This window comes from Bacillus sp. ISL-47 (genome assembly GCF_018613175.1).
Taxonomy (GTDB): Bacteria; Bacillota; Bacilli; order Bacillales; family Cytobacillaceae; genus Cytobacillus.
On the sequence record NZ_JAGGQS010000014.1, the window covers coordinates 1 to 54,100 of the forward strand.

The 54,100-nt window shown below is 41.3% G+C and carries 46 protein-coding genes, 10 tRNA genes, 1 rRNA gene and 1 pseudogene; 44 read left to right on the forward strand and 14 right to left on the reverse strand.

All coding sequences use genetic code 11. The annotated features are described in order from the left end of the window. Positions 1-141 precede the first annotated feature (141 nt). The 12 genes from rrf (at position 142) to rocF (ending at position 2,994) form a co-directional block, all read left to right on the forward strand. Positions 142-258 (forward strand): 5S ribosomal RNA (gene rrf, locus J7I93_RS05630). A 19-nt stretch (positions 259-277) separates the two neighbouring features. Continuing rightward, a tRNA-Asn gene (locus tag J7I93_RS05635) sits at positions 278-352 on the forward strand. Positions 353-388: 36 nt separating this feature from the next. Further along, a tRNA-Thr gene (locus J7I93_RS05640) sits at positions 389-461 on the forward strand. Positions 462-490: 29 nt separating this feature from the next. Next, positions 491-565: transfer RNA gene (locus tag J7I93_RS05645), tRNA-Glu, on the forward strand. A 4-nt stretch (positions 566-569) separates the two neighbouring features. Then, positions 570-645: transfer RNA gene (locus tag J7I93_RS05650), tRNA-Val, on the forward strand. 8 nt (positions 646-653) lie between these two features. Continuing rightward, positions 654-729: transfer RNA gene (locus J7I93_RS05655), tRNA-Thr, on the forward strand. Between the two features lie 96 nt (positions 730-825). Next, a tRNA-Tyr gene (locus J7I93_RS05660) sits at positions 826-909 on the forward strand. Positions 910-975: 66 nt separating this feature from the next. After that, positions 976-1,050: transfer RNA gene (locus tag J7I93_RS05665), tRNA-Gln, on the forward strand. Between the two features lie 172 nt (positions 1,051-1,222). After that, a tRNA-Lys gene (locus J7I93_RS05670) sits at positions 1,223-1,295 on the forward strand. 58 nt (positions 1,296-1,353) lie between these two features. Beyond that, positions 1,354-1,428, forward strand: a tRNA-Gly gene (locus tag J7I93_RS05675). A 5-nt stretch (positions 1,429-1,433) separates the two neighbouring features. After that, positions 1,434-1,509: transfer RNA gene (locus J7I93_RS05680), tRNA-Ala, on the forward strand. Between the two features lie 579 nt (positions 1,510-2,088). After that, positions 2,089-2,994, forward strand: coding sequence for an arginase (gene rocF / locus J7I93_RS05685; RefSeq protein ID WP_214724166.1), 906 nt, complete (start codon positions 2,089-2,091; stop codon positions 2,992-2,994). Positions 2,995-3,034: 40 nt separating this feature from the next. On the opposite strand, the gene J7I93_RS25380 is transcribed toward rocF, so the two are convergent. Beyond that, a complete protein-coding gene (locus J7I93_RS25380; RefSeq protein ID WP_214724168.1) occupies positions 3,035-3,193 on the reverse strand; it encodes a Spo0E family sporulation regulatory protein-aspartic acid phosphatase in 159 nt (52 codons plus the stop codon). Between the two features lie 176 nt (positions 3,194-3,369). Here J7I93_RS25380 and sigW point away from each other — a divergent pair, with 176 nt between their 5' ends. The 9 genes from sigW to J7I93_RS05735 all read left to right on the forward strand — a co-directional run bounded on the left by sigW (position 3,370) and on the right by J7I93_RS05735 (position 16,285). Continuing rightward, positions 3,370-3,933 carry an RNA polymerase sigma factor SigW gene (gene sigW / locus J7I93_RS05695; protein WP_214724170.1) on the forward strand — a complete coding sequence of 188 codons (564 nt, stop codon included), beginning with the start codon at positions 3,370-3,372 and terminating at the stop codon, positions 3,931-3,933. A 17-nt stretch (positions 3,934-3,950) separates the two neighbouring features. After that, entirely contained in the window at positions 3,951-4,586 is a 636-nt protein-coding gene (locus J7I93_RS05700) for an anti-sigma factor family protein (protein WP_214724172.1), read from the forward strand. Positions 4,587-4,779: 193 nt separating this feature from the next. Then, positions 4,780-5,607, forward strand: a complete 828-nt coding sequence (cdaA, locus tag J7I93_RS05705) for a diadenylate cyclase CdaA (protein WP_214724174.1) — start codon at positions 4,780-4,782, stop codon at positions 5,605-5,607. Beyond that, on the forward strand, positions 5,600-6,910 hold the full coding sequence (locus J7I93_RS05710) for a CdaR family protein (protein ID WP_214724176.1): 1,311 nt from the start codon (positions 5,600-5,602) through the stop codon (positions 6,908-6,910). Before cdaA ends, J7I93_RS05710 begins: the two co-directional genes overlap by 8 nt. 41 nt (positions 6,911-6,951) lie before the next feature. Then, complete coding sequence (glmM, locus tag J7I93_RS05715) at positions 6,952-8,301, forward strand: phosphoglucosamine mutase (RefSeq protein WP_214724178.1); 1,350 nt, start codon at positions 6,952-6,954, stop codon at positions 8,299-8,301. A 513-nt stretch (positions 8,302-8,814) separates the two neighbouring features. Further along, positions 8,815-10,617, forward strand: coding sequence for a glutamine--fructose-6-phosphate transaminase (isomerizing) (gene glmS / locus J7I93_RS05720; protein ID WP_214724180.1), 1,803 nt, complete (start codon positions 8,815-8,817; stop codon positions 10,615-10,617). 410 nt (positions 10,618-11,027) lie between these two features. Beyond that, positions 11,028-12,941, forward strand: a complete 1,914-nt coding sequence (locus tag J7I93_RS05725) for a PTS mannitol transporter subunit IICBA (protein ID WP_214724182.1) — start codon at positions 11,028-11,030, stop codon at positions 12,939-12,941. A gap of 86 nt (positions 12,942-13,027) precedes the next feature. Then, the gene (locus J7I93_RS05730; RefSeq protein ID WP_214724184.1) at positions 13,028-15,127 is read left to right on the forward strand and encodes a BglG family transcription antiterminator; all 2,100 of its coding nucleotides are present in this window, start codon (positions 13,028-13,030) and stop codon (positions 15,125-15,127) included. 12 nt (positions 15,128-15,139) lie between these two features. Continuing rightward, positions 15,140-16,285, forward strand: coding sequence for a mannitol-1-phosphate 5-dehydrogenase (locus tag J7I93_RS05735; RefSeq protein WP_214724186.1), 1,146 nt, complete (start codon positions 15,140-15,142; stop codon positions 16,283-16,285). Between the two features lie 106 nt (positions 16,286-16,391). On the opposite strand, the gene J7I93_RS05740 is transcribed toward J7I93_RS05735, so the two are convergent. After that, positions 16,392-17,228 carry a TetR/AcrR family transcriptional regulator gene (locus J7I93_RS05740; protein ID WP_214724188.1) on the reverse strand — a complete coding sequence of 279 codons (837 nt, stop codon included), beginning with the start codon at positions 17,226-17,228 and terminating at the stop codon, positions 16,392-16,394. 94 nt (positions 17,229-17,322) lie between these two features. On the opposite strand from J7I93_RS05740, the gene J7I93_RS05745 reads away from it, so the two are divergent. Next, on the forward strand, positions 17,323-20,406 hold the full coding sequence (locus tag J7I93_RS05745) for an efflux RND transporter permease subunit (protein WP_214724190.1): 3,084 nt from the start codon (positions 17,323-17,325) through the stop codon (positions 20,404-20,406). Positions 20,407-20,458: 52 nt separating this feature from the next. Here J7I93_RS05745 and J7I93_RS05750 read toward each other — a convergent pair whose 3' ends face one another. After that, positions 20,459-21,682, reverse strand: coding sequence for an MFS transporter (locus J7I93_RS05750; protein WP_214724192.1), 1,224 nt, complete (start codon positions 21,680-21,682; stop codon positions 20,459-20,461). Between the two features lie 192 nt (positions 21,683-21,874). Here J7I93_RS05750 and J7I93_RS05755 point away from each other — a divergent pair, with 192 nt between their 5' ends. Continuing rightward, entirely contained in the window at positions 21,875-22,441 is a 567-nt protein-coding gene (locus tag J7I93_RS05755; RefSeq protein WP_214724194.1) for a hypothetical protein, read from the forward strand. Positions 22,442-22,478: 37 nt separating this feature from the next. Then, positions 22,479-22,838 (forward strand): annotated as a pseudogene (locus J7I93_RS05760) (efflux RND transporter permease subunit); the annotation flags it as partial. A gap of 342 nt (positions 22,839-23,180) precedes the next feature. Here J7I93_RS05760 and J7I93_RS05765 read toward each other — a convergent pair. Together J7I93_RS05765 and J7I93_RS05770 are read right to left on the reverse strand one after the other, a co-directional pair. Then, complete coding sequence (locus J7I93_RS05765) at positions 23,181-23,831, reverse strand: aspartate/glutamate racemase family protein (RefSeq protein ID WP_214724196.1); 651 nt, start codon at positions 23,829-23,831, stop codon at positions 23,181-23,183. A gap of 218 nt (positions 23,832-24,049) precedes the next feature. Beyond that, the gene (locus J7I93_RS05770) at positions 24,050-25,279 is read right to left on the reverse strand and encodes an MFS transporter (protein ID WP_214724198.1); all 1,230 of its coding nucleotides are present in this window, start codon (positions 25,277-25,279) and stop codon (positions 24,050-24,052) included. Between the two features lie 246 nt (positions 25,280-25,525). Here J7I93_RS05770 and J7I93_RS05775 point away from each other — a divergent pair, with 246 nt between their 5' ends. Both J7I93_RS05775 and J7I93_RS05780 read left to right on the forward strand, forming a co-directional pair. After that, positions 25,526-26,800, forward strand: coding sequence for a DUF2254 domain-containing protein (locus J7I93_RS05775; protein WP_214724200.1), 1,275 nt, complete (start codon positions 25,526-25,528; stop codon positions 26,798-26,800). A 105-nt stretch (positions 26,801-26,905) separates the two neighbouring features. Continuing rightward, positions 26,906-27,040, forward strand: a complete 135-nt coding sequence (locus tag J7I93_RS05780; protein ID WP_214724202.1) for a BA3454 family stress response protein — start codon at positions 26,906-26,908, stop codon at positions 27,038-27,040. A 93-nt stretch (positions 27,041-27,133) separates the two neighbouring features. Here the strand turns inward: J7I93_RS05780 and J7I93_RS05785 are convergent, their stop codons facing one another. Further along, on the reverse strand, positions 27,134-27,823 hold the full coding sequence (locus J7I93_RS05785; protein ID WP_214724204.1) for a hypothetical protein: 690 nt from the start codon (positions 27,821-27,823) through the stop codon (positions 27,134-27,136). 212 nt (positions 27,824-28,035) lie between these two features. Further along, positions 28,036-28,809 (reverse strand): general stress protein, encoded by a 774-nt coding sequence (locus J7I93_RS05790; RefSeq protein ID WP_214724206.1) that lies wholly within the window; start codon positions 28,807-28,809, stop codon positions 28,036-28,038. A 178-nt stretch (positions 28,810-28,987) separates the two neighbouring features. Between J7I93_RS05790 and J7I93_RS05795 the strand changes: the two genes are divergently transcribed. The 17 genes from J7I93_RS05795 to J7I93_RS05875 all read left to right on the forward strand — a co-directional run bounded on the left by J7I93_RS05795 (position 28,988) and on the right by J7I93_RS05875 (position 46,224). Continuing rightward, positions 28,988-30,196 carry an alanyl-tRNA editing protein gene (locus J7I93_RS05795; RefSeq protein ID WP_214724208.1) on the forward strand — a complete coding sequence of 403 codons (1,209 nt, stop codon included), beginning with the start codon at positions 28,988-28,990 and terminating at the stop codon, positions 30,194-30,196. A 160-nt stretch (positions 30,197-30,356) separates the two neighbouring features. Next, complete coding sequence (locus tag J7I93_RS05800; protein WP_214724210.1) at positions 30,357-30,674, forward strand: DUF3870 domain-containing protein; 318 nt, start codon at positions 30,357-30,359, stop codon at positions 30,672-30,674. A 198-nt stretch (positions 30,675-30,872) separates the two neighbouring features. Next, entirely contained in the window at positions 30,873-31,697 is an 825-nt protein-coding gene (locus J7I93_RS05805; RefSeq protein ID WP_214724212.1) for a M55 family metallopeptidase, read from the forward strand. A 13-nt stretch (positions 31,698-31,710) separates the two neighbouring features. Further along, positions 31,711-32,643, forward strand: coding sequence for an ABC transporter permease (locus tag J7I93_RS05810; protein ID WP_214724214.1), 933 nt, complete (start codon positions 31,711-31,713; stop codon positions 32,641-32,643). Further along, the gene (locus J7I93_RS05815; protein WP_214724216.1) at positions 32,643-33,599 is read left to right on the forward strand and encodes an ABC transporter permease; all 957 of its coding nucleotides are present in this window, start codon (positions 32,643-32,645) and stop codon (positions 33,597-33,599) included. The genes J7I93_RS05810 and J7I93_RS05815 overlap by 1 nt, the downstream gene beginning before the upstream one ends. A 4-nt stretch (positions 33,600-33,603) precedes the next feature. Beyond that, entirely contained in the window at positions 33,604-34,602 is a 999-nt protein-coding gene (locus J7I93_RS05820) for an ABC transporter ATP-binding protein (RefSeq protein ID WP_214724218.1), read from the forward strand. Positions 34,603-34,709: 107 nt separating this feature from the next. After that, on the forward strand, positions 34,710-36,338 hold the full coding sequence (locus tag J7I93_RS05825) for a peptide ABC transporter substrate-binding protein (RefSeq protein WP_214724220.1): 1,629 nt from the start codon (positions 34,710-34,712) through the stop codon (positions 36,336-36,338). A 487-nt stretch (positions 36,339-36,825) separates the two neighbouring features. Beyond that, the gene (locus J7I93_RS05830; protein WP_214724222.1) at positions 36,826-37,746 is read left to right on the forward strand and encodes a S66 peptidase family protein; all 921 of its coding nucleotides are present in this window, start codon (positions 36,826-36,828) and stop codon (positions 37,744-37,746) included. A 13-nt stretch (positions 37,747-37,759) separates the two neighbouring features. Further along, positions 37,760-38,866, forward strand: coding sequence for a dipeptide epimerase (locus tag J7I93_RS05835; RefSeq protein WP_214724224.1), 1,107 nt, complete (start codon positions 37,760-37,762; stop codon positions 38,864-38,866). An 85-nt stretch (positions 38,867-38,951) separates the two neighbouring features. After that, positions 38,952-39,881, forward strand: coding sequence for a C40 family peptidase (locus tag J7I93_RS05840; protein WP_214724226.1), 930 nt, complete (start codon positions 38,952-38,954; stop codon positions 39,879-39,881). A 2-nt stretch (positions 39,882-39,883) separates the two neighbouring features. Beyond that, positions 39,884-40,894: an ABC transporter ATP-binding protein gene (locus tag J7I93_RS05845; RefSeq protein WP_214724228.1), complete on the forward strand. Its 1,011-nt coding sequence runs from the start codon at positions 39,884-39,886 to the stop codon at positions 40,892-40,894. Between the two features lies 1 nt (position 40,895). Next, positions 40,896-41,681 carry a serine hydrolase gene (locus tag J7I93_RS05850; protein WP_214724231.1) on the forward strand — a complete coding sequence of 262 codons (786 nt, stop codon included), beginning with the start codon at positions 40,896-40,898 and terminating at the stop codon, positions 41,679-41,681. A 154-nt stretch (positions 41,682-41,835) separates the two neighbouring features. Continuing rightward, a complete protein-coding gene (locus tag J7I93_RS05855) occupies positions 41,836-42,276 on the forward strand; it encodes a MarR family winged helix-turn-helix transcriptional regulator (RefSeq protein WP_214724233.1) in 441 nt (146 codons plus the stop codon). Positions 42,277-42,499: 223 nt separating this feature from the next. Further along, on the forward strand, positions 42,500-43,450 hold the full coding sequence (locus tag J7I93_RS05860) for an ABC transporter permease (protein WP_214724235.1): 951 nt from the start codon (positions 42,500-42,502) through the stop codon (positions 43,448-43,450). Then, positions 43,443-44,396, forward strand: a complete 954-nt coding sequence (locus J7I93_RS05865) for an iron chelate uptake ABC transporter family permease subunit (RefSeq protein WP_214724237.1) — start codon at positions 43,443-43,445, stop codon at positions 44,394-44,396. The genes J7I93_RS05860 and J7I93_RS05865 overlap by 8 nt, the downstream gene beginning before the upstream one ends. Beyond that, positions 44,390-45,148 carry an iron ABC transporter ATP-binding protein gene (locus tag J7I93_RS05870; RefSeq protein ID WP_214724239.1) on the forward strand — a complete coding sequence of 253 codons (759 nt, stop codon included), beginning with the start codon at positions 44,390-44,392 and terminating at the stop codon, positions 45,146-45,148. Before J7I93_RS05865 ends, J7I93_RS05870 begins: the two co-directional genes overlap by 7 nt. A 119-nt stretch (positions 45,149-45,267) precedes the next feature. After that, on the forward strand, positions 45,268-46,224 hold the full coding sequence (locus J7I93_RS05875; protein ID WP_214724241.1) for a siderophore ABC transporter substrate-binding protein: 957 nt from the start codon (positions 45,268-45,270) through the stop codon (positions 46,222-46,224). 207 nt (positions 46,225-46,431) lie between these two features. Here J7I93_RS05875 and J7I93_RS05880 read toward each other — a convergent pair whose 3' ends face one another. The 7 genes from J7I93_RS05880 to J7I93_RS05910 all read right to left on the reverse strand — a co-directional run bounded on the left by J7I93_RS05880 (position 46,432) and on the right by J7I93_RS05910 (position 52,969). After that, a complete protein-coding gene (locus tag J7I93_RS05880; protein ID WP_214724243.1) occupies positions 46,432-47,157 on the reverse strand; it encodes a YqcI/YcgG family protein in 726 nt (241 codons plus the stop codon). A gap of 436 nt (positions 47,158-47,593) precedes the next feature. Next, a complete protein-coding gene (locus tag J7I93_RS05885) occupies positions 47,594-48,025 on the reverse strand; it encodes a DUF4395 domain-containing protein (RefSeq protein WP_214724245.1) in 432 nt (143 codons plus the stop codon). A 131-nt stretch (positions 48,026-48,156) separates the two neighbouring features. Next, the gene (locus tag J7I93_RS05890) at positions 48,157-49,854 is read right to left on the reverse strand and encodes a mechanosensitive ion channel (RefSeq protein WP_214724247.1); all 1,698 of its coding nucleotides are present in this window, start codon (positions 49,852-49,854) and stop codon (positions 48,157-48,159) included. A gap of 202 nt (positions 49,855-50,056) precedes the next feature. Then, a complete protein-coding gene (locus J7I93_RS05895; protein WP_214724249.1) occupies positions 50,057-50,692 on the reverse strand; it encodes a pyridoxamine 5'-phosphate oxidase family protein in 636 nt (211 codons plus the stop codon). A gap of 54 nt (positions 50,693-50,746) precedes the next feature. Next, positions 50,747-51,640 (reverse strand): EamA family transporter, encoded by an 894-nt coding sequence (locus tag J7I93_RS05900; RefSeq protein WP_214724251.1) that lies wholly within the window; start codon positions 51,638-51,640, stop codon positions 50,747-50,749. 166 nt (positions 51,641-51,806) lie between these two features. Then, positions 51,807-52,244 carry a Dps family protein gene (locus J7I93_RS05905; protein ID WP_214724253.1) on the reverse strand — a complete coding sequence of 146 codons (438 nt, stop codon included), beginning with the start codon at positions 52,242-52,244 and terminating at the stop codon, positions 51,807-51,809. Positions 52,245-52,387: 143 nt separating this feature from the next. Continuing rightward, a complete protein-coding gene (locus tag J7I93_RS05910; protein ID WP_214724255.1) occupies positions 52,388-52,969 on the reverse strand; it encodes a YqaA family protein in 582 nt (193 codons plus the stop codon). Between the two features lie 219 nt (positions 52,970-53,188). On the opposite strand from J7I93_RS05910, the gene J7I93_RS05915 reads away from it, so the two are divergent. Then, on the forward strand, positions 53,189-54,073 hold the full coding sequence (locus J7I93_RS05915; RefSeq protein WP_214724257.1) for a sulfite exporter TauE/SafE family protein: 885 nt from the start codon (positions 53,189-53,191) through the stop codon (positions 54,071-54,073). Positions 54,074-54,100: the final 27 nt, after the last annotated feature.

The following is a 54,100-nucleotide window of genomic DNA, read 5'->3' on the forward strand; positions in this document are numbered from 1 at the left end:
CGATCGAGGACTTAACCAAGTAATTGGTGATACTCGGCAACTTCTTCATTCATTATCTAGTTTTGAGGGAACGAAAATTTAAAATTTCCTCTTGAAAAATCATAAAAAGACGGTATAATAATACTTGTCTTTGAAAAATAGTCTGGTGGCGAAAGCGAGAAGGTCACACCCGTTCCCATACCGAACACGGAAGTTAAGCTTCTCAGCGCCGATGGTAGTTGGGGGCTGTCCCCCTGTGAGAGTAGGACGCTGCCGGGCTGTTTCTTTATACCACTATTCCGCAGTAGCTCAGTGGTAGAGCATTCGGCTGTTAACCGAACGGTCGCAGGTTCGAATCCTGCCTGCGGAGCCATTTTCATAAAGACCTTATTGGGACTTATGAGCTGTTGCTTCCATAGCTCAGCAGGTAGAGCACTTCCATGGTAAGGAAGAGGTCACCGGTTCGAGCCCGGTTGGAAGCTCTCTTAGAAAAAAACAACTAGATTTACTAGGCCCCTTGGTCAAGCGGTTAAGACACCGCCCTTTCACGGCGGTAACACGGGTTCGAATCCCGTAGGGGTCACCATTTTGGAGGATTAGCTCAGCTGGGAGAGCATCTGCCTTACAAGCAGAGGGTCGGCGGTTCGATCCCGTCATCCTCCACCATCTAACTTGCCGGTGTAGCTCAATTGGTAGAGCAACTGACTTGTAATCAGTAGGTTGGGGGTTCAAGTCCTCTCGCCGGCACCATGCTACTAACTTCCTTGATTAACTTCAGCGGAAGCATGCGAAAAATCCCGAAGGGATTTTGAGCAGTTATAAAGGTTCTAGCACTATATAATATACGGAGGGGTAGCGAAGTGGCTAAACGCGGCGGACTGTAAATCCGCTCCTTCGGGTTCGGCAGTTCGAATCTGCCCCCCTCCACCATTTATTTTTAATAAAAACAACAAAAACTGGACAAGCTATGAATGTCCTTTTTATTTTGTTAATTATTGGGCTATAGCCAAGCGGTAAGGCACCGGACTTTGACTCCGTCACTCGCAGGTTCGAATCCTGCTAGCCCAGCCATTTTTATGAGCCATTAGCTCAGTCGGTAGATTAGCTCAGTCGGTAGAGGATTGCGAAAGTTTGCAGCATCGAAGCAAATCTTCAGCGAATAGCAAGCTGTAGCAATCTGCGACAAAAACCGAAGGGTTTTGGAGCACCTCTGCAAACTCAGTTTAGGCAACAACTTATTTCCGAGCCATTAGCTCAGTCGGTAGAGCATCTGACTTTTAATCAGAGGGTCGAAGGTTCGAGTCCTTCATGGCTCATTTTTAATCATAACATAGACCTTGGGAATCGATTCCTGAAGGTCATATTTTTGAATTTGCGGAAGTAGTTCAGTGGTAGAACATCACCTTGCCAAGGTGGGGGTCGCGGGTTCGAATCCCGTCTTCCGCTCCACGAATGGGGCCTTAGCTCAGCTGGGAGAGCGCCTGCTTTGCACGCAGGAGGTCAGCGGTTCGATCCCGCTAGGCTCCACCATCATACATATAGTAAATCCTTAAGCCTACTTGGTTTAAGGATTTTTTGTTTATAACTTTGATATATAACTATTCGATAGGCTTACTTGATCAAGCAGCTAGAACCCATTAGCACCGGGGGAAGTGGCGCATAAAATCCAAAAGTGGCACGTAAATCAGTCAAAGTGGTTCATATGTTTAAAAAGTGACGCATAAACAGCTGAAAGTGATTCATAAATTAGAAAAGTGATTCATAAGTGAAAATTTAAGAAAGAATTGCTGGATTTTAATAGGGGATGATCCATTGTTCTGAAAGAATCAAGCATGCTGTCATAGCTTATTCTCGATTTTCAGTGTATTATGTGTAATTTTCAGCAGTTCGTTCGTTAAATTTCATGGTTTATTTGCTTGTTTCTCTGATTTGTTCGCAATGTTCACTATTAAACTGTACAAACGGAGTGAGGTGCAATATAAAATGCTCTCCCAAATACTTTTTCTCTTTCCTTGTTAACCGCATATATATACACGATTTTGTCGAGTTGAGTCATGTGTTTGAAAGCGGTTAAAATAATAGTATGAAGGGAAAGGGAGGACACAGATTATGAAAAGACAGAAATTATCGATAATTGGAATGCCTATGGATTTGGGTCAGATGCGACGCGGTGTGGATATGGGGCCCAGCGCCATTCGATACGCTGGCGTGAATGAGCGATTAAAGAGTTTATTTGAAGAAATCCATGATCAGGGTGATATTGCAATTGGAAGACCGGAAGTACAGGTAGATCCGGAATCTAATCTCAGAAACTTGGATTTAATAGCTGAAAAGACAGAAAAGTTGTCCGAAGAAGTAGATAAGGCTATAGAGGCGGGATCATTTCCATTGGTGCTTGGCGGTGACCACAGCATTGCCATTGGAACATTGGCTGGTGTATCCAAGCATTACAAGAATCTAGGGGTTATCTGGTATGATGCCCATGGTGATTTAAATACTGCGGAAACGTCGCCATCCGGAAACATTCATGGGATGCCTCTTGCAGTCAGCCTTGGAATCGGCCATTCACTATTAACGAATGTCGGCGGATATGGGCCAAAGGTTAAGCCGGAGAACATTGTCATTATTGGTGCGAGATCTTTGGATGAAGGCGAAAGAGAGCTAATTAAAGAAAAAGGCATTAAAGTTTATACAATGCATGAAATTGATCGACTCGGTATGACAAAGGTTATGGAAGAGTCTATTACATATTTAAAAGAGCGCAATACGGATGGCGTCCACCTGTCATTGGATCTTGATGGGCTGGATCCGCATGATGCACCAGGGGTTGGGACACCGGTAATTGGCGGAATCAGCTACCGTGAAAGCCACCTTGCAATGGAAATGCTCGCGGAGGCTCAAATTATCACATCGGCAGAATTTGTGGAAGTAAACCCAATTCTGGATGATAAAAATAAAACAGCTACTGTAGCAGTAGCGCTTATGGGTTCATTGTTTGGAGAGAAGCTTCTTTAAGGGCAGCATAAAAAATGAGCAGAACCGATATGAGTTCTGCTCATTTTTTTGATGTGAGTATATAGTATTTATTTAGAAGTCGATCGAGTTTAATGCTAGTTTCTACTACCCGGTGGTTAGTAAATGAAGTAACTGCTGCTAACTGTACCATTTCCGACCGGCAATCCTCAATATCTTTTAATAAGTCATTGACACACACCGAAACCAACCCTTTTCCATAATTTTAGTACTTTTATACCCCTTATAAAAATTTTTTAAACCAGAATAAGTAAATATTTGTTAATATAGAAAATGAATGTTTTTTATAAAAAAATGAAACCTTTTCCGCTATCGATTCGTAATATCGATTAGCCGCAGTGGAGCGGAGGTAAAAAAATGGAGACAGTCGTAAAGAAAAGGATTAAGCAAGTATTAAAAGGCGACCAGGATGCTTATGCAGAAGTAGTTGAAATATATAAAGATAAGGTTTTTCAAATTTGTTACAGAATGCTGGGTAACAGGCATGAAGCGGAAGATATTGCACAAGAAGCCTTTTTAAGGGCCTATGTGAATATCAGCAGCTTTAATATTGAATTGAAGTTTTCTACTTGGCTATATCGGATTGCCACTAATCTCTGTATAGACAGAATTAGGAAAAAGAAGCCGGATTATTATCTGGATGCAGAGGTCGCAGGAACTGATGGGCTTAATATGTATTCTCAAATTGCTTCGGATACAAGGCTGCCAGAAGACGATGTGGAAAGCTTGGAGCTGCAGGAGACGATTCAAAGGGAGATATCCAAGCTTCCTGAAAAGTACCGATCGGTTATTGTACTGAAGTATATTGAAGAGTTATCGTTAAATGAGATCAGTGAAACGCTGGATCTTCCTTTGGGAACTGTAAAAACTAGGATTCACCGGGGCCGGGAAGCACTTAGAAATCAATTACGATATGTTTAGTAAAGAGGGTGAGAACTTTGAAATGTCCAGCAGAAATTGTTCTTTTTATGCATGAGTATTTAGATGAAGAGATCTCAGCCGAACATGAAAAGGAATTAAGGGCACATCTGCAAAGCTGCGAAGAGTGCCAAAATCATTTCCATGAATTGAAAAAGACGATAGCTTTAGTCCAAAGCACTTCACATATACAGGCACCAGATAATTTTACAGCAAATGTTATGGCGAAACTTCCTAAGGAAAAGCGCAAGGTTGGTGTTCAGCGCTGGTTTAGGCAGCACCCGCTTTTAACCGCAGCATCCCTATTTCTTGTATTAATGATGGGCAGCCTCATTTCTTCCTGGGATCAGGACCACCAGTTATCAGTTTCTAAACAGCCAAACCTGGTGGTGCAAAATGATAAGGTTATCGTTCCAGAAGGTGAAGTTGTAAAAGGCGATGTCGTTGTGAAAAATGGAAATTTGGAAATTCAAGGTCAAGTAGAAGGAAATGTTACCGTCATTAATGGGGAACAGTATATGGCTTCAGCAGGAAAGGTAACGGGAGAAATAGAAGAGGTTAATGCGATTTTTGAATGGATATGGTACCACATTAAAAAGGCATCAAAGGAAATTGTGAGTGTCTTTGATAATGATGAAGCCGAGAAAGAAAAATAGTAAATAAAAGAAATGAATCCCTGCTCTAGAGCAGGGATTCTTAATATATCACCGCAATAAATTTTCCAGCTGTTTGCGTGGCCGCAAAATTGGAATTAGGTTTAAATATGATATAATATGAAAGTTACATATATAAACCATAGCTTGAACTTAAAGCTTATTGCTTTTGAAATATATATTTGGAGGAAGGACAATGTCGTTTGCAGATTTCTCTATTTTGAAATTGTTGGCTAATACAATAGACATTCTCCTTGTTTGGTACGTCATCTATAAACTCATAATGATTGTCAAAGGAACGAAGGCTGTCCAATTGCTAAAAGGTATATTTGTCATTATCCTTGTTAAAGTGGCAAGCGACAAGTTCCACCTGCAAACGTTAGGATGGATGATGGAACAAGTGCTTCTTTGGGGATTTCTTGCCGTTATTATTATTTTCCAGCCGGAGTTGAGAAGAGCGCTGGAGCAATTGGGAAGAGGGCGATTCTTCTCGAGGAGCGGAAATCAGGAGGAGGAAGACCAGGAGAAACTGGTGGAATCTATTGCCAAAGCGGTAGATTACATGGCTAAACGCCGAATTGGCGCACTTATTTCGGTTGAACGGGAAACTGGGATGGGGGATTATATTGAAACGGGCATACAGCTTGATTCGAAAATCTCATCTGAGCTTCTCATTAATATATTTATTCCGAACACCCCGCTGCATGATGGAGCTGTCATCATTCAAAAAAACTGTGTTGCTGCTGCAGCCTGTTACTTGCCGCTGTCGGAGAGCCCCTTTATCTCAAAAGAGCTTGGCACCAGACATCGGGCGGCCTTGGGTATAAGTGAAGTAACCGACAGCATTACAATTGTTGTTTCTGAGGAAACGGGAAGTGTTTCTTTAACAAAGAATGGTGAGCTGCACCGTGATTTAAAATCGGATGCTTTTAAAGATATGCTTTCGAATGAGATGCTGGCTCAATATAAAATAAAGCAGACTTCTTCAGGTCGTTGGAACTGGAGGGGGAAAAAGAATGGATAAGTTCATTGATAAACTGGTCGATACCCGCTGGTTTATGAAAGTAGTTGCCTTGATATTGGCGCTCTTTCTATTTGACTCTGTATACGATGCAGATAAAGAGTTAAAGGATGTAAATGTTCCAGGTGAAAAGGACTCCGAGGTCATTGCAGATGTACCGGTGAAAAGTTATTATGATACCGAAAATCTGGTGGTAACAGGTATTCCGGATACAGTCGATTTGACTATCACAGGACCAAAAAGCCACCTGCAGCCGGCTAAAACACAAAGAAACTTTGAAGTCTATGTGGATTTATCGGATGCAGAAGTAGGAAACGAAAGAGTTGAAATAAAAATTAGGGATATCTCCGACAAGCTAAAAGTTACAATTGAGCCACAATATGCAAATGTCACCATACATGAGAAAGTGACACAGGAGTTTAGAGTGGAAGCAGAATTTAATAAAAGCCTGCTTGGCGAAGGGTATACATCCGAAGCAGCGGCTGCAGAACCCAATACAGTCAAAATTACCGGATCCAAAGAGGTTATTAATCGAATCAGCTTTGTTAAAGCAACCCTTGATTTAAAAGGGCCAATTACAGAGACAATAACAGAGGAAGCAACGGTAAGGGTTTTGGACCGTGAGATGAATAAACTTGATGTCATTGTGGAACCTCAAGTGATTCGGGTAACCGTACCAGTCCGGCAGTTAAGCAAAACGGTTCCTATTACAATCGTCCGGAAAGGGAATTTGCAAAATGGAGTTACCATTAATTCTATTGAACTTGATGTAAAAGAGGCTGCGATAACCGGACGTGAAGATGTTCTAAATGAGACTGAAAGTGTAAGAGTGGAAGTGGATGTAAGCCGGATACAAGAAGATACTGTGCTGACTGTCCCGGTTATCATTCCGGATGGCCTTTCAGGATCTGATCCGAAAACGGTAAAGGCTAATGTAGATGTAAGTGTAACGGAAGATGCAGAAGAAGAGGAAACTGCAGAAGAACCGGCAGAACAAACACAAGGACAGACAACAGAAGAAACGAAAACATTTTCAAATCTCCCAATTAATTTAGTTGGGTTATCCAAAGAGTTTGAGGCTGTCCTTAAAAATCCTGCTTCCGGAAGGACAAGTATAACCGTTTCCGGAAAGAACAGTGTGGTTCAGGAGCTGAGTGCCAGCGATCTTAGTGTTTATCTGGATTTAGCCGGCCTAGGAGAAGGGGACCATGAAGTCAATATAAATGTCGACGCGCCTGCTGAGGTAGATTCGAAGCCTGCGGCTGGGAAAGCGTTAATCTCTATCACGCAAAAAGAAGAGGCTTAATTATAGAGTATTTTTAATAGTAAGAAGGAGCGATTACGAAAATGGGTAAATATTTCGGTACAGATGGAGTACGCGGAGTTGCAAATAGTGAATTAACACCGGAACTGGCATTTAAATTGGGCCGTTTCGGAGGATACGTATTAACGAAAGACCATGACCGTCCGAAAGTATTAATCGGTCGTGACACCCGTATATCCGGCCATATGCTGGAAGGTGCACTTGTAGCAGGACTATTATCAATTGGCGCAGAAGTGATGCGCCTCGGTGTTATTTCCACTCCGGGAGTTGCATATTTAACAAAAGCGCTTGGTGCTGAAGCTGGGGTTATGATATCTGCATCCCATAATCCGGTTGAAGATAACGGAATTAAATTCTTTGGTCCAGACGGATTCAAGCTTTCAGATGATCAGGAAGCAGAGATTGAGGGATTAATGGATATGGAGGAAGACCAGCTGCCAAGACCAGTCGGAGGAAATCTCGGACAGGTTAATGATTATTTTGAAGGCGGACAGAAATACCTTCAATATTTAAAGCAGACCGTAGACGAGGATTTCTCAGGCATACATATTGCTTTGGATTGTGCACATGGTGCAACGTCACCGCTTGCTACGCACTTGTTTGCTGATCTTGATGCAGACTTATCCATGATGGGAGCTTCTCCTAACGGATTAAATATTAATGCAGGGGTTGGATCTACACATCCTGAAGCGCTAGCTGCATTTGTTAAGGAAAAAGAAGCAGATGTAGGTCTGGCTTTTGATGGAGACGGCGACCGTTTGATTGCGATTGATGAAAATGGCGATATTGTAGATGGTGACCAGATCATGTATATCTGCGGAAAATACATGAAAGAGCAAGGAAGACTTAAACAAAACACAGTGGTATCTACTGTGATGAGCAATCTTGGCTTCTATAAAGGGCTGGAAGCTAACGGTGTCGAAAGTGTTCAGACTGCTGTAGGAGACCGCTATGTTGTGGAAGAAATGAAGAAGAACGGCTACAACCTTGGCGGAGAACAGTCAGGACATATCATTTTCCTGGACTACATCACAACTGGAGATGGACTTTTGACAGGTCTTCAGCTTGTTAACATTATGAAAGTAACCAAGAAGCCATTATCTGAGCTTGCGAAAGAAATGCAGAAATTCCCGCAAAAGCTTGTAAACATCCGTGTAACAGACAAGCATCATGTAACAGATAATGAAAAAGTGAAAGAAATTATTTCACAGGTCGAAGAAGAAATGAACGGCAACGGCCGGATTCTTGTCCGTCCTTCCGGTACAGAACCGCTTGTACGTGTAATGGCAGAAGCGCCAACAGGTGAACTATGTGTGTCTTATGTAGAACGCATTGCTGCTGTTGTAGAGAGAGAAATGGGATTAAAAGAATAAGACATACATATATGCATAAGGGAACTCATTAACCCCCTTATGCATATTTTTAATATATGGAAGTTTACAGTGGCCAGCAGCGGGGAATACCCAACTGTGCGGCTTGGGTGCTTCCTGTATTTATCTATTGACGGATTGTTTCAGTATGATGTATGATAGTCCTGTTTTTGAATTAAAAATACAAAAATTTTTTTATTCAAGTAGAGGAAGGTGGGCAGAAAAATTTCACATTTAAAAGCGCCTGAACTGATCCTGGACGAAAAGGATTAGTTGACGAGGAGGAGGTTTATCGAATGATCGGCGGATGCCTCCCGGTTGAAAGCACAACCGACAATTTCTTCTTTAAAACATTTAGGCAACTGAATGGACAAAGAGAAGGGAATGCTAAAACTAAAAACGTTCATCCTAAGAGGCTTTAATGCCCCTTAGAGGGCGAATATAAAAAACAGAGATAAGGGGCAAGACTGCCCCGAAAAGGCTTCTTGCCCCTTCATTATTAGGAGGAAAAGAAGTATGTGTGGTATCGTTGGTTATATTGGAAATCAGGATTCGAAAGAAATTTTATTAAAAGGCTTGGAAAAGCTTGAATATAGAGGATATGATTCAGCTGGTATTGCGGTTATGAATGATAATGGCGTTCAGGTTTTCAAAGAAAAAGGCCGTATTGCGGATCTTCGCAATATTGTAGATGAAGATGTGATGGCTAACACGGGAATTGGACACACTCGCTGGGCGACTCATGGAGTGCCAAGCACTGTAAATGCTCACCCTCATCAAAGTAATTCCGGACGCTTCACGCTTGTTCATAATGGCGTAATTGAGAACTATGACATCTTAAAGCGCGAATATTTGCAGGGAGTTGCACTTAAAAGTGATACAGATACGGAAATCATCGTTCAACTGATCGATTTATTCGTGAACGAAGGATTAACTACTGAAGAAGCGTTCCGCAAAACGCTGACACTTTTAAAAGGCTCATATGCGATCGCCCTTTTGGATGCAGAAAACAATGAAACGATTTTTGTGGCGAAAAACAAAAGTCCCCTTCTGGTTGGATTAGGCGAAACATTCAATGTTGTCGCTTCTGATGCAATGGCGATGCTTCAAGTTACAGATCAATATGTTGAACTGATGGACAAAGAAGTCGTTATTGTTACAAAAGAAGAAGTTAAGATTCAGACGTTGAATGGCGAGGAAATCAGCCGTGATCCTTATACTGCTGAATTGGATGCAAGCGATATTGAAAAAGGAACATATCCTCACTACATGCTAAAAGAAATCGATGAGCAGCCTTTAGTGATGCGCAAAATCATCCAGAAATATCAAGATGATAATGGAGAGCTGACAATCGACCAGGAAATCGTTGAGGCAATGAACGATGCTGACCGCATTTATATCATTGCGGCAGGTACTTCTTATCATGCAGGACTGGTTGGAAAGCAATTCATTGAAAAAATCGCGGAAATTCCAGTTGAAGTTCACATTTCAAGTGAGTTTGGCTACAATATGCCATTGCTTTCAGAAAAGCCGCTATTTATCTTTATCTCTCAAAGCGGTGAAACAGCAGACAGCCGTGCTGTGCTTGTAAATGTAAAGGAAATGGGCCATAAGGCGTTAACGATTACAAACGTTCCAGGTTCAACACTATCCCGTGAAGCAGACTACACTTTATTGCTTCATGCAGGTCCTGAAATTGCCGTAGCGTCTACAAAGGCTTATACAGCCCAGATTGCTGTATTATCCATCCTTGCAGAAGTAACAGCGAAGAGCCGCGGTTTAGAACTGGGCTTCAACCTTGTTCAGGAGCTTGGCATTGTAGCAAATGCAATGGAAGTTCTATGTGACTCAAAGGAAGAGTTTGAAGACATTGCAAGCAAATTCCTTTCAACTACACGCAATGCGTTCTTCATTGGCCGCGGAATTGACTTCTATGTTGGTCTAGAAGGCGCGCTTAAGCTGAAAGAGATTTCTTATATTCAAGCTGAAGGCTTTGCAGGCGGAGAATTGAAGCATGGAACAATCGCTTTAATCGAGAACGGTACGCCGATCATTGCCCTGGCAACTCAAGAAAGTGTGAACTTAAGCATTCGCGGCAACGTTAAAGAGGTTGTTGCCCGCGGAGCAAACCCTTGCATCATTTCCATGAAAGGGCTGGAAACGGAAGAAGACAGTTTCATCATCCCGGAAGTGAACGGGTTATTAACACCTCTTATCTCTGTAATACCATTACAATTAATTTCTTATTTTGCTGCACTGCACCGTGAGTGTGACGTGGATAAACCGCGTAACCTGGCTAAGTCGGTTACAGTAGAGTAGGCTAAATAAAATCATAAAAACGAATTCATTTTACATTTAAAAAAACTGTTCCTTAAGGAGCAGTTTTTTTAATTGAAATAATTATGGGATACAGAATAGAAGGTCATGATTAATGGTTAAGCTGCGCCGCTCTATAACATTGCAGCTTAATAGAGCAAACAAAATAGAAATCGGGTCGAACTAAAAAAATTCTAAACCTTGCCTTTCAAAATCTTCATATCTCTCAAAAAGCTGAAAGCAGTGTCTGAAACAGAGTTATATAATTTCTTAAAGGATAAAGAATAATATTTTGAGAAACAATAACTTTGTCATTAATGCTGCGACAAAGTTAAGTATCAACTTTGTTGAGTTTGAGGGTATTGTACTTTAGGATAATCTAAGTACTATATTTCTGAAAGGAATGAGTGTAAATGGCTCAATCTAATATAAAAGTAGCTGTTCAAAAGTTCGGTAATTTCCTTAGCTCTATGGTTATGCCGAATATTTCAGCTTTCATAGCCTGGGGGTTAATTACAGCATTATTTATACCAACTGGCTTTTTTCCAAATGAAAGCCTTGCCAAAATGGTGGGCCCAATGGTTACCTACTTGCTTCCAATTTTAATCGGGTATACCGGAGGCAAACTGGTTCATGAGCAGCGGGGCGCGGTTGTTGGTGCCATTGCGACAATGGGTGTTATTGCTGGTGCAGATATCCCTATGTTCCTGGGTGCGATGATTATCGGCCCGCTTGGCGGATGGGTGATCAAGAAGTTTGACCAGATGATGGAAGGGAAAGTCCGAGCTGGATTTGAAATGCTGGTCAATAATTTCTCAGCAGGGATTCTGGGGGCAATCCTCGCCATTCTTGCATTTTTGGGTGTTGGCCCTATCATTGACGCCTTTACAGAATGGCTTGTAGCTGGTGTTGATTGGCTGGTTGGAACTGGCCTGCTGCCGCTGACAAGCATCCTAATCGAGCCTGCAAAAGTTTTGTTCTTAAATAATGCGATCAACCATGGTGTTCTTTCGCCTATTGGTGTAGAACAGGTAAAACAAACGGGACAGTCTATTCTGTTTCTTCTTGAGGCAAATCCTGGCCCTGGTATTGGTGTCCTCCTTGCGTATATGTTTTTCGGCAAGGGAACATCCAAGAAATCAGCTCCTGGTGCCGGAATTATTCACTTTTTTGGCGGTATTCATGAGATTTATTTCCCATACATTCTTATGCGCCCAATGCTGTTTTTCGCCGTTATTCTTGGCGGAATGAGCGGTGTTTTCACATTGGTTCTGTTAGGCGGTGGATTATTCGCTCCATCATCACCAGGCAGTATTATCGCCATTACCGCGGTAACACCTCATCATACGAGTGCATATGTAGCTAACTTTGCTGGTGTTTTTGTAGCTGGAGCTGTTTCCTTCATCGCTTCTTCCTTCATTTTGAAAACAGGGAAGCAGGGTGAAGATGATATCGAAGCAGCGGCACAAAAAATGCAGGAAATGAAAGGAAAGAAAAGCTCAGTATCAAATGTATTTGCTGGAGATCAAGGAGCTCTGCCTGATCATGTTACCAAAATTATTTTTGCCTGTGATGCTGGAATGGGATCAAGTGCAATGGGAGCGTCTCTTCTCCGCAAAAAGGTGAAAGAAGCTGGAATGGATCTTGAGGTCACGAATACAGCAATCAGTAATCTGCCGGCAGATGCTCAGATTGTCATTACGCAGGAAGAATTGACTCCGAGAGCGCGGAATAAAGTACCTAATGCTTACCATATTTCTGTGGGTAACTTCCTTTCAAGTCCGGAGTACGATAAATTAATCAGTGAACTGCAGTTCCCGGCAAATTTTGAGCTTCATGAAATTGTTGAGGAAGCTGAGGAAAATGTTCCTGATAATCAAGATGAGGAATTAGCACATAAAGAAGACTTGCTGCGTCGGGAAAATATCTTTTTAAATCAGCAGTTTGCTAATAAAGAAGAGGCAATCCGCTTTACCGGCAGAGCACTTGTTAACGCTGGCTACGTAGATGAGAGCTATATTGAAGCGATGATTGAGCGTGATAACATTACTTCAACTTATATGGGAAATGATGTTGCAATACCTCATGGAACGGAAGAAGCAAAGAAAGCTGTCATTAAGTCAGGGTTCACTGTGGTACAGGTGCCAAATGGTGTTGACTTTGATGGTCAGAAAGTACGTTTGATTTTCGGTATCGCGGGAAAAGATGGTACACACCTTGAAATTTTATCCGGTATAGCTGTAACATGCTCAGATATGGAAAATATCGAAAAGATGGTTGAGGCTGATTCAGCACAGACTATTATCGATATCATTGGCAAAAAATAAATAGATTCAATTAATGAATAGAAAAGCGGTTTATTCGCTTTTCTATTCATTGTTTTCTTTACATCACTCAGAAATGAGATGATCTCATGTATATTACATCGAGGGAAAAAGCAATTATTGAATTAATAATTAAGACTTCAGGAAAACATACGGCTTTGTCCATTGCTTCTACTTTAAATGTCAGTGCCCGAACGATTCAGAGAGATTTAAAGGCTGTAGAAAAAACAATCCAGGAGTTTAGCCTTAAGCTTGTGAGAAACAATGATGAGGGCCTTGTGATTCAGGGGAAGAACGAGCATATATTCCGGCTGATTCAGCATATGATAAGCACCAATCCGATTGATCAGCCACCACAGGAACGGAAATTGCGTCTCCTCCTGGCTGTTATGGAGGAGGAGTTATATAAAACACAGGTTTTGGCAAGTCATCTAGAGATCAGCACGGCAACACTTGCCGCTTATTTGGATGAATTGGCTAAATGGCTGGGAAATTTTCAAATAAAGCTTATAAGAAAAAGAGGAGTCGGGGTAAAGCTTGAGGGGATAGAAGCAAACAAACGAAGAGCGCTTGTACATTATTTCCTTCAATATTTTAATGAAGAATTAATTGAAAAGATGTATTTGCTCGAAAAAGGTAGTCTTTCTGAGAAGAAAATCCTGCATTACTTTATTCCTGAAAATCTGCGTGCGGTGAGTGCATCGGTAAATTCAGCTTTTAATAGCGAACATGCCCGTTTTGCGGATAGCGGACATCTGGAAATCATTCTACATATTTATATCACAATGCAGAGAATAGAGTCTCGATTTTTTGTAAATAAGGATGTAATCCTTTCAGAGAGAGAAATTTCCGATGAGTACGCCATAATGAGACAAATTACAAGTGAACTGGAACATAAATTGGGGTTAACCTTCTCGGAAAAAGACATTCTAAATTTGGCACAGAATCTCAAAGGCACAAAACTGCGAGAGGCTGAGTCTGTCCCATATGATAGTATCGTTCTTGCACAGATGATAAAAAATGTAATTCATTCAGTTTCTAATCAGCTCCATCTGGATCTGACAAGGGATTTTTCCTTGTTTCAGGGCTTGCTTGCCCACATGGAACCAGCCTTATTCCGTATAAAGCAGAAATTGGCCTCTTTTAATCCGCTTAAAGAAGAAATCAAAAGGAAATATCCCATCCTTTTCATGGCTGTGAAAAATAGTGTGGAAGAGGAATTTAAGGAAATTGATCATTTTCCGGATGATGAGATAGCTTTCATGGTTCTGCATTTCGGATCTGCTTTGGTAATGCAAGAAGAGAACTTGGTCATAAGGGCACTGGTGATTTGCCCCACTGGTATTGGCACATCAAAAATGCTGATGAGCAGAATCAAAAAAGAAATAACAGAGATTGATGAAATTGACATTAAGTCGATTAAAGAGATTACAGAGGAGGTGGACCTGAGTATATATGACATTATTCTTTCCACTGTCCGTCTTCCCATTGTAAATGCTGAGTACATTTTAGTGAATCCGCTCTTAAGTGAAGAAAATATCCTGACAATAAAAACTTTTTTAAAGAACAACATCGAAAACCTTACAAAAGATAAGAAATATCAAAAAGGGGCAAAGCAGGATTTAAGTACTGCTGCAAATAAGAAAAAGATGGCCTTATCCGAAATGCTTAATGAGGTTAAAGATATTCAGCAGAGTATCGAGGCAATCCTTCATAACTTTCGGTTTTACCAAGTGGATAAGTGGAAAAGTCAGGAACAAATTCTGAAAAACATGATTATGAAAGCTGAGGCGGAAAACCTGCTGACAAATCCAGCAGTTATAATGGAAGCTCTCAAGGAGCGGGAACGAAAGGGTGGCCTCGGTATTCCTAACACCAATATCGCCCTTTTCCATACCAGGAATGAACACGTGCGGGAACTTATTTTCCAGATTTCCCATTTGCCAGACACTTGTCTTGTACAAGGGATGGATGGAAACGATGTAGCAATGAAGAACCTTCTGCTCATGCTGGCACCATCAGAATTAAGTATTAGAGAGCAGGAGATATTAAGTTTAATTAGTACAAATATAATTGAAACCGATGAGGCTATTCTGGTTTTTTCTTCAGCAAATGAAAAAATGATCTGTAAAAAGTTAGAAACTATATTTGTAGAGTATCTTCAATCGAATTTTAAAATAAGTCAATAAAGGAATGGTTGGATGAGACAAGCAGTGCATTTTGGAGCAGGCAATATCGGAAGGGGATTCATTGGTGCCCTTTTTTCCCAGTCAGGCTATAATGTTGTTTTTGTAGACATTGCTGATCAGGTTATTAATCAGTTAAATGAGGAAAAGCAGTATAAGGTTAAGCTTGCTGCCGATGAGCAGGAAACCATGACAATCGAAAACGTTTCCGGGCTAAATAACCTCAAGCAAGAAAAAGAAGTAATTGAAGCAATCAAGAATGCAGCATTTTTAACAACTGCGATTGGACCTAATATTCTTCCAAGAATTGCGCCGTTAATTGCAAAAGGACTAGCCGCAAGAATAGAGGAAGATAAAGGTGAAAAGCTATATGTTATTGCTTGTGAGAACCAAATATCAGCAACAGATTTGCTAAAAGGATATATAATGGAACACCTTGACAGTGAAACAAAAGAAAAGGTCCAGCATCAGGTCTCTTTCTTAAATTCAGCTGTTGACCGAATCGTTCCAATTCAAAATAATCAAGGATCACTGGATGTGTTGGTTGAGCCATATCATGAATGGGTTGTGGAAACAACGGAAGAGATTCCTCCTATTGAAGGAATGAAAATTGTCCCTGAACTTGCGCCTTTTATTGAAAGAAAATTGTTTACTGTGAATACAGGACATGCCGTTATCGCTTACCTCGGCTATCTTGAGAATAAGAAAACGATTGACCAAACGCTTGCTGATGAAGAGATTCGCAATCAGGTTCAGGCTACTTTGGGTGAGACCGGGGCATACTTAATTAAGCGTTATGATTTGGATCCTGAAGCACATCAGAAATACATTGATAAAATCATGTGCCGTTTCCAAAATGCCCATTTAAATGATGGTGTAACGAGAGTCGGTCGTTCACCATTGAGAAAACTTGGTCCTGATGACCGTTTGATCCGTCCGGCAGTTCAAGCTCAAAAAGCAGGCCTTTCCTCTGCCAACCTTGCAAAGGCAATAGCAGCAGCCTTAATGTTTGATTATGAGGGAGATGAAGAAGCAGTAAAACTGCAGGATATGATTGAAGAAAATGGAGTGGCGTATGTACTTCAAGAGGTTTGTCGTCTTGATAAATCAAGTTATCTTGCAAATGAAATTATCAGCCAATATCAATCCTTGAAAAAGTAATCGTTTATTAAAAAATTCTAAAAACCTCAGGCTTTCGAGTTCTCGTTAGCCTGAGGTTTTTTGGCCTGTTAATTTTACATGAATCATTAAAAGATTATAAAAGATGTTAAACATGATAATATTTTCGAAGCAAAAAGGCGATCATTTTGCAATGTGGATCGTTTTGAATATTTGAAATCAATCCTTTTATAATAGCTGGGCTCAAGCTCCGTTCCAGGACATCCTGCTTAAGCAGGATCAGTGACTCCTTTTCAATTGACTCTTCTAATTCCTCTATTTTTTGATCCATGATTTTAATCAATTTCCCGGCAGATATCTCTTCATCTACCGGTTCCCTGAACATCTCATATAGCTCGTCCGTGATAAAGGGGATCGTTGATTGCTTTGCCAGCAGGTCTGTTTTTTCCGCGAGGGATCGGCACAGAAGGTTCAGGTCCAAAGGCACATTGAAAAATAAAAATAAATGAGAGTATATATGCATGAAGCCTTTAATGCAATAGATTAAATCGTATTTTGTATGTTTGACAGTCTCTCCATATAACTGATCTAACATTGATAGGGTTATATCATCTATTAATTGGTCAAAGTGGCGCCCTTTTGATAGTAGTTCTTCATTGAATGTATGCGCTTGTTCTTTAATAAAGATCTTTGCAAAGTCTGAATGCTTCTGAAAGGAGTGGAATGTAGTGTAAAAAAACTTGTTTAAAAGTTCTTTACCTGTAATATTCGGATTTTTGACTACGTGGTCAACGTCTGAAACGAATTGCATCATGAAATGATCAATCAATGCCATAATCAATTCATCTTTTGATTTAAATGATAAGTAAAAAGCTCCTTTGGAAATACCGGAGTGCTCAGTGATCTGCTGTACAGAGGTAGCTTCAAATCCTTGCTTGGCAAAGAGTTCTAAAGCGCTTTCCATTATTAATTGTTTTTTGCTCATGTAATGCTGTCACTCCTTTTTGATTGACAAATGACCAATCGGTCATTATTATATGTAATTGAGTCTAACAAGTCAATTAGGGGTAGGTGCACGAGTGAAAGGTTTAGTCAATTTTGTCCTGCAGAATAAACTTGCAGTCTGGCTGTTAACAATTATTATCACGGTATCTGGAATCTATTCGGGTACACGGATGAATATGGAGACCATACCGGATGTCTCAATCCCTTACTTAATGGTAATGGACGTATATCCGGGGGCCACTCCTGAAAAAGTGATGGAAGATGTGTCCATCCCAATAGAAAAAACCGTGGAAAGCCTTGAAGATGTTAAATCAGTTTACTCAAATTCATATTCTAACATGTCAAATATCCAAGTGGAATATGAATATGGTATTGATATGGACGAAGCCAAGCGTGCTCTCCAATCAGCCCTCGATACAGTGGAGCTGCCGGAAGGAGCACAGGAGCCGACCATCACTGCCATCAGCATGAATATGATGCCAGTTGCTGCGCTGAGTGTAAGCAGCAAATCGGAGGATATTGTTGAGTTAACGTCAACAGTAGAGGACATCATCCTGCCGAAACTGGAAAAAATTGACGGTGTGGCGTCTGCGACCATCACTGGTCAGCATGTGGAGGAAGTGCAGCTCACATACAATGAAAAAAGACTGGCTGAGCTAGGGCTGACCGAAGAGAAAGTAAAGGAAATGATCCAGGCAAGCAACATGGCAGTATCATTAGGACTTTACGAGTTTGAGGAAGGAGAACAGGCTGTCGCAGTAGACGGCAAATTCATGACCGAGGATGAATTAAAGAACATGCTCATCCCGGTAACGCCAACCGCTCAAAACCAATCACCTTTTGTGAAGCTAAGTGACATTGCCGAGATTGATACGGTCGGCAGAGTACAATCTGTCTCCCGGACAAATGGCGATGATGCCATTGCAATTCAAATAGTTAAAGAACAGCAGGCAAACACAGTTGAAGTCGTTAACAGTGTAAAGGAATTAGTCAAGGAAGAAAAGGAAAAGATCGAGGGTCTTGTCATAGATGTCTCGCTTGACCAGGGAGCGCCAATAGAAGAGTCTGTTTCAACCATGATTGAAAAAGCAGTGTTCGGCGGGCTGATTGCAGTCTTAATTATTTTGCTGTTCCTGCGTGATTTTAAATCAACGATTATTTCGATCGTATCGATTCCAGTTTCGATTTTCATGGCTTTGCTGCTGCTGAACTGGATGAATATTACCTTGAATATTATGACGCTTGGAGCCATTACGGTTGCCATCGGCCGTGTAATTGATGACTCTATCGTTGTGGTTGAAAATATTTACCGCCGCCTGCATTTAAAAGAAGAAAAACTAACAGGGCGTGCCCTTATTCGAGAAGCTACGATTGAGATGTTCAAGCCAATCCTCTCCTCTACTTTAGTTACGGTTGCCGTATTTGCACCGCTCATTTTTGTAGGAGGTATGGTCGGCGAGCTGTTTATGCCATTCGCTTTGACGATGACGTTTGCACTTGGCGCTTCACTGCTTGTGGCCATTACAATCGTTCCAGCGCTGTCTCACTTCTTGTTTAGAAAGAAATTGTACAGCGAAAAAACGGAAGGCAGCCATAAAGAAGCTGGAAAGCTATCAAAATGGTATAAAGGCATTCTTGAGAAGTCTCTTAATCATAAGATTATTACATCCATCATGGCGGTTGTATTGCTGGCGGGAAGCTTAGCTCTGACACCAATGATCGGATTCAGTTTTATGGGCAGTGAAGAAGATAAAGTAATGTATCTAACTTACACGCCTGAAGCCGGAGAACTTAAAGATGAAACGTTAAAGAACGTTGAAGCAGTAGAAGAAGAAATGCTTAAGCGTGATGATATTGACATCGTTCAAATATCTGTAACCGAAGAAGCGGATCAGATGGCTGCCATGATGGGCGGAGGAGCAGGCGGAGCCTTAATGTACCTGATCTTTGACCCTGAAATGGATAATTTCCCTGAAGTCCGTGAAGAAATAGAAGATTATGTGTTTAATATCGGGCAATCAGGTGAATGGAAGAGCCAGAACTTCTCATCTATGTCCGGTTCAACCAATGAAGTCAGCTACACATTATACAGTGAAGATTTAGATAAACTGAATGACTCTGTCAAAATGATAGAAGACGTATTGAAGGAAAATGAAGAATTGGAGGACGTTTCTTCAAGTGCAGAAGACGCCTTTGTTGAATATACCTTCAATGTGGAGCAGGATGAACTGCTGCAGTACGGTCTGACAGCCGGACAAATTGTCATGATGCTGAACCCGTCAAACACCAAGGATGTTCTGACAACGATTGAAAAAGACGGTGAGACGCTTGAAGTCATTGTCCAGCAGGAGCAGGCGGAACAGCCGAAATCCATTGATGATATCCTGGCAACACAGGTGACGACAGCGATGGGTACAACTATGCCTCTTTCCGAGCTTGTCACGGTGAAAGAAGGTACAACGCATAATACGCTTGCCCGCAGTAAAGGCGAGTACTACGCAACCGTGTCAGGTACGGTCAAAGGAGATGATATCTCAAAGGCTACTTCTAAAACTGATGAAGCGATTGATGAATTGGATCTGCCTAAAGGTGTAACAGTCGGAGTTGCGGGTGTTCAGGCCGATATGACGGAGACGTTCACACAGCTTGGCGCTGCAATGCTTGCAGCCATCGCGATTGTGTACTTCATTCTGGTCGTTACATTCCGTGAAGGAGTGGCGCCATTTGCAATTCTCTTCTCCCTTCCATTTGCCGTGATTGGTTCTTTCGTTGGCTTATTAATTGCCGGCGAAACCATTTCTGTATCGGTCATGATGGGATTATTAATGCTAATTGGTATTGTCGTAACCAATGCCATCGTTCTGGTGGACCGGATCATCCATATGGAACGTGACGGTCTGGTCATGAGGGAAGCGGTGCTGGAAGCGGGAGCAACCCGACTTCGCCCAATCCTGATGACAGCCATTGCGACAATTGGTGCATTAATTCCATTGGCCATCGGCTCTGGCGGTGGAGGGCTTATCTCCAAAGGCCTTGCGATTACCGTTATCGGCGGTCTGACAAGTTCGACGCTATTGACCCTTATCATTGTGCCAATCGTGTACGAAGTTTTATCTAAAATGTTTAAGAAAAATCGCAAAGAAATCGAAGAAAACTAAAAAGAAGCCCTGCAGGATAAATGAATGCTGCAAGGCTTCTCTATTTATTCAATTAAATTCCCCTAATAAACTCCCTCTTTTCTTTTACAAGATCCACTCTTGCAAACAGAAGTGCATACATAATAGTAAAAATAAGATACGACAAGCCAATAATAAGGCTAAGAGTCCTCGGGGCAAAAATCTCCAGCAGGAATCCTGCTGCACCCATGGAGATAGCCAAGGAAAGGTTTGAAACCATCTGCATTAAACCAAAAAAGGTTCCCTGTTTGGATCGGGGTATGAATTTCATCATGACCGTGTCCAGGCAGATGTTGCCAAGGCCGCCAGCAAAGGTGATCAGCACAACGGTGAAAAGTGCTGCATAAAAGCTTGGTGCGAGGCTTAATAAAATATGGCCAGTGCCTTCTAAAGCAATAAAGATGATCGCGAGTATCAGGATGCCCTTCTTGATCATATGAGAAAAGAATGAACTTAGAATAAGTCCAATCCCCAATGCGCCATACATAAACCCAACGCCCAATTCTCCCATATCAAAAACTTCCAGCCCATAAATGCTTACAAGAATATTGTCTATTCCATTGGCGAGCGGCATGGTCAGCATCATGATAAAAAAGGCAATTAGTGCAGAAGAGCCAAGTATAAGTCTCGCTGGCGAAATCGCAGCAGATGTTTTCGTTTTTTTTCTATTTTCCTCAGAGACAGCCGGGAAAACCATCCTGGAGATTAGATATGCTGATAACAAGAAGGTAAGGGCGTTAATCATGAAAGCAGCATTGTTTCCCAGAAAGTAGGAGAGGATTCCGCCGGTGCTTGATCCAATAATGAGGACGGCCCCGATCATGACTTGTTCAATCGCATTAACATATATGAGCCTATCTGATTTTACAAGGGCAGGTATCGCAGACATCCTGGCTGGTGAGTAGATGGCTTCTGCAGTTGAGATTAGGAACGCACATGCGTAAACCATCCATAAATCCCCTGCATCCCTTACGAAAAGCAGCCCCAGGACAACAGGCACTCTCAACAAGTCTGCTGCCACCAGAATGGCCTTTTTGGAAAAGCGGTCTGCGAGCATTCCGCCTATTGGGGCAATGAAGAAAAAAGGTGCCATGCGAATGGCGAATAACAGCCCAATCGCTACTCCGGAACCGGTTACGTGGTATAGCAGTGCAAGCAGCGCAACCTGTGTAAAACGATTTCCAATTCCATTAATGACACCAGCCCAAAAAAGCTTTTGATAATTTGCTTCCTGTTTCCATACAGTCCAATTTGTCATTTTTTCGGTACCTCTGCGAATGTTAATTCGATATATACCCTAATTTACTGATAGAAATATTTAATTAGATAAATATCTAATTAGATTATATTCGAATTAGATTATTTTCACAATCAAAAAAATTTACTTTTTTTATAGAGTTGAAACTTTATCTTTTGGATAATCGTAAAGATTATTAAGGAGGCGGGTTTGATGAAATTAATTTTCGAGTTTCTATTTCTATCAATTGTTATCTATTACAGCTATCATTACATCATTTTAATAACGAAAATGAAGAAGAAAACTGCCCTTATTCCTTTTGACAAGATTGACCTGAAAACAGTAAGGAAATTCCCCCAGAAATCTGCAGATGCCCCTGTTATCTCAAAAAATAAGCTGGGACTAACCATGTATGCTGTCATGCTGTTTTTTCTAATCGCTACGTTTATATTCGGAAAATATAATATGAAGTTCAGCTGGACATATCTCTATCTGCTTTTTATCCCTTTAATCAATGCCAAGGATCTTCTGAATGTATTTGCTGTCTTTGGTGACGGCTTTATAAGCGGAAGCAAGTTTGTTCCATGGAAAAAGGTGAAATCCTTTCATTTCAAAAAAATCGTTTTGAATCATAAATACTATGGATATTCTCAGGAAGTAAATGAAGGCTATGAACTGATCCTAAAAACAAAAATGACCAGCCACAGCCTAGTTGTAACGGAAGAGGAAATGAAGGAAAGGCTTGCAAGTATTTTCGAAGAGCATGTGAAAAAGGGATAAAGATTACTGCATTTATCCTCTGAGTTGATTGGAGCGCTCCGTTTCTGTCATGATGGGATTATTAATGTTAATCAGTATTGTGGTAACGAACGCCATCTTGCTTGTTGACCGTATTATTCATATGGAACGCGACGGGATGGTGATGCGGGAAGCGGTTCTCGAAGCCGGTGCAACTCGTCTTCGCCCCATCCTTATGACAGCCACTGCGACAATCGGTGCTTTGATCCCGCTGGCAATCGGCTAAGACGGTGGCGGTTTAATCTCAAAGGGCCTTGCGATTACGGTAATTGGAGGTTTAACAAGTTCAATGTTATTAACACTAATTATTGTACCGATCGTTTACGAAGTCCTATCCAAGATATTTAAGAAAAACCGTAAAGAAATTGATGAAAACTAAAAAGATAGCCCTGCAAGGATGAATAACTGCCTGCAGGGCTTTTTTATTTTTAACTGTGTTTTAGTTAATTCTTGATTTAGCCCCGTGTTGTTTGGAGTGGAATGCATGAGACTCCAGCTAGATAAGCGAATCAAAGGGAGACCACGAAGGCGCAGAGCGCCGAGGAGATCTTGAGACTGTCCGCGGCGAGTGCCTGCAGCGGAAATCAACACTCAAGCTTAACATAGCATTATTTTTAGTGCTTTTGATCAGATTAGTGTTGATCACTTACAGGACCTTTAAAGAGGTGGCAAACACAAGAGTAATAAACTAATAAATATAAAGCGACAAATGGAAAGATAATTATTTGGAAGCTTGAAGCCTATCTTTGAAGTAATCCAAACATCTTTTTGCAGTAAGTATCGGACCAGTTAAAATGGGAACAGAGGTATCGACTTGCCTGGCAACATGAGACATACTGTATTGGGATAAAACAATTACATCCACACTTTTTTCTAATTCCAGTATCATTTCTGATATTAAGCGATCATGCTCCTCCGTATTGCCTTTTTTCAATAATTGGAGTGCTATTTTATTCACTAAAGACTCAACATGGATGTTTGGTTTTTCTTTATATAAATAGTCTTGGAGAGCGAGGGGGGTAGCTTGTACGGTAGAAATTAACCCAATCCGATGATAAGCCAGTGCTTCATCCAGCATCGCTTCATCCGACCGAAATATCTTAGCATCGTATAAAGGCTGTAGGACGCCAGACAAATTATTAAATGCAGAACAAGTTAATTGGATCATATCTACATCGGAATCGATTGCCGAATCGAGCAAACGGGTGAAGCTTCTTATTATAGCCGGGGTTAGTTCACCTTGCTTTTCCAGCCTGTTTAATAAACCGGTATCCAGTAAGTGTATAATTTCTGCATCGGGGGCAACCTCGTTAAAAGCTTCTTCAATAGGCTGAATCGATTCTTTCATAGCGTGTACTAAAGCAACCTTCATTTTGCCAGCTCCTTTGTATATCTTCTAAGTGCCAATCAGGGCATTTACTCCTTTATCCTTTTTAATTTATTTCTATATGCATTTACTGACTCCTTGTTTTATTTAGCTAATTTCCTTTGTTTTTAAATTTATGCTTTCTGTGTTGATAGTGTAATACGTGAAAGAATGTAATTTAAAAGAAATCTTAAAATAGTATATTAATTTTTTTATTCTTCAGGCTATAAAGCCGTTCTCATGAACACCCTTTTTTCTTTTACAAGATCTACCCCAGCAAACAGAAAAGCGTACATGAAGGTAAATAGGATATAAGCAAGACCTACGATTAAGCTCAGATTCCTCGGTGCGAAGATTTCCAATAGAAACCCGGCGGAGCCCATTGAGATAGCCAGGGAAAGATTTGAGAGCATCTGCATGAACCCAAAAAATGTTCCCTGCTTTGATTTGGGTATAAACTTCATCATGACTGTATCCAGGAAGATATTGCCAAGTCCTCCAGCGAAGGTAATGAACACTACGGTTAACAGAGCAAATGTAAAGCTTGGAGTAAGACTTAATAAAATATGTCCTGTTCCTTCCAGGGCAATGAAGATAATTACCAGTGTAATGAGGCCGCGTTTGATCATATGTGAAAAGATTGAGCTTAAAATAAGGCCAAGCCCCAATGCCCCATACATAAAGCCTACACCCAATTCTCCCATATCGAATACTTCAAGGCCGTAAATGCTCACAAGGATATTATCTATTCCATTGGCAATCGGCATCGTCAGCATAATGATGAAGAAAGCTATAAGTGCAGATGAACCCAATACCAGCCTTAAAGGTGAAAAAATAGGTGAAGATACTGTTTTTGGTTTCTTTTCTTTTTTAGCATAGACCGGAAAACATAGCTTGGAAATAAGGATGGCTGATAATAAAAATGTTACCCCATTTATCATAAATGCTGCCTGGTTTCCGAATACAAAAGATAGAATGCCTCCGGTACTTGATCCGATAATGAGGACAGACCCCGTCAAGATCTGTTCAATGGCATTAACGTATAAAAGCCTATCTGGTTTTACGAGAGCGGGAATGGAAGAAATTCTAGTCGGAGAGCAGATTGCTTCACCCATGGCGATGATGAATGAACTCGAATAAACAATCCATAGGTGCTCCGGTTCCCGGACAAAAAGTAATGCAAGAACAGCAGGTGCTCTGAGAAGGTCGATCGTTATGAGAGTCGCTTTTTTGGAGAATTGGTCAGCCAGCATCCCCCCTATTGGGGCCAAGAAAAGGAAAGGAACCATACGTATTGCAAACAGCAGCCCTATAGCTACCCCTGAACCTGTAACCTGATAAAGCAACGCAAGAAGCGCTACCTGTGTAAATCGGTTCCCTATTCCATTAATGACACCGGCCCAAAAAAGCATTTGATAATTTTTTTCTTTTTTCCATACAGTCCAGTTTGTCATTTCGGCATCCTCTCTATCAAAAATTAATTCGATGAATATCTAATTTAATAGCAAAAAAACGGCCATACTCATTGCTGGTGTATAAAGATTAGGTATATAGCTAATTAGATTATATTCAAATTAGTTATTTTCCACAATCCCCATTATCCTTTATGAACATCTTCTGTTTAACCGAGAGAAATATGGGGCAAACCATCAATAAGTCTTTCCTTAAATTTGGAGGTTTGAGTGTTTAGGAGTCTATATTTGCGCATTAAAAATTTTATTTGGCTGGTGCCTGCTATCTATACATTTGGCGCCTTTATCCTTTCAATCATCGTTTTTATTATCGATTTAAACTTTTCTAGTAAAATGCCCGATTTTTACTCGGCTGTTTTCCTTGTCGGTCTGGAGCTGGCAGAAACAATCCTCGGGACGATCGCTGGGTCCTTGCTGACCATGACAACCATAACCTTCTCGACGATTATGGTTGTTTTGACAACCTATTCTTCGCAGTTCTCTCCGCGCACGCTTCAAAATTTCATTCGTGATCCAATTACCATGCGCGTGCTGGGCATTTTTATTGGCGGTTTTGTTTATGCGATTTTTTCATTGTTATTTTTAAGAGAGGGTTCTGTGGGGAACCATGTTGCATCAGCAACCTTTGGCGTGCTTATTGCTTTTATTTGCTTAGCGTTCTTTGCCTATTTTATCCACCATGTTGCGACCTCTGTTCAGGTCAGTAAGCTGATTGAAAGGCTGGCCAAGGATTTACTGGATACCATTGAGGAAATCAGGGATAAGGTGGAGAAAAACAATAACATTTCCCTGCTGAAGGTCACTCCGATGGAACCTTTGAATCTTCCAGATATCTCAGAGGTGAAAAGCGAAAAGTTCGGTTATATCCAGCTAGTTGATACGGATATCTTGTATAAACAAGCCTGCGACCAGGGGATAACCATTGAGGTGAAGAAGTGTATAGGCCAGTTTGTGTCAGAAAAGAAAACATTGGCTGTTATCCATCATGATGGAGATTACAAAAATAGTTTTCTGCAGGCCATTACAATTGGCAAAGAAAGAACAACCATGCAGGATGTTGAGTTTGGGTTGCAGAAAATAGCTGAAATCGCCTTAAGGGCCATATCGCCTGGAATTAACGATCCCAATACAGCGATCGAATGTATTCGTTATCTGGGTGTTGGTTTATCTGAAGCCAGTAAGCTGGATGGCTCCTATTTGGTTTATTATAATGATGAAAATGAAGTGAAGGTTATACTGGAGCAAAAACCATTTAATGAAATTTTGCATACATCTCTTCATCAAATAGTCCATTATGGACGCAGTGATGTTTCTGTCATGGGAGCAATACTGGATGCCTTATTTGATGCAGCTGAGGATAATAATGAGGAGATAAAGAAACAAATCCTTCATTTTAGCGAGTATACAGCCGAAAAGATTGATAAAGATTCATTAACAGAAATGGATCTGGAATATCTGTTAGAAAAGAAGAAAAAGCTTGCTGAACTAATATTCAAGAGCTGATTGCGGGGCAATCGCCTTTATTAAGGGCAGTGATGAGAAAGGGGGTTTTAAAACCAGCCTTTGTTGGTAGTTATATAGTATAACAACCAGAAAGGATCATGAGATATGAAAGAAATCACTGTAACGATTGATTATGATGGAATGAAATATCAGACCAATATCATCACAAATAAAGAAGCCCGTGATGAGGAAATTATGAAACAGGCAGAAGACCAGGTCAGAAAACAATGGGCAGGATGAATCTGCGAAAGGATATATTAAAACCCCTTTATTAGCACAAATGTGTGGCAGATAAGGGGGTTTTTGTATATATTGATGAGGTTTCATAAGCTTTTAACGGAGCTTTTGATCCAACTTTGCCTGCAAAAATTCAATTCTATTTGGCAGGACAAATAAATACTCTATTAAACTTTCTAATAGCTCCATCAATAATGCAGCCATCTCTTGATCAATATCCTTCTCAAGGTCAAGCATTTGGTAAAAGGCGCTTCCCGGCTGAACCAGCTGGCTTAGAGCTTGTAGGGGCTTTGCTAAATCAACATGTTTTGGCAATTGTTCAAATTGCTTTGAAAGATTTTGCCCTTTGATTTCTTCACCGAGAAAGTTTTTAAGAATGCTTTCCAGGACCCGTTTTGACATGACTGCAGTAGCAACCGTATCTTTTGATTGGCTGACGTTTAAGGCGGATCGGTAAGCTCTTGTTAAATCAGCCGGTATATCTTGGATTTTCTCTAGATGAGTCAGAAGCTCTTTGGCAGAGTTGGGATCATAAATATAAAGGGCAGTTTCTTCGCTTGTTTGATCGGTTTGGTTAAGTATCATGATAAAGACTGACTCTTTTTTGCAGGCCGAACATACCCCGTGGGAAAGAATGCTTGACTTACTTGTATGGCTATAATTAGCTTTAATTGTAAAAAGGCTTGTTTTACCGCATTTCGGACACTCGCATTGAACGCTTGCGGGTATTTTTTTATAGCCGAATTGACTATGAGAAACAACTTGCGCAGGCAATACCCTTCTCATAATATCCCTCCGTATATCTTTTTAACGTCACTATACTTAAATTACCATTCCATTACATTTAAGTATAACTTTGAAAATAGTAAGGACAAGCCTGAAAAATCTGGAATTTAGTGGGGTTTAGTGATATAGGCATTAATGGTGAAGAAAAAAGGGAGCTGCTTTCAATTTAGAAAGCAGCTCCCATTCATATTAAATATCTACTCTTAAAGTACTTATCCTTTATAAGGGTTATCTCGATTCTCCCTTACATTGTCAAAGTCGTAAGCGTCTCTGCGGCGAACATCCACTTCATCGTTATAGCCGGATACAGTGCGGTCAGTAAAGTCATCTGCTGTTGTATCACCAAGGTTTTCACTTAGCGGCCGGTTTGAATCAAGATTGTCATCTGTCCAAAGACTGCTGCTGTTTCGAGTATTATCCTTAAAAGCATTGGTTCCGTGATCAAGCTCGCCAGGATTTAAAGGGTCAACATTTGTATAGGTTGTCCGATCTCCTTCAAGCGTTGTACGGTCAGTGCCGGTATAGCCGTCATTAAAGTCAGCAGATCTGGTTTCGGGATCTACTAGCACAAGGATTTTCCCTGACTTGACATCCGCTTCATAACGATGTGCTTCCTCTTCAGGAATGCCCATTCCAATAAGAGCACCGGCAATACCGCCTGCCCCAGCACCAACAGCAGCACCCGTTAATGTTGCAGCAATTGGTCCTGCGGCTACAATTGGCCCAATTCCAGGAATGGCTAATGCGCCAACACCTGCAAGCAGACCTGTCAACCCTCCAAGTACCCCGCCTGTAGCAGCTCCAGTGGCTAGTCCTTCTTCTGTTTTAGTTCCTGTTTCTTCTGTAACTGCGTCTACATCTTCTTGATTTTTACTGATTACCGAAATATCCTCAGGACGATATCCTTCAGATCTTAATTTTTCTACGGCTTGAATAGCTTCCTGCTCTGTATCATATGCGCCTACGATATGTTTGCTTGTTGCCATTGTTATCATCCTCCTTGTTTTTTGTTGCTTATCTATTGGTGTACATACCTTTTTACGAGCATCTATAAACCGGGTGGGTAAAATTACTAATAATTTATCCTTGACTAACGAGTTTGCTTGACCTCAAAAAGCTAAATGGTTAGTTTTATAATAGAATAGACTAGGAAGGTTGATTAAATTGAATAAAATCTATTACAGGGACCCATACATACAATCATTTAAAACGGAATTGCAGCATCAGGGAACAGATGGCCAGGGAAGGATTTTTGTGGTACTTAAGGAAACTGCTTTTTATCCCACTGGCGGAGGCCAGCCCCATGACCTGGGTACACTGAATGGAATAAAAGTGCTGGATGTTGAAGAGGCAGAAGGAGAAATCCGTCATTATTTAGAAAGGGAAATGGATGGTTCTGTCCTGGAAGTGTCAGGCGAAATAGAGTGGGAAAGGCGGTTTGACCATATGCAGCAGCATGCTGGCCAGCATATATTATCAGCTGCCCTTGAGGAGCTTTACGGGTATAAAACGGTCAGCTTTCATTTGGGGAAAGATTTATTAACGATTGACTTGGATATTGCCAGCCTTCCAGAACAGCATGCAGAGGAAGCTGAGAAATTGGCCAATACCATAATCCTTGAGAATCGGCCTATTGTAACAAAGTGGGTAACAGCTGAAGAAGCTGCGCATTTTCCTCTTCGCAAGCAGCTTTCAGTTAACGAAGATATTCGGCTGGTCATTATTCCCGAATACGACTATAACGGATGCGGTGGAACGCACCCCTCTTCTACTGGCCAAGTAGGCAGCATCAAAATATTGGGCTGGGAGCGGCAAAAGAAGAAAATACGATTGCAATTTATCTGCGGCAGCCGTGTACTTAAACAGTTTCAGCAAAGATACAGGATTACGAAAGAACTCAGCCAGCTGCTTAATGCCCCAGAACAGGACCTGCTTATGGCGGGAAAACGATTAATTAATAATGGAAAGGATCTCGAGAAGGAACTGGAAGAAGCAAAAGCTGCCCTTTTAGTCTATGAAGCAAAGGAAATGGCCAGCGATGCAGCTATAGCAGAGAATGGGAAGCTGATCAGTGGATACTATCAGGAGCGTTCCATTCAGGAATTACAAAAGCTTGCACGCCTTATTGCAGGGCAGTCAGAAAGTGCAGCCGTTATTTTGGTAAATGAGACGGTGGAAAAACTGCAATTTGTTTGTGCGAGGGGAACACTTTCTGAAATCAATATGAAGGACCTATCGGCAGCTCTCTTAAACAAGATTAATGGCAAAGGAGGCGGAAATCCGCATTTTGCACAAGGTGGCGGAGAGAAGCTAATGAGTGGAGAAGAACTGCTGGAACAAGCGCTGGAACTTGCAGGACAAAAGATTAATTAAGGCTGCTGAATTGATAAAATATTTAGAAAAGTATTGAAAAGTGATTGTAATAGAGCCGCTGTTGTATTACAATTTTGGTATGGGCCATGCATTATAATGAATGTTTATGTTGACCGCATAAACACCTCATATAGTATCCGGTTCTGCAGGAGGCAAGTTCATGTATCAGCAAAATACCGTTTATATTATCGGAGACAGCAAGACATCATTGAACAATCCTATCATGCAAAAATATAATGGTTTCTTTGTTGCACTTATAATCGATAGGGAAACAGATGAAATTGTAGATGCTGAATGTTCATCTACCATTAATTTAACCTCATTATTTATTAAATCTATATTTGTTGGCAAATCCATATTAGAAGTAGACAGGGTGATGGAAGAAATTGAAAACCGCTACTTCGGTTCCTCTCAAAAGGCCCTAATGGTTGCTTTTAAAAATGCCCATATAAAATACTCACAAATTATGAATAAATAGAGCTGCTTTTTCTGTTATCCGCAGATGAAATCCAGCTATCAGAGAAGAACTATCTTTCTCCGATAGCTGGATTTTTTCATTTTAAATTGGAACTGCAATATCTTAATTTGGAAGGCTATTGGAATAGTTTACAGAAAATATAAAATAATCTATAATATAGAAAAATACTATAATAATATAATATTTGGGGGATTCTGAATGAAGCTTTATCTATCAGTTGATATGGAAGGGATTACAGGGCTGGCAGACCACGCCCATGTTGATTCTTCTAAACATAATTATGAACGCGGCAGAGTGATCATGACCGATGAAGCAAATCATGTTGTCACTACTGCTTTTGAAGAAGGCTGCAGTGAGGTTATTGTGAATGACAGCCACTCCAAGATGAATAACCTCTTAATTGAAAGGATGCATCCTGAAACACAGCTAATTACCGGCGATGTTAAACCATATTCAATGGTCCAGGGATTGGATTCCAGCTTTGCAGGTGCGATGTTTGTAGGCTATCATGCACGCGCTTCCATGAAGGGGGTTATGTCCCACTCTATGATATTTGGCGTGAGGCATATGTACATAAATGACAAGGCTATTGGCGAGATGGGCTTCAATGCCTATGTGGCCGGCTACCACGGCGTTCCTGTTTTAATGGTGGCCGGGGATAACCAGGCGGCTTTTGAAGCAGAAGAATTAATTCCAAACGTCACAACTGCTGTTGTAAAAGAAACGATTTCCCGTTCAGCTGTAAAGTCGCTGACTCCGGCAAAAGCAGGGCAGCTTTTAGAAGAAAAAGCAGCAGAGGCTCTTAAAAAGAAAGACCTCGTCAAGCCTCTTGTTCCGCCAGATAACCCTGTATTAAGAATTGAATTTGCCAATTACGGCCAGGCTGAGTGGGCAGCTTTGATGCCTGGAGCAGAGATTGAAGAGAATACAACCATTGTCCGCTATCAGGCAAAAGACATCCTTGAAGCATACCAGGCAATGCTGGTGATGACTGAGCTGGCCATGAGAACTACATTCTGTTAGGAAGTGTAAATGAATGACTGGATACATAATTAAGCGACTTTTCGCCATGATGGTAACACTGTGGTTCATTATCACACTGACATTTTTCTTAATGCATTCTATTCCTGGCTCTCCTTTTAATGAAGAAAGGAATACGAGTGAAGCGGTTCAGCGAAACCTTGAGAAGTTCTACCATTTGGATGAACCGCTCTATGTCCAATACGGGATGTATTTGAAATCTGTTGTTACGTTTGATTTTGGCCCATCTATTAAAAAGTCATCCCAGACAGTCAATGAAATGCTGGGACGGGGATTCCCGGTTTCATTTGAGCTGGGTATAGTCACTCTCATCGTGGCCGTTTTCTCCGGGATTGCCCTGGGAATCATTGCAGCGCTCCGCCACAATGGCATTATTGATTATTTAGCGATGACGATTGCCGTACTGGGAATATCAGTACCAAACTTTGTGCTGGCCACGTTGTTAATTCAGCAGCTTGCGGTTAATTTGGCTATCCTTCCGGTGGCCACCTGGTCAAGTCCGAAACACATGATCTTGCCAACTCTGGCGCTCGCAACCGGACCAATGGCCATTATTGCCCGTCTGACACGCTCAAGCATGCTGGAGGTACTGACACAGGACTACATAAAGACAGCAAAAGCAAAGGGCCTATCTCCTGTTAAAATTGTTTTCAAACACGCATTAAGAAATGCCCTGCTGCCGGTTGTTACCGTTTTGGGATCATTGGCGGCAAGCATTTTGACAGGGACATTTGTTATTGAAAAGATCTTCGCCATTCCTGGAATGGGAAAGTATTTCGTTGAAAGCATCAATACGCGTGATTATCCGGTCATAATGGGAACGACCGTTTTTTACAGCACCATCTTAATAATGATGCTATTCCTCGTTGATATTGCGTACGGAGTTTTAGATCCAAGAATTAAGCTGCATAAAAAGGAGGGAAGCTAATGGAACTGCGCAAACAGCATGATAACCATAATCTTGCACCCGATATTCCGGATGATTGGTTTGTGCCCAAGGCCAAGGATCAGGATGAAGCGGAAGCAGTTGTAAGGCCAAGCCTTTCCTACTGGCAGGATGCCTGGCGCCGGCTATTGAAGAATAAGCTCGCAATGGCAGGATTATTCTTTCTCATAGCATTAGCTTTTATGGCCATATTCGGCCCAGCCATATCACCGCACAGTGTATCCGAGCAGTCCCTCGCCAATCAGAATTTGCCTCCATCTTCAAAATATTGGTTTGGCACCGATGAGCTGGGCCGTGATGTGTTCGCAAGAACCTGGTATGGGGCAAGAATTTCTTTGTTCGTCGGTATTGTAGCGGCGATGATTGACTTTGCAATTGGTGTCATATATGGCGGTATTGCCGGCTATAAAGGGGGCCGGACAGATAATGCCATGATGAGAATCGTTGAAATCCTTTATGGGCTTCCATACTTGCTTGTTGTTATATTAATCAGCGTTGTAATGGGACCTGGTTTATTTACAATCATATTTGCCCTCTCGGTAACGGGCTGGGTAGGCATGGCGCGGATTGTCCGCGGACAGGTTCTGCAAATTAAAAACTATGAATTTGTATTGGCATCCAAGACATTCGGAACAAAGACTTCCCGGATTATCAAGAAAAACCTGCTGCCAAATACAATGGGCCCAATCATCGTACAGATGACTCTTACAGTGCCGTCAGCCATCTTTGCAGAAGCGTTTCTGAGCTTCCTTGGTTTAGGCATTCAGCCTCCTTTTGCGAGCTGGGGATCAATGGCAAATGATGGTTTATCTACAATTCTATCAGGCCACTGGTGGCGCCTGTTCTTCCCGGCCTTTTTCATCTCCCTGACAATGTTTTCATTTAATGTGCTTGGGGACGGATTGCAGGATGCACTCGATCCGAAGTTAAGGAGGTAGCAGCATGGAGAAAGTACTGGAAGTAAAAGACTTGCATGTCACATTTACAACTTACGGAGGCGAGGTTAAGGCAGTAAGGGGAGTAACATTTGATCTTTTCAAAGGTGAAACACTGGCGATTGTCGGTGAATCAGGATGTGGAAAAAGCGTAACTTCCCAAAGCATTATGCGCCTGATTCCCTCTCCGCCCGGCAGAATAGCTGCAGGGGAAGTCTTGTTTAATGGACAGGATTTGACCAAATTAAAAGAATCGGAAATGAGAAATATTCGCGGTGCGGACATTTCTATGATATTCCAAGATCCTATGACGGCTCTAAATCCAACGATTACAATCGGAGAGCAAATTATCGAAGGGATTATGCAGCATGAAACGATTTCAAGGCAGGATGCCCGTAAAAAGGCACTGGAAATGCTTGATTTAGTCGGAATCCCTAATCCGCTTGAACGATTGAAGCATTATCCGCACCAATTCAGCGGAGGAATGAGGCAACGTATTGTCATTGCCATGGCCCTGGTCTGCGAGCCTGAAGTGCTGATTGCGGATGAACCAACTACAGCATTGGATGTAACCATCCAGGCACAGATACTGGATTTATTTAAAGATATCCAAAAGAAAACAGGGGTTTCCATCATAATTATCACCCATGACCTTGGGGTTGTTGCCCAGGTAGCTGACCGTATTGCCGTCATGTATGCCGGAAAAATTGTGGAAGCAGGGGAAAGAAGAGAAATCTTTTATAATCCTCAGCATCCATATACAAAAGGCTTATTAAATTCAGTACCACGGCTGGACCTGGATGGTGCTGACCTGGTGCCAATCGGGGGATCGCCCCCAGACTTGTTTTCACCGCCAGCGGGTTGCCCTTTTGCAGCACGATGCGATTTTGCGATGGAAGTCTGTGAGCGGGTCTACCCATATAAAACCCACCTGAGCCGGGAACACCATGTTGATTGCTGGCTCCAGGATGAGCGGGCACAGAAAATGCTTGCAGGTGTTAAATAGGTTTTTCCTTTCACGGTGTTTATTTTGTGCAGTGAAAGTTATTATTCTTTCAGCTGCCACTGGCAGCTGATATAGAAAGAAACAAATTTAATAGAGGGGGAAAAAGTATGAAAAAGTTTTTATCTCTTATGCTGGCGGCTGTATTGCTATTTGTAATGGCAGCTTGTACGGCAAACGAAAATGCCGGCAATGAAACCGATAGCAAGGATGGTGGCAAGAAAGAGGAAGAAAGCACTGAGAAAGTTCTTTATTTGAATAATGGCCAGGAGCCAACTTCATTTGACCCTCCAATTGGGTTTGACTCTGTTTCCTGGAGCGCGTTAAACAACTTAATGGAAGGTTTAACTCGTTTAGGCAAAGACCATGAGCCAGAAGCAGCTATTGCTGAAAAATGGGACGTTTCAGAAGATGGAAAGACTTATACATTCCATATTCGTGAAGATGCGAAATGGTCAAATGGCGATGATTTAACAGCAGGCGATTTTGAATTTGCCTGGAAGCGCCTTTTAAACCCTGACACTGGGTCTTCAGCAGCATTCCTTGGCTACTTCATTGAAGGCGGAGAAGCTTATAACAATGGAGAAGGCTCAGCTGAAGATGTGAAAGTAAAAGCTGTTGATGAGAAGACATTTGAAGTGACTTTAACAAGTCCTCAGGGCTACTTTTTAAGTGTAATTACAAATCCAGCTTTCTTCCCGATTAACGAAAAGGTAGCAACAGAAAACCCGCAGTGGTTTGCTGAAGCAGAATCTTTTGTTGGAAACGGTCCTTTCAACTTAACAGAATGGGAGCATGACAGCCATTTTGTAATGGAGAAAAACGACCAGTACTGGGATGCTGGAAATGTAAAACTGGATAAAGTTCACTGGGCAATCATTGATGATACCAATACTGAATACCAAATGTACCAAACTGGCGAGCTTGATGTATCTGATGTTCCTGCAGAGCTAAGCGAACAGCTTTTAGGAGAAGCAAATGTTGAAGATCAGGCTGGTGATTATTTCTACCGTTTTAACGTCAATATGGAACCATTCCAAAACGAAAACATTCGTAAAGCGTTTGCTATGGCAGTAGATCAACAGCAAATTGTTGATTATGTAACAAAGAATGGCGAAAAGCCTGCATATGGCTTTGTTTCTTACGGATTTACTGATCCGTCTGGAAATGACTTCCGTGAAGCTGCAGGTGACCTTGTGAAAACAAATGTAGAAGAAGCAAAAGCACTTCTTCAAAAAGGTATGGAAGAAGAAGGTTATGCTACACTTCCTGAAGTAACTTTAACTTACAGTACAAGCGATTCACACAAAAAGATTGCTGAAGCACTGCAGCAAATGTTCAAAGAAAACCTTGGTGTTGATGTAAAGCTTGCCAACATGGAATGGAATGTATTTGCAGAAGAACAAAAAGCGCTTAAGTTCCAACTATCAAGAAGCTCTTTCCTTGCTGACTATGCTGATCCAATCAACTTCCTGGAAAACTTCCAAACAGGACATTCAATGAACCGTACTGGATGGAGCAATGAAAAGTACGATCAGTTAATAAAAGATGCCAAGAATGAAGCAGATGAAGCAAAGCGTTTTGAACTGATGTACGAAGCAGAAAAAATCCTATTTGAAGAAATGCCGATTATCCCTATCCATTTCTACAACCAAGTTTATCTTACAAATGAAGCAGTTTCAGGTATCGTCCGCCATCCAGTGGGTTACATGGAACTTAAGTGGGCAGATAAGAAGTAAATCTTCTGAAGAATGATTTGAAGGTGACAGGAAAAAGGGGTGTTCGCTCGAACATCCCTTTTTTTAAGAAGAAATACTTTGACAGACAAGGATTCCTGAACTTTGATAACTGTCTAGCTCCGAGCACCATCGTCTTGAGTCTTAAGCTTGGCTAACTGCGGCTCCTAGGGACTCGAGGTCATAAGCCGATTCCTTTCAGAAGGAAAGAACACCTTCTTACAGTAATCGTCTTATGCTTGTCGTCCCTAAGCAGTCGCCTTCGTTTTTCAGGCAATCATTTCTGAAGGAAAAGAACGCCTTCTGCCAGCGCTTGTCTTAAGATTGTCGCCGATAAGCGGGTGCCCTGCGCTTCTCAAATTATTTCCCGAAAAATAATAGATTTTCCCGAAATTTAGCATATACCCTCGAAAATGAATTCATTTCCCAAACAAAATTCTTACCGATGGAGCATATAATGCTAAATACCAACTTAAAAGGATGTGACAGCATGGCAATCAAACCACTCCGCCTTAATAAGGGAGATGCGATTGGAATTATTGCACCGGCAAGCCCGCCTAATCAGGATAATTTGAAGCGTTCTTTATCCTTTTTAGAAGAGCTGGGATTAAAGGTAAAAATGGGGAACCATGTTTATGATCAATATGGCTACTTGGCTGGAAAAGATGAAGACCGTCTGGCAGATTTACATAAGATGTTTCTTGATAAGGAAGTAAAAGCCATTATCTGTGCAGGGGGCGGTTATGGCACAGGCAGGATTGCTTCACAAATCAATTATGGCCTTATAAAAGACAATCCGAAAATATTCTGGGGCTACAGTGATATTACCTTTTTGCATACTGCTATTCGCCAGCAGACCGGGCTTGTCACCTTTCATGGGCCGATGCTTGCTTCTGATATTGGAAAAGAAGACGCTGACCCTATATCCAAGCAGTATTTTAGCCAATTATTTGAACCTGAGGTACTAGATTATCCAGAAGGAATTTCAAATCTGGAAACGATGGTGAAGGGAAGTGCTGCAGGAACTTTAACCGGAGGAAACCTTTCGCTTTTGGCAAGTACGATTGGTACGGCATATGAAATCGATACAAAAGATAAGCTTATGTTAATAGAAGATATCAACGAAGAGCCCCGTGCGGTGGACCGCATGCTAAACCAGCTCCATATGGCAGGGAAGCTTGAGGATGCGGCCGGCTTTATCATCGGCGATTTTAATAATTGTGTTCCGCAAAGAGAGCTTTCCCTGGAACTAAATGAAGTGCTGGAGACTTATATTAAAAAGGTAAATAAACCGGCTTTAAAAGGCTTTAATATTGGCCATTGTTCCCCTCATATTTCTGTTCCCCTTGGTGTAAAGGCGGAATTGGATGCAACCAATAAAAAGCTGACGATTGAAAGCGGCATTGAGTAAAAGGGTGGTATAGATGAAAATAAACAAAATTGAGACAAACAGAGTTGCAGTACCACTGAAAAAGCCATTTAAAACAGCATTGAGAACTGTCGAGACAGCCGAAACAATTGTTGTAAAAGTAACGTGTGATAACGGGATAATCGGCTGGGGAGAAGCACCTCCGACTGTTGTGATTACAGGTGACAGCCTTTCAAGTATAGAATCGGCTATCCACCATGTATTAAAGCCTTTTTTAATAAACAAAAGCCTTTTAAACTATGAAGATATCTTTCAAGGAATTCAGTCAGCTTTAATAGGAAATTCAAGTGCCAAGGCTGCAGTTGATATGGCGCTTTATGATTGCCTGTCCCAGCAATGTAAATTGCCTCTTTACCAATTTCTGGGTGGACATAAAAATGAAGTGGAAACGGATTATACGGTTAGTGTCAATGGACCGGAGGAAATGGGCGAAGATGCCGTTTCTTATGTACAGCAAGGATTTGATGTCCTGAAAGTAAAGGTCGGCAAGGACGATATTTTAACAGATATCGAGCGAATTCGGGAAATCCGCAATCGGGTCGGCTCTAAAATTAAAATAAGGCTCGACGCAAATCAGGGCTGGAAGGCGAAAGAAGCTGTCTATGCGATCCGCAAAATGGAGACCCTCGATTTAAATATTGAACTTGTCGAACAGCCTGTAAAAGCATGGGATATTGAAGGGCTTAAACAGGTTACAGATGCGGTTGATACACCGATTATGGCTGATGAAAGTGTCTTTACTCCTAAGCAGGCTTTTGAAGTAATCAAAACGAGAAGCGCGGATTTAATTAATATAAAGCTGATGAAATCAGGAGGCATCTACCAGGCGCAGATTATTAATCAGCTGGCAGAGGTCTGCGGGATGGAATGCATGGTCGGCAGCATGATTGAAACACGAATTGGGATTACAGCGGCTGCACATTTTGCAGCCAGCAAAAAAAATATCACCCGCTTTGATTTTGATGCCCCATTGATGATGGCCAAGGAAGTGGTGGATGGGGGCATTCGGTATACAGGCCGGAAAATCACTCTTCCAACTGACCCGGGTCTTGGAATCAGGAATGTTTCTTTAATTGAGGGCAAACAGGAATTGCCTTCTTAATTAAGTGATATAGTCGGAACATTGCGCTTTTTCAGAGACTATTTATTAATAGGCACATGTGCCTTATAAAAAGGAGGAGTTCGTTTTGACAATACAGCAAAGATGGCTGGTTTCAGTTCCGGTAGCAACCTTGTGGACGGCATTTGATTCCTCAAGGGATATAGACCGGGAGGCAGTCAACAATCCAGTCGACCTGGATTCCTGGCTTGAGAAACTAACATATAAGCCACGGTTGGAGCTTTGCGACAGAAACCTTGTACAATCGCAGGTATTATACGGGCAAGAAATAATTGTGCTGGAAGAAAAAGAGGATTGGGCCCACGTGGTTATACCAGATCAATCCTCTTCAAAGGATGAGAGAGGATATCCAGGGTGGATCCCCAAAGCCCAGCTTGTACAAAAAAGTGATTGGAACCTGGATAGCAGCCAGGTTGCTGTCGTGCAGAAGAAAAAAGCAGAGCTTTACTCAATAGATCAAAAACCGGAAATAGTTTTAAGCTATCAAACGGTTCTGCCGGTTTTGAAAGAGAATGCTGAATGGATAAAAGTGCAGACTCCTTCAGGAGATGGCCTTCTAAAGAAAGATGATGTGAGTGTACATGAATCTCTGGACAGCCTTCCAAAAGGGAGCGGAAAAGACATCGTTGCAGCCGGTGAACAATTTTTAAACCTGCCGTATTTATGGGGCGGGATGAGCAGCTTTGGCTATGACTGTTCGGGATTCAGCTATTCCATGTGCAAAGCTAATGGATATATCATTCCGCGTGATGCGCATGATCAGGCTGTAGCAGGAAACTCAGTTGAGATGGATGCCCTGGAACCGGGAGATTTATTGTTTTTTGCATATGAAGAAGGAAAAGGCAAGCTTCATCACGTAGGCATCTATTATGGTGAAGGGAAATTGCTTCATTCTCCCAATACTGGTAAAACAATCGAAATAATCGACCTGAAGGATACCATATACGAAAAGGAATTATGTGCAGCTAGACGCTACTGGCAAGAGACGGAGGAATAAAGATGCCAAATGAAGCATTGTTAAAAGTCAATAATCTAAAAAAGCATTTTTCGATGGGCAAGGGACAAACCTTGAAAGCGGTGGACGATGTTTCCTTTCAAATCAACAAGGGCGAAACATTTGGAATTGTAGGAGAGTCAGGATGCGGTAAGTCAACCGCGGGGCGTACGATAATCGGTTTATATGATGGTACTGAGGGCGAGGTTATTTATGACGGAAAAAACGTCCATAAAATGACTGAAAAAGAAAGATTCGCTTTTCACCGGAAGATGCAAATGATTTTCCAGGATCCGTATGCTTCCTTAAACCCAAGGTCTACGGTTCAAGAAATCATCTCAGAGCCTATGGAGGTCCATGGCTTATATCCGAATAAAAAGGAACGTCTTGAACGGGTGTATCAGCTTTTGGAGGATGTTGGGCTGAATAGGGACCATGCTAACCGTTACCCTCATGAATTCAGCGGCGGGCAGAGACAAAGGATTGGGATTGCCCGCGCATTGGCGCTCGATCCGGAGTTCATTATCGCTGATGAACCCATTTCAGCGCTTGATGTATCCGTTCAGGCACAAGTTGTGAACCTGCTAAAGGGGCTGCAGAAAAAGAAGGGCCTGACCTATCTGTTTATCGCCCATGATTTATCAATGGTTAAACATATCAGTGACCGTATTGCCGTTATGTATTTGGGTCACTTGGTTGAATTAACAACAAGTGAAAATTTATATAAAAATCCTCTCCATCCATATACTCAGGCATTATTGTCTGCGATCCCTATTCCTGACCCTGATGTCGAGGATCACCGGGAAAGAATTATTTTGGAAGGAGAGCTTCCAAGCCCAATGAATCCGCCAAGCGGCTGTGTATTCAGGACTCGCTGCCCATATGCAATGGAAGCATGCGCCACAATGAAGCCCGAGTGGCAGGAAATTGAAAAGGAACATTATGTGGCATGCCATCTATACAATGAAAAAGTCACAGGAGACAATAATCGGCCGCAGGTAGCGGTGACTAAATAAGATGGGCTTCCTTGAATTAAAGGCTGAAATTCTTGAACTGGCCAGCCGCTGTGAAGGCCGCGTTGGGTTGTTTATCCAAACAGAAGAAGGCATTATCGAAGAGAATGGCAGTGAGGTGTTTTCTTCAGCGAGCTTAATTAAGGTGCCCATTTTATTGGCGGGGCTTTCTCAAGCGAAGAATAGTCTGCTTCAACTGGATGAGGAAGTTCAGATAAATGATGCAGACCGGGTTGGCGGATCTGGAGTATTGCAGTCTATGTCTAAAGGTTTGAAGATGAAAGTCATAGACTTAATGACGCTTATGATTATTGTGTCGGACAATGCAGCTACGAATCTCGTCATTGATTTGATAGGGGAAGAGGAAATCAATGGCTATATGAAAAGTATCGAACTGAAAAACACAGAACTCAATAGAAAGATGATGGATTTTGAGGCTTTAAAAAGGGGTTTGGATAATAAAACAACTGCCATAGATATGGTGTCCTGCTTAAAGACTTTGACAGAGCGTTCACTTTTACCTGAGAAAAATAAGGCTTTGGCGAAACGGATCTTGGACGGGCAGCAGTTTAAAAACAAATTGGCAAACACTGTGGACCCGGCGAAAGTACAGGTAGCTGGTAAAACAGGAGAACTGCCGGGAATTGAGCATGACTGTGCCATATTTACCGGTAATCGAAAAATAGTATACGCTGCAGTTCTTGTTGACGAGCTGAAGAACCAGACAGCCGGAAGAGAAGTACTCTCCTCAATAGGGAACCGGATATACCGTTATATGATGAAGGACTAAAGAACCGTTCTGATGAGTCCGGTTCTTTAGTGGTTTAAGGAGAGAGTCACCAATGATTAGTTATAATTATAAACAATTTGAAATATACTTGCATCAACAAGTATTTTCTTTTAAACTTAATAGTGTAAGCTCCTGAAGAGAAGAGGAGAACATAATGGCAAAAAAAAGGTATCTATTAGATGATTCTCTTGGCTACAAGCTTTTCCATGCTTCCCGCTTAATGTCCAATCGCCTGAACAAGAATTTCAGGGATGCAGGTTTTGATGTGACATACGAGCAATGGCAGATCTTGAGCCGACTTTATGAAAAAGACGGGCAAACCCAGAATCAGCTTGCTATGAAAAATGAGCGAGATCAGCCAAGTGTATCAAGGCTGGTTGATAATATGATTAAAAGAGATTTGGTTGTCCGGATTAGTGATAAGGCTGATAAGAGAATTAATCTTATTTACCTGACAGACAAGGGCAGGGAAATGGAAAATGGTCTCACGTCACTTGCTTTAAAGACGATTGAAGATGCATCAGGTTCAATCGATGGAAAGGAGCTTGAGACATGTCTCCGTGTTCTGGACCAGGTAAGGGAAAATCTCAAGTGAGATTTCCTGCATAGTACTTGTCTAAACAAGTAAAGCCATTATTTTTTATCCGATAATGATAATCCTTCTCATCAAAGGCGTTGACACTGCTAAAAATTACCTTTAAAATATAGGTATAATTGATAATGATAACCATTATCAATTATTTTTTAAGCTAATAGTGAGAATGATTATTAGTTTCATATTTTAAAGACTTCACTCTAGGAAAGTGTTAGGAACTGTTATGAAAAAAAGGCATTTAATCAGTATTCTTATTATTTTATCCTTTACCTCATTATTTATTGGGGTTAAGAATGTAAGTCCACTCGATTTGTTTAATATGAGAGAAGACCAGCTGCATATTTTAACAGCCAGCCGATTTCCGCGGCTTATAAGTATCATTATTGCGGGGATGAGTATGAGTATTGCCGGATTGATTATGCAGCAGCTGTCCAGAAACAAATTTGTATCTCCGACCACGGCGGGTACGCTGGATTCAGCCCGGCTGGGTATACTGGTTTCTCTTATGCTGTTTACTTCAGCTAGCCCTTTCATAAAAATGCTGGTGGCCTTTGCTTTTGCGCTTCTGGGAACTTTCATTTTTATGAAAATACTGGATAGGATCAAGTTTAAAGATGCCATCTTTATCCCGCTAGTGGGGCTAATGTTTGGAAATATCATAGGAAGCATCACAACCTTCTTCGCACTGAAAGAGGATTTGGTTCAAAATATGTCTTCATGGCTGCAGGGGAATTTTTCTATGATGATTCAGGGGAGATATGAGCTCCTGTATATTAGCATTCCGATCGTCCTCGTTGCATACCTCTATGCCAATAAGTTCACTATTGCAGGAATGGGAGAGGAATTTTCAGTTAACCTTGGGCTTAACCATAAGCAGGTTGTGAATGTAGGTTTGATTATCGTTGCTCTTGTCACAACAGTGGTCGTATTGACGGTGGGAATGATCCCTTTCCTGGGCTTGATTATTCCTAATATCGTGACCATCTATCAAGGAGACCACTTAAAGAAAAGCCTTTCCCATACAGCACTGATGGGCGCAATATTTGTACTCATATGTGACATCTTCGGACGCGTGATTATTTATCCATATGAAATTCCGATCGGTGTAACAGTAGGTGTGATTGGCAGCGGAATTTTTCTTTATTTGATCATGAGGAGAAAGGCATATGAGTAAACAAGCAAAAATCGGCATCCTTGCAGGCGTATCCATTATTTTGATTTTAGGTTTTTTATTTATCGATTTAGGAAGCAATTGGGACTACGCACTTCCTAAAAGAGGGAAAAAGGTCCTCGCCATCATTCTAACGGGCGGTGTCATTGCCTTTTCAACAATGATTTTCCAGACAATTACGAATAACCGAATTCTAACGCCAAGCATTATTGGCCTGGATTCCCTATATATGCTAATTCAGACCTTCCTCATCTTCGTACTGGGTTCGATGAATGAGACAGTTATGAACAAAAACATTAATTTTATTATCTCGGTAGGATTGATGGTATTATTCGCAGGCCTGCTATACCGCATTCTTTTTAAAAAAGAGGGCGGCCAAAATATCTATTTTCTATTATTAGTTGGAATTATATTTGGAACCTTTTTCCAAAGTATATCCTCTTTCATGGAAGTCCTGATTGACCCGAATGAATTCATGATTGTGCAGGATCGAATGTTCGCAAGCTTCAATAATGTGAATACAGATCTCCTAATCATTGCAGTGGTTCTTATCACCTTAACAGGAATGTATTTTTACCGTTTTGCAAAATACCTCGACGTGCTTTCCCTTGGAAAGGAGCAGGCGGTAAATCTGGGCGTTGACTATGATTATGTCGTAAAAAGGCTCTTGATTATTGTTGCCATCCTGGTTTCGATTGCGACAGCTTTGATCGGACCAATCACATTCCTTGGCCTGCTTGTCGCAAATGTTGCACATGAATTCATGAAAACGTTTCAGCACAAATACTTAATTCTGGGATCAATTCTAATTAGCATCATTGCTCTTGTCGGGGGCCAGCTGATCGTGGAAAGAGTGTTTAGCTTCTCCACGACCTTGAGTGTCATCATTAACTTTGCCGGCGGTGTATATTTTATCTATCTTCTATTAAAGGAGAATAAAACATGGTAGATGTCGTGAATGTCTCAAAACAATATGGAAGTAAGTATGTAGTTGAAAATGTTTCAGTTAGTATACCAAAAGGAAAGATCACCTCTTTTATTGGACCCAACGGTGCTGGTAAAAGTACTCTTCTTTCGATGATCAGCCGCCTTATCTCTGCTGATGAGGGGGAAATATTAATCGAAGGCAAAAGGCTGGATCAATGTAAAAGCAAGGACCTTGCCAAACAAATTTCCATCCTCAAACAATCCAATAATATTAGCATCAGGCTGACAATCAGGGAGCTTGTTTCATTTGGGCGCTTTCCTTATTCACAGGGGCGTTTGACAAAAGAGGATTGGAAGTATGTCGATGAAGCTATTGAGTATATGGAGTTAAAGGATATTGAAAACAAATATCTGGACCAATTGAGCGGCGGCCAAAAGCAGCGGGCTTATATTGCAATGGTCATTGCCCAAAATACAGATTATATCCTTCTGGATGAGCCTCTTAATAACCTGGATATGAAACACTCGGTGCAGATTATGAAAGTGCTCCGCAGGCTGACCCAGGAAATGGGCAAAACTGTCATAATTGTTATTCATGATATCAATTTTGCTTCCACCTATTCGGATTATATTGTCGCTTTAAAGGATGGCAAGGTAGTCAAGGCTGGCACGACAGATGAAATTATTTCTTCTCCGGTGTTAAAGGAAGTCTATGATATGAATATCCAAATTCAAGAGTTTAACTGTCAAAAGTTTTGTATGGTATTCAACTAATGGTTTCTTAAAATTGAGTGCTGTTCAAAGGGCAAGTAGGGGAAGGGCCCTCCTCTATGAAGAGTTCTGGGATCAGCGGGCAATTATTGAAATAATATTATTCTATGAGGTGAACAAACATGGTAAGAAGGTTATCGTTGTTTTTAATAATGGCTGTGTTGGCGATTGTGACAGCAGCTTGCGGCACAGAAACATCACAAGAAGCAAATGGCTCAGGTGAGGGCAGCAAAACAGAATCAAATGAAATCACAATTAAGCATCAATTAGGCGAAACACCGGTAACAGTGAATCCGGAAAAGGTAGTAGTTTTCGATTTCGGTGTGCTGGATACATTAGATAAGCTTGGCGTCGAAGTAACAGGCGTTCCCCAGATGAACATCCCTAAATATCTTTCAAAGTTCGAAGACAGCAAGTATGAGAATGTTGGAAGCCTGAAAGAACCTGATTTTGAAAAAATCAGCGAAATTCAGCCGGAACTAATTATCATTTCGGGAAGGCAGCAGGAAGCATATGAAGAATTAAGCGAAATTGCTCCAACTATTTTTATGGGTGTTGATACTTCCAAATACATGGAATCCTTTAAAGAAAATACCAAAACATTAGGCGAGATTTTCGGAAAGGAAGAAGAAGCAGAGAAAGAGCTTGCCAGTATTGAAGAGTCCATCGCAGCATTAAAAGAGAAAGCAACTGCAGATGGAAGCAATGGCTTAATCATCTTAGCGAATGAAGGAAGCCTTAGTGCATATGGACCTGCTTCCCGCTTTGGCATTGTCCATGATGTGTTTGGTGTTAAGCCTGCTGATGATAAAATTGAAGTTTCCACTCACGGTCAGAGCGTTTCTCCTGAATATATTGTAGAAAAAGATCCGGACTATCTATTTGTCATCGACAGAGGGGCAGCGGTGGAAGGTGAATCCTCCGCTAAACAAATTATTGAAAATGAACTTGTCAAAAAGACAAAAGCGTATGAAAATGATCATATTATCTACTTGAATCCTGATTATTGGTACCTTTCTGGCGGAGGATTAGTTTCTGTAGCAGAAATGGTGAAGGAAATTGAGAAAGGATTGGAATAACTGGCAAAAATAAAAGAGAGCTAAATCATCACTGATACAGTTCTCTTTTTGTATTTGAGAGAAGCTTAGCTTCAGCCGATAAATCATCAACAACGGAATTATATGGTCTACTAAAGCTTTATATCATCAGCTAAGTAGGTAATGTCAGCAACTTTAAAGAACTATCCGCCAAAGAGGCTTGGATATTTTACGGTCCAAGCCTTTAACTTATCTATGATGAAAAGGGCATTTCCCGTCGATTGGTTTAACATCATCGCCAATAAAGTATTGCTTCCACTCCCGGTGTTCGGGATCCCCGTAATGGCTGATGTTTGGATGGGTAGGGAGGCCGTCCCACTTTTCCACACGTTCCCTTACTTTTTCTCTGGACATAATGCCGCCTTTGGATGTGCCCTCAAGCCCTTCAAAGATTCTGCGGGGCTGAAATCCTAGTATCAGGCTATTGCCTAGGTCTCTTGTTTTTCTTTGCTTATAGGCAGGTGCATTTCCAAACACGAAGAACGGTTCTTCAGCAAATGAGAATGCCCATAAGTGATGGTCGGGATCTGTTGGATAATCCTTCGGCCAAGGCTTTGTATCGATTTTATGCAAATACTGAAGGACATTCCAGAAATACTCTCTGTAATGTTCCAATGATTTTTCATCTTTCTCCGGCTCTACAAATACAAAAAGGCCGTGTCGAATCATTTTGGGAGCATCGAAAAGATCGATAAAGGACTCGAGCGCTTCCGGCAGATTGGACCAGTCCTCCCGTGTAATATAGGCATAACGCAGCTCGCCCCTTAGCTCTGCTGTCATCCCAAAATAGCAAGGAAACGTTTTATCTGTTACTGTATCATGAAAGTTTTGGTATTCTTTGATGACCCACTCTGGTACGATATCGGGGTTAGTCATATCTTCTTTCGTTAAAAGAACTCTACTGGCAGTTTCCATTTTTTCACCTCAGAAATGATTTAAAAGAACAATGTCGAGATTTGAAGCTATATGATTTAAGTACCCCACAGAAAGTCCTTTGAAACAAATGGGTCAAAAAGGAAGGCTTTTTTCTAAAAGATTGTTGCTTTTGAATAAGTTTGTGAATAAAACATTGATAAATAAGGTTGGTTGATGGAGCGCAAGGTGCGAGATCCTCGAAAATGTATTCGCATTTTCTTCGTGCGGTGTTAATTCAAGGAAGCCTATTCAATGTCCTGCGAGAGAAGTGGGACAGGTGAGATCCCACAGGCGCTGCGCGCCGAGGAGGCTCACCGCCCACCCCGCGGAAAGCGAGCATCCTGGAGCGGAAATCAACCTCTCCGCAATACTTGTTTAAAAAGCAACAAAGTTTGCGAAAACAGCCAAAAGGAAAAAGACAGCCAAAGTGGCTGCCTTATGCTTTGTCTAATGATTTTCTGTATTTATATTGGTTCAGCTGAAAGCGGATATAACAGCCAATGCAAAATCCAAGAATGGCAATAAATGCAGATAAAGCAACCATAGCTGTAAAAATATATCCGGCGATTGTCCATCCGATCAGGAAACTAATTAGACCCAATGCCAGGCAAACAACTGCAATACATTGGTTAAACTGCTGCTGACCCCAATCTTCCGGTATATATTCGATAGGCTTCTTTATTAAAAAAAGCTTTGCAATACGCATAATAGGATTGAAACCAAACAATAATCCCATTATGCCTGCGAGCAGCGGTATGGCTAGAATCCAAATCTGAGCAGAAAGCCATGAGGCTATAACACTCAATACAATGGACCACTGATTGGTTCTGACTAGAGGACGGGGGATGGAAGAAGGCTTAGTTGCCAATTTATTATCCGACCTTTCTTATTGGTTTTGTTGGTATTAGTATTGTACTTAATTTTTTTGATCTTGTGAAGGAAAAAGGCCGAAAAATAATAAAAGCACGTCCTTTTGGACGTGCTTCACTTGGCATGATTTTATGGTTTCATCGGCCCATTGTTTTCATCCATGCGATTATTGCGTGGATTTAATGGATCATTAGCCGGATTTCTGGTCGGATCCGGGCTTGATGGGTTTATCGGTTTATCTACGTTAGTAGGGGCAGAGGACGTGTTGCCTGGTTTCTTCACAGGCATTGCTTCTTTCATCACTCTTTTTGTATCTGCATCTTTATTAATGGTTGTTTCTTCAATTTTACGATCAAGCTTTTGAAGATACTTGGCAGCAAAATCTTTTCCGCCAAGACCAAAAGATAATCCGAATGCAAGTGCCAATGCGCCAAGTGTTAGAATAAAGGCAGCATTGACAATGGAGGCTGCAAGGCCAAGCTGGTCAAGTGCCATAAAGATGGAGATAGCAACTATGGCTGCTTGCGCAACGTTTGCCAGGAATTTATAATGCGGTCCTTGAAGCACTGTGCTAAGCAGTTTTTTCACAAGGCTGCCGAGCCATAAGCCGACTCCAAGAATAACGAGAGCCGCAATGACATGAGGCAGGTAAGCAATAACGCCAGTTGCAAGTGTCACTAAGAAATCAAGACCAAGTATATTAAGGGCCTGAACAACAAACAAGAGGACAATAATGACTTCAGCAATATAGCCGATAACCTGGGAGAAGGTCAAACCACTGCCTGTTGCAGGAGATTTGTTCAATCCCATTCCAGAGAAGTAAGAATTAAATCCGATGCGTTCTAATAGGCTGGAAACAAACTTTCGAACCCATTTTCCGATCCATACACCAATCAGCACAAAGAAAATGGCTACGGCAATATTCGGCAGCATGGTCAGAACGTCATTCAGCATCGCAATGGCTGGCCCGGAGATACCTTCAATATCCAATCGTTCTAACGCAGCGATTACTGTTGGAATTAAAATTAGTACGAAAACAACGGTACCAATCACAGAAGCAAGGCTTGTCCCTTCAAATAAACGAGTTAAGCCAAGTTTTTTCGTTAATTTCTCAGTTCCGATTGCTTGCAGGAAATTCGTTACGATATCGCGCACAATTTTTGCAACAAACCATCCTACTAATAAAATAAGGGCTGCTGCCAAAAGCTTAGGCAAGAATGCCAGGATACTTTCCAGCATGCCAGTGAACGGTCCAGCGATGCCATTCAGGTTTAAAGCACCCAATACAGCTGGCAGGAAAATAAGCAAAACAAGATAAAAAACAACTTTTGCAACCTTATCGATTACATTGGAAGGCTGCTGCTTATTGTCGGTTAAATTCCATTTATCCAATTTTTCATGAACTTTTAGCGTTTTACCACCTTTTCTAATTAAGAAGCTGAGACCGGAAGCAATAAGCCATGCAAATAAGAGAATAAGAGCTGCTTTTAAAATGCTGGGAACTGCAGCCATGATCGAGGAGAACATGCCCACTAGTGGAGTTGCGATAATATCAAGATCAAGAATATTGAAAAATAAGATGAACACGAATACTAGCAAAAGGTAGTAAATGATCTTACTGATCATTTTCTCGGATGAATATTTTCTGTTTGCTTTATCGGGGAATACCTTGTCATCCAGGCTGGTTTTACGAAGTCCTTTTAAAACGGCCTTTTCAATGGCTTTTGCGATAACCCATCCAATTAATAAAACTAAAAGTGCTAATAATAAGTCAGGCAGCTTGGCCAAAAGGTAATCAAACCCGCCCCAATACCGATTATTGTCCAATATTGTTCACTCCTTTAAGAAATTGTATTTTTGCATACTTTCATATACCCAATCCTTTTTGGAGTAAACAGAGAGATGCTTAAATAGACTCTCCAGATGGACTTATATAGAAAAAAGGCTTTGGACAAGTCCAAAACCTCCGCTATAATCATTCTTCCGCGAAAATTACCATATAACCGCAAAACCCAATATTGGATCGAGCCTAATAAAGCCTCTTCTCATAGCTTTCCAAAAGGGCGTTTTCAATCTTTTCACTGTCCAGCCCAGGCAGATTGACATGGTCAGCAAGGATTTGCGCGGGTTTAGGCAAATCTTGTTTATCCAGCCAATGGCTTTGATCCCAAAGCTTAGATCGCTTAAAGGCTTTTGCGCAGTGAATATAGCATTCGTCCACTTCAACAGCTATTCCCAGAATCGGATTCTTGCCATAGGCTGCCATTTGTTCTAAAATCTTCGAATCTCTAATAATTCTTGCATGGCCATTGATTCTTAGTGTTTCCTCAAGTCCGGGAATTGCAAAAAGCAGGCCAACATGCGGGTTGGAAAGGATGTTGAGCAATGAATCCATCCTTTTATTGCCCGGGCGCTCAGGTATAACGAAAGTATGATCATCTAGGATATGTACAAAGCCAGGGGCATCACCGCGCGGGGAAGTATCACATCTGCCCGCACTGTCAGCGGTTGAGAGAAATAATATCGGAGACTGTCCAATAAATTCCCGGCAATGATGATCGAGTTTATGTATGATTTTATTGGCTGCTGTCCTGCTGGGGGTGCCAAGCAATAAACGGAGCTCTTCCTCAGAATCAATTACTTTTTTAAAAACTGTATCTAGCAAAAAAACCCCTCCTCATTCATTTATGTATTCAAGAAAAAGGAGGGTTTCCCCTCCTTATGTGCTATAACGATTCTTTGAAACTTTTTTAAAAGAAAACTGTGGAATGCTGATTCCGATCAGGATTAGGACAATTCCGAAGGTCTGTGCTTCCGTGATTCCATCTCCAAGCAGAAGCATGGCAGCAGCAACAGCAGCTGGAAGTTCCGCAGAGCCAACGATAGTGGCAAGTCCGGAGTCTATGTGCGGAGAGCCGATTGCAAAGAAAATAATCGGGAAAATGGCGCCGAATAAAGCCATCAGCAGTCCGAATTTCCATAATCCTTGCAATTGAATACCGCCTCTGATTAAAATTTGTCCGGAAACTGCTGCAACCAGAAGAAGGCCTCCAAGGGTAATAAAGATGCTTCGCTGGATACCAGGAATTCCTTTTCCAACCTTGCCGCTTGCGAAAATAAACAATGCAAAGGTAACAGCAGATAGGAGTCCGTAAATTAATCCTTCAGCCTTAATGGGAGCGGAGCCGCCGGCAGTAAGATTGCTTGCAAATACTGTACCAATAATCAGCAGGAGCGAAGAAATAAGTTTTGCTTTGCTTGGTTTCTTTTTTTCATAAAGTGCTTCTATTAATATTCCAATCCAGGTGAATTGGAATAACAGAACAACAGCTATAGAAGCAGGATTCCGGTCAAGGCTCAGCCCATATAGAATCCCCGTTAAACTTAATGAAGCCCCCGTAATTAACAAAGCCGCTGTTTGTTTAAAGGTAACTTTCGTTTTCTTAATAAAAGGGAAGGAAAGCAATAGCAAAAGGAGCCCAAATAAATATTGGCTGCCTGTCAGCTCGTGAACAGTATGGCCTGCCTGAAGACCAAGCTTAACAATGGATGCCAAGATACCATAACTGCATGCGCCAAGAAAAATGAATAAAGAATACTTTAAATTTGCCATTATGGAAGCTCCTTTCTAAGTTGTATGAACTAATCAGGTCAATCATAACATCTCCCAGCAGCTGTTGGGGAAAAATAATTGCGCCCTTTAGAAGATCATAAAGTATTCTTCTGAACATAAATAAAGAGCCAGTGATTCTTCTCACTGACTCTTTTTCTATATTAAGTTACTCTCCTAAGTAGGCATTTAGCATCCAAATGTGAGTATCAAGTTTTTCAATCAGCCCGATTGCAAAATCTGCAGTTACTTGGTCTTCGTGGTCCTCAGAGGCTTGAGCCAATGAAATTAATTGTTCTTTTAAATGTTTGTAATCTGCAGCCAGACTGGCAACCATGTCTTCCGCTTTACTTTCGCCATTTGACTCTTCCAGGGTAGCAACACTTAAATATTCCTTCAGAGTTGCTGCAGGTGTGCCGCCAATAGCCAGCAGGCGTTCCGCTGCTTCATCTATAACTTCTGCTGCTTCATTATATAACTCCTCAAATTTTTCATGCAGAGTAAAGAAGAGTGGCCCTTTTACAAACCAGTGATAACGATGCAATTTAGTATAAAGAACACTCCAGTTTGCAATTTGAACATTTAATGCTGAATATAATTTTTCCATTAAAAAATCCCCCTTTGATTAGCTTGTAACTTTATTATAACAAATATTTAATTAAAATCAATATTAATTTATAATAATTATAAATAAGGTTTTTATAGGGGAAATGTTCAAAGAAAAAATCCCGGTTTTAAACCGGGATAGATTTACACTGTTTTATTTCTTTTTTTTATAACAAGGTAAATAACATAAACAACAAGAATAATTAGTCCACCGATAAGCGTTAGCATTGTAAAGTTTTCTTCAATAAACGACTTTGCCTGTGCCCCCAGCACCATAATGATGGCTGCTTCTAAAAAGAAACGGGCTCCTCTGCCGATGATGGACCAGATAACTAAGACTCTCAAACGAATATTTGATATTCCGGCAAAAATGGTAAAGACTTTATAAGGAATCGGAGTAAATGCGGAGATTAAAATCGCCATCGCGCCATATTTCGTGAAATAGTCTTCAACCTTCTGGATTCTTTCTTCCGAGATGATGTATCTTAAAACAGGGCGGCCAAGTTTTTTTCCGATAAACCAGCCAAGAATGGCGCCAAGTACGGAGGCGACTGTGGTAATAAATGCGTACCAGAGCACACTATCCGGGTTGGAAACCCCCATTGGAATCAGCAGTACATCAGGTGGAATTGGAAAGAAAGAAGAATCGGCAAAAGAGACGAAAAACAAGCCAAAGACGCCATACTCCATGAGCCATTCTTCAATTGCATGAATCATTTCAGACATTTATTTTATTCTCCTTTATAGCTTTCATAATCACACATGTGAAGTATACCACTTTTCGGGTCAGCCCGTCATGCTGGAATGGATTGTTAAGGGTTTGGGCTATTTATCATGTTCGAAAAACTGCAAATACTGATGATCGATTCCTATAAACCCTGCTAAGTATGGTAAAGTGAAATAGTATCATCGAAAAGTACATACTTTTATAAGTGAGGCTTTCTTATGGAATATCTTTTATTCATTCTTCTAGGGGCACTGATAAGTGTGCTCTCAGGTTTCTTTGGGGTAGGCGGAGGATTTATTTTGACCCCGACTTTAATGCTATTTGGATTTTCTCCTATTGAAGCAATTACAACAAGTTTGCTATTTTCAATCGGAACCTCGATTTCCGGCATTACCGCTCATATCAATATGAAGAATATTTTGCTGAAGCAAGGCCTTATTCTCGGCTTAAGCGGAATGGCTGCAACACAGGCAGCTCGGCCTTTTGTATTTTTCCTGGAAGAAAGAGGCTGGGATGAGTGGGCGGTCCCCATGTTCTATATCGTCCTGCTGTCTTACTTTGCTCTTACCATGCTGAAAAGAGGAAGGAAGTCAAAATCTGGTGCAGAGAACACGAGTGGAAAATCTCCTTCCATTATAAAGATGGTTTTAATCGGCTTTTTTGCTGGTTTTGTTTCAACCACACTGGGGGTTGGCGGGGGCTTTATTATGGTGCCTCTTTCGGTCGCATTCTTGGGATTATTGCCTAAAAAAGCAGTGGGCACCAGTTTATTTGCCATTTTATTAATTGTTACAGCAGGTTTTCTCTCTTATGCAGCCACAATTTCTATTGATTATTGGATTGGCATTTCTTTAGTGGCGGGCGGCCTGGTCGGATCACAGCTCGGTGCAAAACTTACCTCCTACTTTGAGAACGAAGAAATTACCTATATGCTTGGTGCTCTATATATGGCAACGGTTGCCAGTGTTATTCTTAAATTAGTAAATCTTAACTATTCGGGTCTTATTTTAATGGCTATATTTGTCGGCGGCTTTTTGGTTAGAAGCCTGGTTAAAGTGAAGGTGGCAAAGTCCCGTTATAAAGAGAGAAAGGAGAGTCCGTAACGGCCTCTCCTTTTACATGTGCGCCCG

Bases quoted from the DNA above. Each gene is read 5' to 3' on its own strand.
- J7I93_RS05735 (WP_214724186.1), top strand. From the start codon at position 15,140: ATGAGACAAGCAGTGCATTTTGGAGCAGGCAATATCGGAAGGGGATTC.
- J7I93_RS05875 (WP_214724241.1), top strand. From the start codon at position 45,268: ATGGTAAGAAGGTTATCGTTGTTTTTAATAATGGCTGTGTTGGCGATT.
- rocF (WP_214724166.1), top strand. From the start codon at position 2,089: ATGAAAAGACAGAAATTATCGATAATTGGAATGCCTATGGATTTGGGT.
- J7I93_RS05815 (WP_214724216.1), top strand. From the start codon at position 32,643: ATGGAACTGCGCAAACAGCATGATAACCATAATCTTGCACCCGATATT.
- J7I93_RS05790 (WP_214724206.1), bottom strand. From the start codon at position 28,809: ATGGCAACAAGCAAACATATCGTAGGCGCATATGATACAGAGCAGGAA.
- J7I93_RS05910 (WP_214724255.1), bottom strand. From the start codon at position 52,969: ATGTCTGAAATGATTCATGCAATTGAAGAATGGCTCATGGAGTATGGC.
- J7I93_RS05865 (WP_214724237.1), top strand. From the start codon at position 43,443: ATGAGTAAACAAGCAAAAATCGGCATCCTTGCAGGCGTATCCATTATT.
- J7I93_RS05750 (WP_214724192.1), bottom strand. From the start codon at position 21,682: ATGACAAATTGGACTGTATGGAAACAGGAAGCAAATTATCAAAAGCTT.
- J7I93_RS05755 (WP_214724194.1), top strand. From the start codon at position 21,875: ATGAAATTAATTTTCGAGTTTCTATTTCTATCAATTGTTATCTATTAC.
- J7I93_RS05810 (WP_214724214.1), top strand. From the start codon at position 31,711: ATGACTGGATACATAATTAAGCGACTTTTCGCCATGATGGTAACACTG.
- cdaA (WP_214724174.1), top strand. From the start codon at position 4,780: ATGTCGTTTGCAGATTTCTCTATTTTGAAATTGTTGGCTAATACAATA.
- J7I93_RS05770 (WP_214724198.1), bottom strand. From the start codon at position 25,279: ATGACAAACTGGACTGTATGGAAAAAAGAAAAAAATTATCAAATGCTT.
- J7I93_RS05825 (WP_214724220.1), top strand. From the start codon at position 34,710: ATGAAAAAGTTTTTATCTCTTATGCTGGCGGCTGTATTGCTATTTGTA.
- J7I93_RS05710 (WP_214724176.1), top strand. From the start codon at position 5,600: ATGGATAAGTTCATTGATAAACTGGTCGATACCCGCTGGTTTATGAAA.
- J7I93_RS05765 (WP_214724196.1), bottom strand. From the start codon at position 23,831: ATGAAGGTTGCTTTAGTACACGCTATGAAAGAATCGATTCAGCCTATT.
- J7I93_RS05915 (WP_214724257.1), top strand. From the start codon at position 53,189: ATGGAATATCTTTTATTCATTCTTCTAGGGGCACTGATAAGTGTGCTC.
- J7I93_RS05905 (WP_214724253.1), bottom strand. From the start codon at position 52,244: ATGGAAAAATTATATTCAGCATTAAATGTTCAAATTGCAAACTGGAGT.
- J7I93_RS05845 (WP_214724228.1), top strand. From the start codon at position 39,884: ATGCCAAATGAAGCATTGTTAAAAGTCAATAATCTAAAAAAGCATTTT.
- J7I93_RS05800 (WP_214724210.1), top strand. From the start codon at position 30,357: ATGTATCAGCAAAATACCGTTTATATTATCGGAGACAGCAAGACATCA.
- glmM (WP_214724178.1), top strand. From the start codon at position 6,952: ATGGGTAAATATTTCGGTACAGATGGAGTACGCGGAGTTGCAAATAGT.
- J7I93_RS05860 (WP_214724235.1), top strand. From the start codon at position 42,500: ATGAAAAAAAGGCATTTAATCAGTATTCTTATTATTTTATCCTTTACC.
- J7I93_RS05805 (WP_214724212.1), top strand. From the start codon at position 30,873: ATGAAGCTTTATCTATCAGTTGATATGGAAGGGATTACAGGGCTGGCA.
- J7I93_RS05870 (WP_214724239.1), top strand. From the start codon at position 44,390: ATGGTAGATGTCGTGAATGTCTCAAAACAATATGGAAGTAAGTATGTA.
- J7I93_RS05785 (WP_214724204.1), bottom strand. From the start codon at position 27,823: ATGAGAAGGGTATTGCCTGCGCAAGTTGTTTCTCATAGTCAATTCGGC.
- J7I93_RS05835 (WP_214724224.1), top strand. From the start codon at position 37,760: ATGAAAATAAACAAAATTGAGACAAACAGAGTTGCAGTACCACTGAAA.
- J7I93_RS05820 (WP_214724218.1), top strand. From the start codon at position 33,604: ATGGAGAAAGTACTGGAAGTAAAAGACTTGCATGTCACATTTACAACT.
- J7I93_RS05740 (WP_214724188.1), bottom strand. From the start codon at position 17,228: ATGAGCAAAAAACAATTAATAATGGAAAGCGCTTTAGAACTCTTTGCC.
- J7I93_RS05730 (WP_214724184.1), top strand. From the start codon at position 13,028: ATGTATATTACATCGAGGGAAAAAGCAATTATTGAATTAATAATTAAG.
- J7I93_RS05855 (WP_214724233.1), top strand. From the start codon at position 41,836: ATGGCAAAAAAAAGGTATCTATTAGATGATTCTCTTGGCTACAAGCTT.
- J7I93_RS05830 (WP_214724222.1), top strand. From the start codon at position 36,826: ATGGCAATCAAACCACTCCGCCTTAATAAGGGAGATGCGATTGGAATT.
- sigW (WP_214724170.1), top strand. From the start codon at position 3,370: ATGGAGACAGTCGTAAAGAAAAGGATTAAGCAAGTATTAAAAGGCGAC.
- glmS (WP_214724180.1), top strand. From the start codon at position 8,815: ATGTGTGGTATCGTTGGTTATATTGGAAATCAGGATTCGAAAGAAATT.
- J7I93_RS05780 (WP_214724202.1), top strand. From the start codon at position 26,906: ATGAAAGAAATCACTGTAACGATTGATTATGATGGAATGAAATATCAG.
- J7I93_RS05900 (WP_214724251.1), bottom strand. From the start codon at position 51,640: ATGGCAAATTTAAAGTATTCTTTATTCATTTTTCTTGGCGCATGCAGT.
- J7I93_RS05880 (WP_214724243.1), bottom strand. From the start codon at position 47,157: ATGGAAACTGCCAGTAGAGTTCTTTTAACGAAAGAAGATATGACTAAC.
- J7I93_RS05850 (WP_214724231.1), top strand. From the start codon at position 40,896: ATGGGCTTCCTTGAATTAAAGGCTGAAATTCTTGAACTGGCCAGCCGC.
- J7I93_RS05725 (WP_214724182.1), top strand. From the start codon at position 11,028: ATGGCTCAATCTAATATAAAAGTAGCTGTTCAAAAGTTCGGTAATTTC.